The sequence below is a fragment of the Mycoplasma zalophidermidis genome (genome assembly GCF_018913985.1).
GTDB lineage: Bacteria > Bacillota_I > Bacilli_A > Mycoplasmatales > Metamycoplasmataceae > Mycoplasmopsis > Mycoplasmopsis zalophidermidis.
In genome coordinates this window covers 1-55,973 of sequence record NZ_JAHMHK010000006.1, presented here as the reverse complement: position 1 = coordinate 55,973, position 55,973 = coordinate 1, and the positions used below count along the sequence as shown (strand labels likewise).

Annotated in this window: 45 protein-coding genes and 1 pseudogene; 19 read left to right on the top strand and 27 right to left on the bottom strand. The window is 29.6% G+C overall.

Annotation, left to right across the window (positions count from 1 at the left end; genetic code table 4):
• Positions 1-413: 413 nt before the first annotated feature.
• The 10 genes from KQ878_RS03385 to KQ878_RS03345 all read right to left on the bottom strand — a co-directional run bounded on the left by KQ878_RS03385 (position 414) and on the right by KQ878_RS03345 (position 10,457).
• Positions 414-629, bottom strand: coding sequence for a hypothetical protein (locus KQ878_RS03385; RefSeq protein WP_216567938.1), 216 nt, complete (start codon positions 627-629; stop codon positions 414-416).
• Positions 630-643: 14 nt separating this feature from the next.
• On the bottom strand, positions 644-889 hold the full coding sequence (locus tag KQ878_RS03380; RefSeq protein WP_216567937.1) for a hypothetical protein: 246 nt from the start codon (positions 887-889) through the stop codon (positions 644-646).
• A complete protein-coding gene (locus KQ878_RS04235; RefSeq protein ID WP_281492789.1) occupies positions 861-986 on the bottom strand; it encodes a hypothetical protein in 126 nt (41 codons plus the stop codon). Before KQ878_RS04235 ends, KQ878_RS03380 begins: the two co-directional genes overlap by 29 nt.
• 308 nt (positions 987-1,294) lie before the next feature.
• On the bottom strand, positions 1,295-2,596 hold the full coding sequence (locus tag KQ878_RS03375) for an ATP-binding protein (protein ID WP_216567936.1): 1,302 nt from the start codon (positions 2,594-2,596) through the stop codon (positions 1,295-1,297).
• A gap of 1,104 nt (positions 2,597-3,700) precedes the next feature.
• Positions 3,701-4,168, bottom strand: a complete 468-nt coding sequence (locus KQ878_RS03370) for a hypothetical protein (protein WP_216567935.1) — start codon at positions 4,166-4,168, stop codon at positions 3,701-3,703.
• 611 nt (positions 4,169-4,779) lie between these two features.
• Positions 4,780-5,532: a hypothetical protein gene (locus tag KQ878_RS03365; RefSeq protein WP_171111931.1), complete on the bottom strand. Its 753-nt coding sequence runs from the start codon at positions 5,530-5,532 to the stop codon at positions 4,780-4,782.
• Positions 5,533-5,541: 9 nt separating this feature from the next.
• Entirely contained in the window at positions 5,542-7,251 is a 1,710-nt protein-coding gene (locus tag KQ878_RS03360; protein ID WP_216505397.1) for a GIY-YIG nuclease family protein, read from the bottom strand.
• A complete protein-coding gene (locus KQ878_RS03355) occupies positions 7,251-7,592 on the bottom strand; it encodes a YbbN family protein (protein WP_216505398.1) in 342 nt (113 codons plus the stop codon). Before KQ878_RS03355 ends, KQ878_RS03360 begins: the two co-directional genes overlap by 1 nt.
• A gap of 7 nt (positions 7,593-7,599) precedes the next feature.
• Positions 7,600-9,504 carry a hypothetical protein gene (locus KQ878_RS03350; protein ID WP_216505399.1) on the bottom strand — a complete coding sequence of 635 codons (1,905 nt, stop codon included), beginning with the start codon at positions 9,502-9,504 and terminating at the stop codon, positions 7,600-7,602.
• 122 nt (positions 9,505-9,626) lie between these two features.
• Complete coding sequence (locus KQ878_RS03345; protein WP_216505400.1) at positions 9,627-10,457, bottom strand: deoxyribonuclease IV; 831 nt, start codon at positions 10,455-10,457, stop codon at positions 9,627-9,629.
• Positions 10,458-10,739: 282 nt separating this feature from the next.
• Between KQ878_RS03345 and KQ878_RS03340 the strand changes: the two genes are divergently transcribed.
• The 3 genes and pseudogenes from KQ878_RS03340 to rpoC all read left to right on the top strand — a co-directional run.
• Positions 10,740-13,157 carry a hypothetical protein gene (locus KQ878_RS03340; protein ID WP_216505401.1) on the top strand — a complete coding sequence of 806 codons (2,418 nt, stop codon included), beginning with the start codon at positions 10,740-10,742 and terminating at the stop codon, positions 13,155-13,157.
• Positions 13,158-13,522: 365 nt separating this feature from the next.
• Complete coding sequence (gene rpoB, locus KQ878_RS03335) at positions 13,523-17,146, top strand: DNA-directed RNA polymerase subunit beta (RefSeq protein WP_216505402.1); 3,624 nt, start codon at positions 13,523-13,525, stop codon at positions 17,144-17,146.
• Positions 17,139-21,044, top strand: a pseudogene (rpoC, locus tag KQ878_RS03330) (DNA-directed RNA polymerase subunit beta'); the annotation flags it as partial. The gene rpoB and the pseudogene rpoC, both read left to right, overlap by 8 nt.
• A gap of 583 nt (positions 21,045-21,627) precedes the next feature.
• Here rpoC and KQ878_RS03325 read toward each other — a convergent pair.
• From KQ878_RS03325 to KQ878_RS03285, 9 genes are all read right to left on the bottom strand, one after another.
• Entirely contained in the window at positions 21,628-22,077 is a 450-nt protein-coding gene (locus KQ878_RS03325) for a variable surface lipoprotein (protein ID WP_216567934.1), read from the bottom strand.
• Between the two features lie 278 nt (positions 22,078-22,355).
• Complete coding sequence (locus KQ878_RS03320) at positions 22,356-22,589, bottom strand: Smr/MutS family protein (protein ID WP_216505405.1); 234 nt, start codon at positions 22,587-22,589, stop codon at positions 22,356-22,358.
• Positions 22,579-23,409 carry a bifunctional DNA-formamidopyrimidine glycosylase/DNA-(apurinic or apyrimidinic site) lyase gene (mutM, locus tag KQ878_RS03315; RefSeq protein WP_216567933.1) on the bottom strand — a complete coding sequence of 277 codons (831 nt, stop codon included), beginning with the start codon at positions 23,407-23,409 and terminating at the stop codon, positions 22,579-22,581. Before mutM ends, KQ878_RS03320 begins: the two co-directional genes overlap by 11 nt.
• Positions 23,410-23,413: 4 nt before the next feature.
• A complete protein-coding gene (locus KQ878_RS03310) occupies positions 23,414-24,118 on the bottom strand; it encodes a 16S rRNA (uracil(1498)-N(3))-methyltransferase (RefSeq protein WP_216567932.1) in 705 nt (234 codons plus the stop codon).
• A gap of 138 nt (positions 24,119-24,256) precedes the next feature.
• Positions 24,257-25,366 (bottom strand): cell division protein FtsZ, encoded by a 1,110-nt coding sequence (locus KQ878_RS03305; RefSeq protein WP_216567931.1) that lies wholly within the window; start codon positions 25,364-25,366, stop codon positions 24,257-24,259.
• 12 nt (positions 25,367-25,378) lie between these two features.
• Positions 25,379-26,533, bottom strand: coding sequence for an MAG3720 family protein (locus tag KQ878_RS03300; protein ID WP_216567930.1), 1,155 nt, complete (start codon positions 26,531-26,533; stop codon positions 25,379-25,381).
• 21 nt (positions 26,534-26,554) lie between these two features.
• Positions 26,555-27,457 (bottom strand): 16S rRNA (cytosine(1402)-N(4))-methyltransferase RsmH, encoded by a 903-nt coding sequence (gene rsmH, locus KQ878_RS03295; protein ID WP_216567929.1) that lies wholly within the window; start codon positions 27,455-27,457, stop codon positions 26,555-26,557.
• The gene (mraZ, locus tag KQ878_RS03290; protein ID WP_216567928.1) at positions 27,457-27,888 is read right to left on the bottom strand and encodes a division/cell wall cluster transcriptional repressor MraZ; all 432 of its coding nucleotides are present in this window, start codon (positions 27,886-27,888) and stop codon (positions 27,457-27,459) included. The genes rsmH and mraZ overlap by 1 nt, the downstream gene beginning before the upstream one ends.
• 175 nt (positions 27,889-28,063) lie before the next feature.
• Positions 28,064-28,741, bottom strand: a complete 678-nt coding sequence (locus KQ878_RS03285) for a potassium channel family protein (protein ID WP_171111964.1) — start codon at positions 28,739-28,741, stop codon at positions 28,064-28,066.
• Between the two features lie 91 nt (positions 28,742-28,832).
• Between KQ878_RS03285 and KQ878_RS03280 the strand changes: the two genes are divergently transcribed.
• The 6 genes from KQ878_RS03280 to KQ878_RS03255 all read left to right on the top strand — a co-directional run bounded on the left by KQ878_RS03280 (position 28,833) and on the right by KQ878_RS03255 (position 36,134).
• On the top strand, positions 28,833-30,371 hold the full coding sequence (locus KQ878_RS03280) for a TrkH family potassium uptake protein (protein WP_216505412.1): 1,539 nt from the start codon (positions 28,833-28,835) through the stop codon (positions 30,369-30,371).
• Positions 30,364-30,801, top strand: a complete 438-nt coding sequence (locus KQ878_RS03275) for an MAG0130/MAG3770 family membrane protein (protein ID WP_216505413.1) — start codon at positions 30,364-30,366, stop codon at positions 30,799-30,801. Before KQ878_RS03280 ends, KQ878_RS03275 begins: the two co-directional genes overlap by 8 nt.
• 159 nt (positions 30,802-30,960) lie before the next feature.
• The gene (locus KQ878_RS03270) at positions 30,961-32,316 is read left to right on the top strand and encodes a hypothetical protein (protein ID WP_216505414.1); all 1,356 of its coding nucleotides are present in this window, start codon (positions 30,961-30,963) and stop codon (positions 32,314-32,316) included.
• A 159-nt stretch (positions 32,317-32,475) separates the two neighbouring features.
• Positions 32,476-33,321: an MAGa7180 family putative nuclease gene (locus KQ878_RS03265; protein WP_216505415.1), complete on the top strand. Its 846-nt coding sequence runs from the start codon at positions 32,476-32,478 to the stop codon at positions 33,319-33,321.
• Entirely contained in the window at positions 33,290-35,659 is a 2,370-nt protein-coding gene (locus KQ878_RS04450; protein ID WP_216505416.1) for a UU173 family protein, read from the top strand. The genes KQ878_RS03265 and KQ878_RS04450 overlap by 32 nt, the downstream gene beginning before the upstream one ends.
• A 16-nt stretch (positions 35,660-35,675) precedes the next feature.
• Entirely contained in the window at positions 35,676-36,134 is a 459-nt protein-coding gene (locus KQ878_RS03255) for an L-threonylcarbamoyladenylate synthase (RefSeq protein ID WP_216567927.1), read from the top strand.
• A 70-nt stretch (positions 36,135-36,204) separates the two neighbouring features.
• Here the strand turns inward: KQ878_RS03255 and rpsR are convergent, their stop codons facing one another.
• From rpsR to rpsF, 3 genes are read right to left on the bottom strand one after another with little or no spacing between them, the layout of a single operon-like run.
• Positions 36,205-36,474 (bottom strand): 30S ribosomal protein S18, encoded by a 270-nt coding sequence (rpsR, locus tag KQ878_RS03250; protein ID WP_171111979.1) that lies wholly within the window; start codon positions 36,472-36,474, stop codon positions 36,205-36,207.
• Between the two features lie 8 nt (positions 36,475-36,482).
• Positions 36,483-36,995, bottom strand: coding sequence for a single-stranded DNA-binding protein (locus KQ878_RS03245; RefSeq protein ID WP_216505418.1), 513 nt, complete (start codon positions 36,993-36,995; stop codon positions 36,483-36,485).
• A gap of 24 nt (positions 36,996-37,019) precedes the next feature.
• The gene (rpsF, locus tag KQ878_RS04445) at positions 37,020-37,445 is read right to left on the bottom strand and encodes a 30S ribosomal protein S6 (protein WP_216505419.1); all 426 of its coding nucleotides are present in this window, start codon (positions 37,443-37,445) and stop codon (positions 37,020-37,022) included.
• A 316-nt stretch (positions 37,446-37,761) separates the two neighbouring features.
• Between rpsF and topA the strand changes: the two genes are divergently transcribed.
• The 7 genes from topA (at position 37,762) to KQ878_RS03205 (ending at position 47,377) form a co-directional block, all read left to right on the top strand.
• Positions 37,762-39,573, top strand: coding sequence for a type I DNA topoisomerase (gene topA, locus KQ878_RS03235; RefSeq protein ID WP_216505420.1), 1,812 nt, complete (start codon positions 37,762-37,764; stop codon positions 39,571-39,573).
• 219 nt (positions 39,574-39,792) lie between these two features.
• On the top strand, positions 39,793-40,638 hold the full coding sequence (locus KQ878_RS03230; protein ID WP_216567926.1) for an ABC transporter permease subunit: 846 nt from the start codon (positions 39,793-39,795) through the stop codon (positions 40,636-40,638).
• The gene (locus tag KQ878_RS03225) at positions 40,626-41,717 is read left to right on the top strand and encodes an ABC transporter permease subunit (RefSeq protein ID WP_216505422.1); all 1,092 of its coding nucleotides are present in this window, start codon (positions 40,626-40,628) and stop codon (positions 41,715-41,717) included. The genes KQ878_RS03230 and KQ878_RS03225 overlap by 13 nt, the downstream gene beginning before the upstream one ends.
• Positions 41,710-43,869: an OppA family ABC transporter substrate-binding lipoprotein gene (locus tag KQ878_RS03220; RefSeq protein ID WP_216505423.1), complete on the top strand. Its 2,160-nt coding sequence runs from the start codon at positions 41,710-41,712 to the stop codon at positions 43,867-43,869. The genes KQ878_RS03225 and KQ878_RS03220 overlap by 8 nt, the downstream gene beginning before the upstream one ends.
• Positions 43,859-45,766, top strand: a complete 1,908-nt coding sequence (locus KQ878_RS03215) for an MAG3240 family lipoprotein (protein WP_216567925.1) — start codon at positions 43,859-43,861, stop codon at positions 45,764-45,766. Before KQ878_RS03220 ends, KQ878_RS03215 begins: the two co-directional genes overlap by 11 nt.
• Positions 45,767-45,768: 2 nt before the next feature.
• A complete protein-coding gene (locus tag KQ878_RS03210; RefSeq protein ID WP_216505425.1) occupies positions 45,769-46,338 on the top strand; it encodes a hypothetical protein in 570 nt (189 codons plus the stop codon).
• Positions 46,331-47,377, top strand: a complete 1,047-nt coding sequence (locus KQ878_RS03205; protein ID WP_216505426.1) for a ZIP family metal transporter — start codon at positions 46,331-46,333, stop codon at positions 47,375-47,377. The genes KQ878_RS03210 and KQ878_RS03205 overlap by 8 nt, the downstream gene beginning before the upstream one ends.
• Before the next feature lie 91 nt (positions 47,378-47,468).
• Here KQ878_RS03205 and KQ878_RS03200 read toward each other — a convergent pair whose 3' ends face one another.
• A complete protein-coding gene (locus KQ878_RS03200; RefSeq protein WP_216567924.1) occupies positions 47,469-47,828 on the bottom strand; it encodes a PTS sugar transporter subunit IIA in 360 nt (119 codons plus the stop codon).
• 272 nt (positions 47,829-48,100) lie between these two features.
• Here KQ878_RS03200 and trpS point away from each other — a divergent pair, with 272 nt between their 5' ends.
• From trpS to KQ878_RS03185, 3 genes are read left to right on the top strand one after another with little or no spacing between them, the layout of a single operon-like run.
• Positions 48,101-49,096: a tryptophan--tRNA ligase gene (gene trpS / locus KQ878_RS03195; RefSeq protein WP_216567923.1), complete on the top strand. Its 996-nt coding sequence runs from the start codon at positions 48,101-48,103 to the stop codon at positions 49,094-49,096.
• An 8-nt stretch (positions 49,097-49,104) separates the two neighbouring features.
• Positions 49,105-50,853 carry a threonine--tRNA ligase gene (gene thrS, locus KQ878_RS03190; RefSeq protein WP_216505429.1) on the top strand — a complete coding sequence of 583 codons (1,749 nt, stop codon included), beginning with the start codon at positions 49,105-49,107 and terminating at the stop codon, positions 50,851-50,853.
• A complete protein-coding gene (locus tag KQ878_RS03185; RefSeq protein WP_216567922.1) occupies positions 50,846-51,229 on the top strand; it encodes an MAG3450 family membrane protein in 384 nt (127 codons plus the stop codon). Before thrS ends, KQ878_RS03185 begins: the two co-directional genes overlap by 8 nt.
• A gap of 75 nt (positions 51,230-51,304) precedes the next feature.
• On the opposite strand, the gene KQ878_RS03180 is transcribed toward KQ878_RS03185, so the two are convergent.
• The 4 genes from KQ878_RS03180 to KQ878_RS03165 all read right to left on the bottom strand — a co-directional run bounded on the left by KQ878_RS03180 (position 51,305) and on the right by KQ878_RS03165 (position 54,710).
• Complete coding sequence (locus KQ878_RS03180; protein WP_216567921.1) at positions 51,305-51,739, bottom strand: leucine-rich repeat protein; 435 nt, start codon at positions 51,737-51,739, stop codon at positions 51,305-51,307.
• A gap of 146 nt (positions 51,740-51,885) precedes the next feature.
• Positions 51,886-52,179 (bottom strand): hypothetical protein, encoded by a 294-nt coding sequence (locus tag KQ878_RS03175; RefSeq protein WP_216567920.1) that lies wholly within the window; start codon positions 52,177-52,179, stop codon positions 51,886-51,888.
• A gap of 39 nt (positions 52,180-52,218) precedes the next feature.
• The gene (locus tag KQ878_RS03170) at positions 52,219-54,288 is read right to left on the bottom strand and encodes a P68 family surface lipoprotein (RefSeq protein ID WP_216567919.1); all 2,070 of its coding nucleotides are present in this window, start codon (positions 54,286-54,288) and stop codon (positions 52,219-52,221) included.
• On the bottom strand, positions 54,243-54,710 hold the full coding sequence (locus KQ878_RS03165; RefSeq protein ID WP_216567918.1) for a hypothetical protein: 468 nt from the start codon (positions 54,708-54,710) through the stop codon (positions 54,243-54,245). The genes KQ878_RS03170 and KQ878_RS03165 overlap by 46 nt, the downstream gene beginning before the upstream one ends.
• Positions 54,711-55,973 lie beyond the last annotated feature (1,263 nt).

The window sequence follows — 55,973 nt, the reverse complement described above, 5'->3', positions numbered from 1 at the left end:
TTTTATTAATATAATCATTTAAGATTAATTCTTTGTTCATATTTTCTCCTTATTAATACATCAGCTATTTTTTAGCTAATTAAAATTATATTAAAATGAGTGCACTTTGGGAATATATTTTAATTAGCGACGATAAATGCAAGGTGAAATAAATGACTATATAAAATAATTTAAAGATACAAAATGCTAAATATTTATTTACAAACCATTTTAGTAGCATTAGATATAAAAAAATGTGAGTTAAAAGAATTTTAAAATTTTGTATATGTTTAATTTTGAATTAATTCATACAAAACAACGTAAACAATGAATTAAGAGGCACAAACAAAAATCAAAATCCGAATTACTGAAAAACTTTTTAATAAAATTCTTAAAATTACTTTCTATTAGATATAAATAACTGATTAATAAAATTAAAAAATACTTTTTAATATAAAAAAACGCAAGACCACAAAAAAGAGGTCTTGTTTTTTTTCTTGATTAAATATTTTGAAAAACAAAAAAGAAAATCGGAAGAAACACCATCCGATAGAACTAATACCTGTTTGATTAGATAAATCTATTATCTGATTTTCTAATGTTTTAAGTTGAATTTTTGTGGTATCGCCTTTGGCATTTGCTTTTGCCATTGCATTTTTAAAGTCTATACTCATTTTGCTGATGCACCACCAACAGCTAAAACTCCTGCAGATAAATCTAACATCTTTTTACCAGCCGACTCTATGCCTTTTCCAACAGTCTTAAGTTTAGCTCCGGTATCAGATATTTTAGTTAATGAACTACTTGCAACACTTGCTTCTTTTTCAAGCTCTTTTAGTTTGTTCTCAGTTTCTACTATCTCTCTTTGAAGAGCATCATATTTATCTTCACCTAGCTTCTCCTTTTTCAAGTTGTATTTTTGCTTGTTTATCTGCTTCTTTTAAGGCTTCTAGTTTTTCCTTAGTTCCTTTTAGTTCATTTTGGAGTAGTTTTTGCTTTTGTGCCAAAAGTTCACTATTTCTAGGATCGAGCTTAAGCAGACGATTAAAATCACGAAGAGAAGCCTGCGTTTGTCTTATTGAAGAGTTAACGCCTTTTAAGGCTTTATCAAGACCTGTTGTATCTCCACCAATCTCAACGGTAATACCTTTTATTCTGTTTACTACTTGTCCACCTCCTTCCTAAAATAGGCATGAAAAAAGCACCTACTATTAAGTAAGTGCAAAAAAATATTTAATATTCAGCTAGTTAGACTGTCATTTATTTAAAATCATCGAGTAAATATGCATTTTTATTAAATCTAACGATGCTATTTCTATAAATCCAGTGCTGTTTCATCCAAGAGAAAATCCTCTACTCCAATATATAAAATTCCATCGTTATCAAATCTAGGCACTATTTTGTTTCTAACTATAACAACTTTCTTAAATGAATCTCCTGTTCTTCTTAAGGATTCCGTTTCTTGTATTTGTTTTTCTCTTGTATCAACATTAAGCGCCGATTGAATATAATATCTATTACTTCCTCTATTGATTATAAAGTCTACTTCTAAATTTTTTCTAATCGTTTTTCTATTTTCATCTTTATAGTTATATTCCACAACACCAACATCTACATTTAACCCCCTCATGCGAAGTTCATTATATATTATATTCTCCATAATATGTGACTGCTCATTCTGTCTGAAATTTAACCTTGCATTTCTAAGTCCAATATCTGAAAAATAGTATTTATACGGGGCTGATATATATTTTCTCCCTTTTACATCATATCTTCTGACTTTTTCAATTAAAAAGGCATCTATAAAGTAGTCCAAGTAATTGCTTACCGTAAACTGGGATATCTTTATATTCTTCTCTGACATGAAAGTATTAGCCAGTTTAGTTGGATTGGATAAAGAACCAATAGATGAAGATATAATATCCAACAAATCATCCATTATAGATGCATCTTTAAGAACTTTATTGCGCTCCATTACATCTTTAATATAAGTACTTGTAAAAACATTCTTCAAATACTCGCTCTTTTTTTCATGACTTTTAAGTTGCACAGACATTGGCATTCCACCGTACAGGCAGAATTCATCAAAAGCCTTTCCCTTGTCTCTTTCATAACATGAATAAAATTCTGCAAACGAAAATGGATATACTCTTATTTCATCGCCACGATCTCTAAACTGCGTTAGCACATCTGATGAAAGCATCTTTGAATTACTGCCTGTAATATATACATCTACATTCGGAATTTTCATAAGTCCAAGTACCAAATCAACAAAGTTTACCTTTGAGTCAGTACCTTCTAAATATGGATTATAAATTTCTTCTACAAATTGGATTTCATCGATAAAAATATAATGTTTAAGTCCATCATCTTGAATTTTATCTCTTAAATAATCATCTAATTCTATTGGATTTCTATACTTGATATTTTTTAGACTATCAAGTGCAATCATTATAATTTGATCTTCACGCACTCCACTGGAAAGTAAGTACTTCCTATATAGTTCAAATAAAAGATAAGACTTTCCACATCTTCTAATACCTGTAATAATTTTTACTCTTCCATTATCTTTTTTATCGATAAGTTGATTTAAATATCTTGGTCTTTGTACTTCCACTCTACACTCTCCTTTAATAATATATTGTAAATACGCATTTTTATTAAATCTATTTACAATATTATAGCATTCTCAATCAAAATTTTCGATGATTACTTTTAAAATAAATGCGTATTTACTACTTTTATTAAAATGCATGCTAAAACTTATCAAATTCAGCTTGAACCTGCAACTTTGCTTTATTTTACTCCATCATTGCTTTTTCTGTCCATATATCTAGCACCATTCCTATCGTTACCAAATTCAATTCCTTTATTGATATCCCTAGTTCTACACACCTAAGTAGGAATAAGAGTGGTCTGAGTTTGTCTTATTGAAGAGTTAACGCCTTTTAAGGCTTTATAAAGACCAGTAGTATCCCCACCAATTTCAACCGTAATGCCTTTATTCTTTTAGCTATAAGCTCTCCTTTCTTTGGATTTTGGCATAAAAAAACACCTACCATTAAGTAAGAGCCAAAAAAATATTTAGTATTCAGCTAGTTAGACTGTTATTTTTTTAAAAAGAAGTGAAAGTCTCCCCTTCTATATCTGCCTTTACAATCATAGAAAACTTGTCTAATTTGATCTTCATATCGTATATGTTTTATTTCCTTATTAGTTTTGGTTTTTTTAACGATAATAATATGTTGTTTTTTAATTCACCAAATATCAATAATCTGCTTAATATTTACTCTAAAACCATATCTCTTGTTTAATTTTTTTGCTTCTATATCTATTTTTTTAGGTGTCCCTGAACCTTTACTTTTTTAGGTGATTTACCCGTGTTATATTCTATGCTCATACCTGAATTATGTTGCTTAAACTTATTTCTAATATTTCTAACAGTAGATACTGAAAAAATTTTCTTTTACTGTTCTTAAATATTGCTTATAAAATACAAAAATTTCTTTTAATTTTAGTTTGTGAGTGTTTTCCCATAAATGGCTATTTTCTTTCCTGTAAAATGGATACAAAAAACACCAAAAATCTTTAAATTCGAGTCTATTTTTTTTATCCTAGTTTATTCCTTTACTTTTGAATTTTATTAATTTAATAATCATTGAATTTTGGCTATTTATTGGATTAAAAAATAACGAATTACTCTGTTAATAGAGTATATTCGTTATTTTGCATCTTTTTTATTTTTATCTTTTATCATAAATTTATAGTATGCTTTTTCAATCTCATCATCAGAAAAACCAAAATTCATTTTAAGCTGTTTAATATAATTCATCATCATAAATTGAAACTGAATTTCATCTGATTCGAAATCTTCATCTGTATATGAAAGAGAATAACCAATACAACAAAACACTATATCCATAATTAACAATTTTCTTGGCAATATTTTAGGTATTCTTTTTAATTTCTCCAATGTTTCTTGTGTTGTTGTAACAATTCTTTTTCTTCTGGTTATTTTTACATTCATTTTAAGAAAATCAATATTATATTCTTCATCGTTAAAATTAATTAGTTCTTCATATTCAAAATATAATAGTCTTTTGTTTTTTAATTTTGCTCAATATAAGATATTAAAAATAAATAAGGGAATGATTATTATAAATCCTATAAAACTAAATATATTTACCAAATCTAAAAAAATGTCAAATTTTTTTAATCAATTGTAAATATCTGATTTCCAAATTTTAAAATTCGAATAGAAACTGAACTTTTGTATTGTATAGGTTAAACTTATTATAAATAGTATAAGCATCCAGACGAATCAAATTGTTGAAAAAGATAGATAAAATTTCATTCTATTTTTTCGCGATTTTAAATAAGTGCTTTTATGCAGCGTATTGAGAATTATTGAATTAAACAGCAGAACAATAATGGGTACGACTATATATATAATAAACATTGATATGTATAATGATGTGTATAAAATTTCATACATTTTTCCCCCTTATGTGCTTTCTTTTTTTGCAAATCAATTATATTAAAAAACAAAAGTATTTCAAGTTATCTAGCCACCCAGATATTGTTAGTTAACTCTGATACGCGGTTTAAATGAATTTAAATATGCAAACTTTTTTATTTAAAATGTTTTTATCTATTGATTAGATAATAATACACATGTGCTTTTTTCATTGTTTGTAGGGTTCGTTTTTATATTAAAAAGTTCAAGCTACACACAACCAAATTTATCTTTTTGTGTACGCTTGAACTTTGAATTGAGGACCTTAGGCACACCTAAGGTATTTAATATATTTTTTTTGAAAGATCATCAATAGCAGAATCTAGATTTTCATAAAGACCTTCTTGAATTAACTGGTTAACAACAGCCGAACAAATAAACTCAATATTTTTTTCGGGCGCATTTATTCCGTAGAAATAAAAACAATCAGCTTTAGCCAAATAATGATTCAATACATTGAAGGAGATATTTTTCTTGATACTCATCGAATGATAAAAATTAAAATCTTTTTTTCATTCGACATTCAAAACTTTCTGATTCGCTTCCTCATATTGTTTTGTTATTGGATCTAATCATCTAATTTGGAAATCTGAATTATTGAAATTTAAATCCTTTTCAATTGATATATTTTTAATACTATTTCAATCAATTTTGTGATTAATTTTCATTTGTGAAATTAAAATTCCCATTGTTACTAAACCAATAATTGATGTTGCGGCCGTAAATATTATTGCAGCTATAACGCTCATTTTATTTTTGATTCAAAATTCTTCAGATTCTAGAAATAACGAACCGATTAAATAAAGTATTGATGTGGCCGCCAGACCAACAACACCAACTATCGCATAATGAATTAAATTTTTGATTTTAGATTTTCTTAATGAGTGAGTAATTAGTTCGTTTTTCTTGAAAAAAGAAAATTTTTTCAAGAAAAAACGCCATAAAATTAACTGGTAGATTATCGGTCAAATGACTAATGCAATTAAAAAAAGGTTCAAATATGATGAAACTTCGAATGAGAAAAAATTAATTGGCATGTTGTCTCCTTATAAATATTCTTTGTTAAATATTTTTAATGCAATATTTTTGGGAACAACTTTTTCCAGTTCCTCAATAGGCGCGTTATAAATATTGTTATATGTCTTAAAATATTTTAACAATTTATTTTCATAATTTGGGCCTAAACCTTTAATTCTCTGTAATTTACCTTCTAAAGATGAAATTTTTGCTCTTTTTCTGTGATGGGATTTAGCGAATCTATCAACTTCGACTTGAATTTCCGTTAAGAAATTTTTCAAATCTAGTGGTTGGATTGATCTTATTTGTTCTTGTAAATCAATTAATTTTGATGTTCTGTGATAATCGTTTTTGACTAATCCAATCACGTTAATATCTAGATTCATATCAAATAGAATTTTTTTTGCTTCGTGAATTTGAGCTAATCCGCCATCAACAATTATTAAATCAGGCAATACATTATTCTTTAAGTCTTGAAAATATTTATGGACACTTAATTTCATGTATTCTACATCCGCTTGACGACTCGAAATTTCCGTGTGGTTGAATTTTCGATAGTAGAATTTATTTTTAAGTCCATTTGTGTAAACAACAGCAACTCCAACAGGATTAGTATTGGCGAAGTTTGAATTATCGAATGCAACAATGTTGTGCGGAATTTGGCCATCTGTATATTTAGATAGTAATTTAAGCATGTTAAATGCTTTTTTCTCGGCGTTAATAAAATATTTGTTTTGATTAGCACAAAATTCGTCTAAGTTTAACTGAGCTATATTCAGTATTTTTTTATAGTTGCCAATTTTTGGATATGTAAAATTCAACGAACACTCATTCTCTAGATTAAACTGCTCCAATTCGGGATTGACCACAATAGATTCTGGAACATGTTTATTCAAATAATATTTTCTGAAAAAAATTGACAATGTTTCGAATTCATCAATATACATATCTATAACAATATTGTCTTTTCCAATTAAGTTTCCATGTCTATAAAATAATATTGTTGCGTATAGTGTGTCTTGAACTATTTTGTAACAGAAGACATCGATGTTTTGAAATTTTTTTAATTCAATAATTTGATCCTGCCCGATTTTGTCTAAATATTGTAAAGAGTTTTTAATATCTAATGCTATTTCAAATTGAAGATTGGCGCTTGCGGCAAACATTTTTTCTTTTAACTGCGCAATATATTTCTGTTGAAAAGTAATGATTGATTTAATATGATTGAATTTTTGTTTTCAGAATTCAATATCTTTAGTTTGAATTCGTAAACCGTTTTCAAAAAAAGCTTCTCTTTGAAGTAATTTAAGGATTACGCCCGCACCATATCCCTGCGGAAATGGACCGAAATAAATAAGGTTAGAATTTTCTTTCTTTTTAATCTTGCGGACTATAGATATATCCAAGTCATGAGGTTTCAATTCAATTTTTATATAAGGATATCTTTTATCATCGAGTAGAAGGATATTATATTCAGGATTATATTTTTCTATATACTGTTTTTCAAGTAATAAAGCTTCCTTATCATTTCGACAAATAAATAAATCAAAATCACTAATGCGTTCAACTAAAGCATTAGTTTTGTATGAATTAATTGCACCTTCAAAGTACTGATGCATTCTTCTATTCAAATTTTTCGCCTTGCCTACATAAATAATTTGATTATCCTTGTCTTTTCATAAATAAATTCCAGCTGCTTTAGGCACATTTGATAAACGATTTTTTAAATATTCAGTCATTAGTCTAAGTTTTCTTCTATAAAATCAATCATTATTTCTCTCGGATAATATCCACTACCCGACCTTTTGACTTTATTATTAAATATTATTAAGAATGTTGGGGCCTGCAACACACGGAATGGGCTATTTATTTCAGTCAATAATTTTGATTCATCGATATCTACATGTAAAAATTGCACTGATTTTTCGTTTTGAAAATGCTTTCTAACTATTTTATATTCTTCGGACATAACCATACAATTTCAATCCTGATGGCGTGTAAAAATAACAAAGAAAGTGACATTAGTGTTTTCTTTGTTTGTTATTAGCTTTAATGCATCTTCTCATGGTGTTATTTTCATATTATTCCTATTCAAACGGATTTATTCATGTACCGTCATCTTCATCTTCAAGTAATATTTGCTGAGTTTTTTCGAGTTGTTCATTAGGTGTTAATGGCATTTCAAATGTTGAAGTGTCAAAAATAAATCCTTCTTGTGGTCCTCAAATCCGATTATTTTTGTTTAATTCGTCTTTATCGATTTTTGAGATTAGAGTTGTGTTGGCTCCTATTTCAGCAGTATCAATTGTTATAAAACCTATTTTTTTATCAACAATTTTTGTTTCTTTAGTTGATTCTTCTTCGGGTTGTTTTAATTCTTCTGTATCTTCAAGCAATACAAAACTAGGTTTGTTATCTACCTTTATTACCTTGGACGCATCAATGCTATTATTAATTAAGTTATCACTTACTGTTTTGCTTTCACTATTAATATTTAATTCAATAGAGTTTGTTTGAGTAGTTCCTTTTGCATCAATATTAGTTAATACTGTTTGGTTTTGTAATTCGTCTGTGTCAACACTTCTTAATTCAATTGTTTCATCAATTATTAATTCTTCATGTTCGTCATTATTTTCATCGAAAATACATGATCTATCGTGTTCTTGTAAATTTTCATTTTCAGTAGTATTTACAATGGTATACGTTGAATCGTCATTGGTTATTCCAGTATCATTCACTTCTGTAAAATTACCTTCATTTAAGTTAATATCAGTAATATTTTCAGTTGTAGGTATTTCATTTAACATGGTTTGTTGAATTGTGTTTGTGTTTTGTGAAAGATTATCTGTTTCGTCATGATTTACTGCTTCGTTGCCCGTATCAATTTGCGCTGAATTTTCAGATTGAACAACATATATTTCTTCATTTAGTGTTTCTGGATTTTCTATATTATCTTGAATTTGCTGATTTATCAATTTTTCGTTTATAAATTTTTCAAATTTTTCTTCATCAGTTTCAATTTTTGCTTTACTTGAGTTAGGGTTTACAAAATATTCTGAAGTTAAAGGGTTTGCAGCTATGTCAGCTATATTCTTTTTAACTAATTTAATAAGTTTGTTAAAGCTCAATGAATCGGGGTTAATTTCCAATGTTTTAGCTGCTGCTAGTAAAAATGAGAAATAGCGTTTCACTTCAGGTGTGTAATAAAAGACTGAATTTGGTTTCTTAAGATAATTACGAACTTTGAAGATATCATTATTGCCCAATAAGTATTTAAAATATTCTTTTGGATTTAATAGTAATAGATAAATTCATGATAATAAAACTAATATAACTAATAATGTTGCAATTATTCATGGACCTAAACATAGGCAATGTAATACATTAAGAATTGTGTCCCCGAATACTCCTATATTATGAGTAGCATTAGGCAAATTTAGTTCTTTATTAACTTGAGTGAATGAGTAATATCAACCCTGTATGAATATATTTTTCATATCATCTGTCGTGTAGAGAGTTAAACTAGAAATACTTCGTTGTGATAACAATACTCAATGATAAATTATTGCAATAACTAAAAGAGTTATTCACACAAACATTTTTAATCTTTTGCGAATTATTCAATAATCAACTTTGGAATGAGTGCGTAACCAAAAACAGTAATATTTTTTCATAGAAGCTTCAGTCCAATTGATAATTAATGAAATTATTAGTCCAACCATAAAAAAGATAATTAAATCCCCAAAGGATAAACCGATTGTATATAGATATGCTTTTTTAAAGAAACTATTTACGTTTGTGTTTCCAAATATACTGTCACTGTATTGAACTAGTACAAATGATGTGGTAACCAATATCAATAATAAAAATTTTAAAAATTCAAGACCGATATTCAAGGTTTTGGTGGCGATAATTTCATTCTTTGTTTTGCGCTCTAATTTTGCAAAATATGGTTTTGGAGTAGGTTTAAAAGTGCTTCTATTTATATTCATAATTTAAATTATAACCATTTAATAATATTTATATATTAATAAGTAAATAATTTAAATCATTGTATGAGATTATGCTATATTACTAATTACACTGTAATATGTGTATATTAGTAAAAAAGACGCTATTTTGCGTCTAAAAGCATTTTGATTTCAACATCATAGATTGGTCCATTGTCTGTTCAAGGCGTTTCTAAAATTATTGGTATGTTATCGAAATCTTTATCGTGAACAAATCTAGATAATGTTTGCAACCCAATATGCCCTTTATCTATATTTGCGTGTCGATCTTTATGTGAGTTAAGTCCATTCAACGAATCATTTAAGTGGATAACTTTAATATGTTTTAATAGGTCGAATTTAACTAATTCAGATTTGAAATCTTCATAATTTTTTATATTATAACCCGCATCTCAAATATGACATGTATCAAGACATAGTTGGATTCTTTCATTATTTAATTTATTTATTACGTATTTTATTTGTTCAAAGTTTTTACATACTTCAGTACCCTTACCCGACATTGTTTCCAAACAAATAATCACGTTTTTGGTGGCATCTATAACTTTTTGCAAATTATTACATAAAGTTTGAATAGAAAAATCTACATCAAAAGTTGTGTGTGCACCCGGGTGTAAAACTAGATATTTAGCACCAATGTAGTCAACTCTTTTGATTTCTTCAATTAGAAATTGAACAGCAAAATCACCTTTTTCTGGCGAAGCCATATTTATTATGTATGGAGCATGTACCACTACATCTTCAGGTTTTATTATATTTGAGTATTGTTTAATATATTCATCAAGTTTGTATTTTTCGTTTGAAATTCGTTTTGTGCTTTGGGGTGGACCAACATAAATCATCATACAATTTGCACCGTTATTAATACTTGTTTCGGCTGAATCAACTAAATAATTTGGAGCTTTAAACTGAACGTGTGAACCTAATTTAATCATAATTGCTACTCCTTTTAATTTACCTTATTTTATCAATAAATATTAGTTTGAAATTGATAAATAATTAATCTTTATTCTATGTTTTTGTTATTTATTTATTCGTTTTTTCAAAAAATGTTGTTTAACTTAGCAATATCTCGTTTGATCATCGAAATCAAATAAAAAATATTATTTCCACAAAATATATGTTTTTTTCATATTTTTTGTTCTTTTAACACGAGGTTCTACCAAAAAAAAAAAAAAAAGATAACATAAATTTGGGAATAAAAAAAGGAGAAAAAAATGAAACTAAAATTTAAGAAACTTTTATTAAATTTAGGTTTACTAAGTGGAGTTACAACTATTGCTATTTCAGCGCAATGTAATACACCTAAACAAATCAATGGAGGAAAAGAAGTTATTCCTCCTGATAAACCTGCCAAACCAAACAAACCAATAAATAACGGAGAAACCACTGGAGAAACTAATGAATTAGACAAATTTATTAAAGATTTTGAGACAAATTTACAAATAAATAAAGAAAACTCTGGAGAATTCTATGAATCGGTATCTAGAGGAGACGATTTTTATTATGACAGAATAAAAAAAGTTATCATTAGTGTTCCAAAAGGAACTTTCCCTAATTGAACGCAAGAAAAATATAGCCCGTTGTTAGATTTCGGCGAATTTACTAACGATATTGGAGTAAAAAATATTCAATTGGCCAACCCAGATAATCCAACTTACAAATCCTCAGATGGAAGTAACAAGATTAGTTCTAAAATTAAGTTGTCTGTTAATCAATCTAATGACATTGTTGTTAGTTTCAAATTAGCTAAATATTTTAAGGATGGAAATCACATTTTCAGTTCTGAAATTTGCACGAAAACATTAGGTAAAATATTATCTAATGAACTTGTTGAAAAAATGAAAAAACTAACAGAAGCAGAAGAAAATACTACATTCACTTATCCAGATGCTGAGAATGTTTTGCTCAGTGATGCTGATGAAAATAAAATTGTTAAAAGCATACCCGATGGTTATGAATTAGCGGAATTTAAAGCAGTAAAAAACGATGAAGACCAGTATTATGATTACACAATAATATTTAAATTGAAAATTTTAGGCACTGACATCGTGTCGCCAAAAAATGTGTTTAAAACCATTAAAAACTTTAAGAAAAGCTCAAGAATATTAGAACTAGAGGCAAAAGCCAAATCAGAAATGGAAAATTCTATTGCTAAATTAGAAATTAAATTTTCTAATATAAAAGCATACAATATTGTTGTTAAAACATTTGACCAAAATACACAATTAACAGAGTCTAGCGGAATATTTGATTACAATAATAAACCCAATTTTGTAGTGAATAATTCTGATGATAAAGTTTATAAATATGAATTAAAAAACCTTCGTAGAAGTAACGACGAAATGTTTGTGACAGTTAAAGCGTCATCGATTGTGAATAATTCTATTTACGTAGAAAAAGAAGTGAAGATTAAACCGGAGTTCCAACGCGGAATAAATCCTTACAATATGACCACAAAACAACAACATGAATACCTTACTAACGAATTAAATAAAATTGAATTTATAAATCCATTTTTCAGCAAAGATAGAACTTATATCAATAAATCAATGAATCAAAAACTAAATAATAAGTCATTTTGATTAGATGCCAAGAATAATGATTTACTATATGAATTTGGAAACTTATCAGTTGAAAAAAACGAGCAAACTAACGATAAAACATTTTATGTTGGACTATCATTAAGCTTCCAAGATTATGTTCCAACCGAAGCAAAACCACGCCAAAAATTAACCAAAAAAATTAAAATTAATTTGGATGAATTGGGTGTAGATAAATTAAATAAAATCAATCTTGCAAAAAACAAACAAACTATTCAGGATATTGAAGCTCCTACTGCTACGGTTGATATTAATTATGAACCTGAAATTAAATCTGAATATTATGTTGATAATGAATCTCAAAATCTAGAGCCAAAATCGTTAGCAGTGGGAAAAAATATTCTACCAATTTATAAACATTTTAATAAACCTGGAAACGACATAATTTATGTTGACGATCAAGAAACATATGATAATTTATTAAGCGATTCTGCGAACAAAGTTTTATGAGAAACATATAAATTTGATGAAAATAATAATTTAACTTCAAATAATGTATTTTTTAAAAATAGTCCATATTTAGTGAATAATAAATACAGTCAATTTACAGCATTTGCTTTTACTGATTTTAGAAATGAAAATGGGATTTTAACTGGCAAAATGGTTATTTGTGAAAAGGGTTTTGCTGCTAATAATACTATGAAAGCCGCTTATGATGAAAACAGAGTCGGAATAGTAAGAGTTAAAATAATGTCTCCTAATAAATATAAATCAAACGTTAAAACAGAAGCAAAAAAAGCAAAACTTTACTTATATTTTACTAATTTATACGAAAATAAAACTGTCGAGTTTACATTTAAAGACATACAAAATTACACTTCAGAACAAATAAAAGACAATAAAGAATTATTAAAGCAAAATATTATTGTTCAAGGTTTGCCTGATGAATGAGAAATAATAGATTATGATGATCTAAGAACAAATTCAAAAAAACCTGGTCACTTGTTCTTTAAATGTTTAATCGGAATTAAAGGCAGCGAAATAAGTACGTTTACAACACTTGTTAAATTAGAAGGATTTAAAACCTCATAATACTGTGTAATTTAAAGCACCCAAAAATTAGGTGCTTTTTTTATCGAAACTTATAAGATAAAAACTTAATTTTATTAATTTTAAATCTCAAATTTGCTTAGAAATTTTTTTAAAATTAAGAATCGAGTTAATTTTTCAAAATTTTTATGTCAGTACATTAAACTTATTTTTTCTATATTTCGTTTAAATTCAGTATTTTTCGAAAAAATAAAATTAGCGCAAAACTGCGCTAAGAAAAAATAGAAATCTACTTACTTTATTTTTTTAAAGTGATACAATATTAATATATTTGCTAATTATGCCTTACACATAATCTTTAAAGTAAGTATGCAGTAGCATTATATCACATTAACAAAGGAGTTTTTATGGAAGAAAAAGTTACAAAAAAATACGTTAACAAATACCCATACAAAGTCACCGAATTTGGTGCAGGGACCAAACGTAGAGATTATTCAGTAACCAAACATATTTATGAAGTTCAAGACTTTTTGAAAACATCAAAAGAGTCATTTGAGTGATTTAAAAAATCTGGTATTGAAGAAGCTATTAGAGAGCATTACCCAATTTCATCTTCAAACAAAGGAGTAACACTTGAATACATTCACAATAGTGCTACTTTAGAAATCCCAGCCAAGGAATATGATGAAGTTACGAAAGCTAAAGTAAAAGGAACAAACTATGCAGGTAAATTGTATGGCAAGTTTAAAGCTATAACTACATCAGATGGTCTAGTTAAGGAAGATACTGTATTTTTAGGTGAAATTCCATTAATGACCTCGGGTGGTAGTTTTATCATCAACGGTAGTGAAAAAGTTATCGTTAGTCAGCTAATACGTTCGCCTGGAGCATATTTTGGTCGTGGTGTTCGTAATAAACAATCAGATGACTTATTTAACAAAGTTGAAGTCTTGCCTCGTGTAGGTTCATGAGTTGAAATTTCTCACAAAGTTACATCAAAAAACCCTGACAGTGTAAAAATTAAAATTGATAAAAACAAAAATGTCAACATAATTACATTTTTAGGTGCTCTTGGTTTAACTCATGAAGATATTTATGATTTATTTGGAAAATCAGATGTCTTAGAAGAGTCTATTAAAAAAGACAAGAAATTAACAACCGACTTACCACACGAAGAAGTTATTAAAAATTGTCAAGATGATTTATTTAGAACTATCAGAAAAGGAGATCGTGTTTCTGACGAATCTATCTCTAACTTAATCCCAGGACTTTTATTCCACAAAAAACACTATAATTTAAGTCAAACTGGCCGTTATATGTTAAACATTAAGCTAAACTTAGTTGACCGTATTTCGGGAACTATTTTGGCACAACCGCTGACAATCCAAAACAAAGATGGTGAGGAAATTAATTTGGAAATTGGTGAAACAATTACTCATAAATTAGCGGTATTGATTCAGTGAAACTTCAATAACGGTAAATTACCTTCAGAAAAACTTAAATGCATTAAACCTGAAGTTGTTTACGCTAAATTACTTAACGATCCTGCCAATTCATCATTGAAAAGAAGAGATAAAATAATTTCTATTAAGGTTTACCCAAGTAAGAAATGAATGGAAAAAGGGAAAGAACCAGTCAGAGTTATTGGTACTGATCCTAAAGCAGTTGAAACTCATTTAGTTGTTTCAGACCTAATTGCTACAATTAACTACTACTTCAATTTACTTGATGGTATTGGTCAAGATGATGATCCGGATGCATTAACAAACAAACGTATCGTTTCGTTAGGCGAATTAGTTCAAAATAACTTAAAAGTAGGTCTATCTAAATTAGAAAAAACAACTCGTGAAAGAATGGGTGCTAAAGAACCGGATAAAGTTAGTCCAAAAAATGTTACAAACAACAAACTAATTTCCAACCAAATGAAAACATTCTTTAACTCATCAAAACTTTCGCAATTCATGGACCAAATTAATCCTCTTGCCGAAATATCAAATGAAAGACGTATCACTTCTCTGGGACCCGGAGGTCTTAATCGTGATACTGCTCAATTTGAGGTTCGGGATGTTCATGCAACTCACTACGGAAGAATTTGTCCTATTGAAACTCCTGAAGGACCAAACATTGGTTTGATTCTAAACTTCGCCACATATGCTAAAGTAAATGAATTTGGTTTTTTAGAAACTCCATACTTTAGAGTTGATAATGGTATTGTTGATTATTCTGAACCTGTTTACTTAACGGCGGCTGATGAAATGGGTTACAAAATTGCCCAATCAACTGTTAAAGTTGATGAAAACAATAGAATTATCGACCCTCAATTAACAATTCGTCACAACTACACATATCAAATTGGTACTGCTGATGAAATTGATTTTATTGAAGTCGCTCCAAACCAAATGGTTTCGGTGGCTGCTGGATGTATTCCTTTCCTTGAAAACGACGATGCCAACCGTGCACTTATGGGTGCTAACATGCAACGTCAAGCAGTTCCTTTATTAGAAACTGAAGCTCCATTTGTTGCTACTGGTATTGAAGCAGAAATTGCTAAATACTCTTCAGGCAACTTTGTTGCTCGTAACGATGGTATTGTTGAATTTGTTGATGGCAAAAAAATTAAAATTAGAAATGATAAAAAAGGTATTGATACATATAACCTTAAAAACTTCCAACGTTCTAACCAAGATACAGTCGTTCACCAAAAACCGCTTGTAAGAGAAGGACAAGAAGTTAAAAAAGGAGATTTACTGGTTGATGGTTCATCATTTAAAGATGGAGAATTAGCACTTGGTAAAAACGTCTTAGTAGCCTTTTCAACTTATAATGGATATAACTATGAAGATGCCGTCATCTTAAATGAAAGATTAGTTAAAGATGATGTCTTCACTTCAATTCATATTGAAGAACAAACTGTTCAATTTAGAACCTCAAAAGCGGGCGATGATGAATTGACCGCCGATATTCCAAATGTGTCTAAATTCTCAACTCGTCACTTAGATGAACATGGTATTGTTCGTGTTGGTAGTGATGTTGCTCCTGGCGATGTCTTAGTTGGTAGAGTTAGTCCTAAAGGCGACGATAACCCAACACAAGAAGAAAAATTGTTGTTAGCAGTTCTTCAACAACGCCAACAAGCAGTTAAAGATACTTCATTAAAAGTTAAAAATGGACATGGTGGTACCGTTATTGGTGTCGAAATTTTAAGCCGCGAAAATAAGGACCAATTAGAAGATGGTATTGATAAAATTGTTAAAGTTTCAATTGCGGTTAAACGTAAAATTAAAGTCGGGGATAAAATGAGTGGACGTCACGGTAACAAAGGTGTTGTTTCAATCGTTTTACCTGAAGAAGATATGCCACACTTAGAGGACGGAACGCCAGTAGATGTTATGTTAAACCCACAAGGGGTTCCATCTCGTATGAATATTGGTCAAGTACTAGAAATTCATTTAGGTATGGCAGCTAGAAGCCTAAAAACAAAATTTGTTACCCGTGTATTTGACGGTATTAAAAAAGAAGAAATTTATGATGTTATTGAAGAAGCGGGATTGCCTGCGACTGGTAAACAAATCTTGATTAACCCGATAACAGGTGAAAAATTTGATAACCCAGTTTCAGTTGGTGTTATGTATATGTTGAAACTTAACCATATGGTTGACGATAAAATGCACGCTCGTAGTGTTGGGCCATACTCTCTTATTACCCAACAACCTCTTGGAGGTAAATCGCAAAACGGTGGACAAAGATTTGGTGAAATGGAAACATGAGCTATTGAATCTTATGGTGCAACCAATATTCTTCAAGAAATATTGACATATAAATCAGATGATATTAACGGTAGAAACCAACTTTATGCCGCATTAGCATCTGGCAGAGAATTACCAAAACCTGGTGTTCCAGAATCATTCAATGTGCTTAAATACGAGCTAAGAGGTTTAGGCATGAAATTAGATATTAATCACGTGGAAATTGATGACGAAGATTTATCAATTCAACACTTCGATTCAAATATAGGAGGTTTTAATGAGTAGATTTCAAAATAAAGATGAACCAAAATTATTAATCGATAAAATTACTTTATCTTTAGCAACTGATAAAGATGTTACATCTTGATCAAATGGTGAAGTTACAAAACCTGAAACCATTAATTACAAAAGCTACAAACCTGAACGTGATGGTCTATTTGACGAAATTATTTTCGGACCTACTACTGACTATAAATGTCCAGTATGTAATACAAAATACAAAAGAAGTGATGAAAATACAGACTGTATTCGTACACCAATGTGTGTTAAATACAAACCAAAAATTCTACCTAAAATCACTCGTAGAAGTAGAATGGGACACATCAGTCTTAAAAACCCTGTTGTTCACTTTTGATTCTTTAAAATTGACCACTCTATTATTTCGAAACTTTTAGGTTTAAAAGTAGCTAATTCAAATAGATCGGTAACTAAATCTGAATTAGAAAAATTAATTTACTATAAATCTCACATTGTTTTGGAAGATGGTGGATTAAAAGCACTTAAAAAGAATGCAATTATCGATATTTCTGATGCTGCTATTGTTTACTATGAGGCATTGAAGGAATTAAAAGAAAAATTTGATCCTGAAAGCGAAGATGAATTCGACATTGAAGCTTACGAAGTTATTGAGGAAGCAATTAATGACTTAAAAGAACAGGCGACATCAAAAATGGGTCAAGATTATGGTATAGACTTCTATGAATACAACGATATTATTCACGAATATTCTGACGCTCGTATCTCGACTGGTTCAAAAGCAATTGAATACTTACTAGAACATGTTGATCCAAAAGAGGAAGCAACAAAACTAGAAGAAGAAATTGCGGAAATTAACTTACAAATTGCTCAAAACCCATCAGCTAATGCTAAAATTCAAGAAAGAGCAAAACTATATAAACGTTTAACTGTAATTAATTCATTTATTAAATCAGATCAAGATCCTAAATCAATGTTGATTTATAACTTACCTGTTATTCCTGCTGATTTACGTCCACTAGTTCAACTTGACGGTGGTCGTCATTCAACAAGCGATATCAATGAACTTTACCGTCGTATTATTATTAGAAACAACCGTTTGAAAAAATGAGAAGAAACAGATGCTCCAATGTTGATTAAACAAAATGAGTATCGTATGATTCAAGAGGCAGTGGATTCGTTAATTGACAACGCTCGTAAAAAACCTAATCCTGTTGCGTCTAAAGACGGGAGACCATTTAAATCTATTTCCGATGCATTGACCGGTAAAAAAGGTCGTTTCCGTCAAAACCTGCTTGGTAAACGTGTTGACTATTCGGGACGTTCAGTTATTGTTGTTGGTCCTGAACTAAAAATGCACCAAGTTGGTATTCCCAGAGAAATGGCAGCTAAATTATTTGAACCTTGAATTATCAGAGAATTAATTAAATGTGATAAAAATAATATAAATTCAATCAAAGCAGGGAAAAAAGCTGTTGAAAACTTAGACCCTATTATTTGACCGTATGTAGAAAAGGCAATAGAAGGTCGCCCAGTGCTATTGAACCGTGCGCCTACATTGCACCGTTTAAGTATTCAAGCTTACGAACCAGTTCTAATTAGAGGTAAAGCTATTAAACTTCATCCACTTTCATGTACTCCGTTTAACGCAGACTTTGATGGGGACCAAATGGCAGTTCACGTACCAATTAGTCCTGAAGCAACTCGTGAAGCACGTGAGTTAATGCTTGCTTCTAAAAACATTTTAGGACCTAAGGATGGTGAACCTATTATCAACCCTGGTCAAGATATGATTTTAGGTTTATACTACCTAACAATGGAAAAAGCCGGTACAAAAGGTGAAGGTAAATTCTTCTCAACATATGAAGATATGGTTACAGCATATGAAAATAAAGCAGTCAGTGTTCACGCTAGAGTTGTTTTACCTATTGAGCAAGCTAACAAAAAATGAATCAATGCTTCTGAACAAAATTCTTACATTGTTTCTACAGTCGGTAAATTCATGTTTAACCGTGCATTTCCAAATTCTTTTGAATTCGTTTTTGGTAAATTTACCACTCCTGAAGGTAAGGAAATAGTTCACACTTCTGCAAATGAAGATGAATTGTTAAGATACTTATTACCAAAAGGTACAAATTTCCCAGAACATATTGCAAAAATGGATATTAACCTTCCTTTATCTAAAAAGGATATCGCTAAAATTGTTCGTAGAGTTTATGACCAATATGTAGGTGTTGTTTGCATGGAGGATTTAGCAGTCGTTTTAAATGAAATAAATAAAGACGAACTTGATAAAATCTTTGAAAAATGCGCTGTATTAAAAGGCTATAATGGTGAAACAATTAGTGCCTCACACGCCGAAATTCTAACTAAATTTATTATCGAAGAATTTAACAAGATTCAATATGAAGTTACTATGACTCAAAACAATGAGGATGCTTTATGAACCATTAATGATTACACAAAATTATTAGAAACTGTTTGATTTAAATATACTAATGTTGTTGCTAGTGTTCTTGACAAAATTAAATCATTAGGTTTCCATTTCTCAACAATTTCAGGTACTACTATTGCTGTAAGTGATGTTATTACCTTGCCAACAACTAAAGATAAAATTAAAGAAGGCGAAGAATACATTGAAAGATTAAAAGCCTTTTTTGAAGAAGGTATGTTGACAGATGACGAAAGATATTCACTTTCAATCAAAAAATGAGCTGAAATTAAAAATTCTATTGAAGATGAACTAAAACAAGTTACTAAATCAGATCCATATAACCCTCTATTTATGATGTTTACATCTGGAGCGCGTGGTAACTCAAGTAACTTCGTTCAACTGGCTGGTATGCGTGGTTTAATGAATAACAACGTTAAAATCCTTAAAGCTGATGCCGAAAACGAACGTGTTGTTCGTTCAACAGTTGAAATTCCAGTTAAATCATCATTCCTAGAAGGTCTTACTGCTTACGAATTTTATTCATCAACTCACGGGGCTCGTAAAGGGCTAACCGATACTGCTCTTAACACGGCAAAATCGGGTTACCTAACGCGTCGTTTAGTCGATGTTGCTCAAGGTATTGTAGTTCGTGAAGTTGATTGTGGTACCGATTATGGTTTCGTCGTTAAAGATATTAAGGATTCAAAAACCAATACAGTTATTGAATCATTAGCTGAAAGAATTGAGGGTCGCTTCACAAACAAACCTGTTTTAGACCAATTTGGTGAAGTAATTATTGCTGCAAATCAATTAATTACCCCAGAAATTGCAAATAGAATAGTTAAAGCTGGTGTTGAATCTGTTGAAATTAGATCTGTTTTATCTTGCTACACACGCAACGGTGTATGTAAAAAATGTTATGGTAAAGACCTTGCTTTAAACCGTGTTGTTAACATTGGTGAAGCGGTCGGAGTTGTTGCTGCCCAATCTATTGGTGAACCTGGTACACAGCTAACCATGCGTACATTCCACACCGGTGGTGTTGCAGGGGTTGAAGATATTACAGGTGGTTTCGGTCGTTTAATGGAACTTATCGACGCCTATGATTCACCATGGGGTAGACCCGCAATTATTGCTCCCGGATATGGTAAAGTAATTTCTATCACTACTCCAACTGAAATCACAAATAGAAGCATTAAAATAATTACTACCGAAATCTTAAATGATAAAGGCGAAAGAGAAATCCTTGATTTTGAAACCAAAGCTGATCGCAGAATTGTCGTTAAAGAAGGCGATAAGTTAATCCCCGGCCAAAAACTTGTTGAAGGACCTATAGTTTTAGGTGATTTATTAAAATATGCAGATACAAGAGCAGTGCAAAATTATTTATTAAAAGAAGTTCAAAAACTATATCGTCTACAAGGTATTTCAATTGCGGATAAATATATCGAAATTATTATTCGTCAAATGTTATCAAAAGTGATGATTACAGACACTGGAGATTCTAAATTCTTCTCAGGTTCTTTAGTTGATATTTTTGCTTTCCAAAAAGAATCAGCTCGCTTGTTAGCAGAAGGTAAAAAACCTCCATTTGGAGAAGTTAAAATTAAAGGGGCTAAACAAACTCCACTTCTTTCTGACTCATTCCTTGCCGCAGCTTCTTACCAAGAAACTCCTAAAATTTTGGTTAATGCCTCAATCGGGTCTCAGACAGATAAATTGGAAGGTCTAAAAGAAAATATTATTCTAGGACACAAAATTCCTGCCGGTACAAACAGCAATTTTGAAGCTAAAGAAAAATATGATATTCGTGACCCAAGATCATACTTTTCAATGAAATACGATCCTCAACACGAAGATATTACAGAAAAATTTGCTTCTGTGGATTTAGATTTAGTTAATTCTGACTTAGAGGAAATCTTTTCTGAATTAGATGTTCAACAAGTTGAAGATAATTTTACTGAGGATATTGAACATGAATTTGAATAATTAAAAATCAAGCATTAATAATCATGCTTGATTTTTTAATTCAAATTAATAAAACATCGAAATCAAATTCCGATGTTTTAAATTCTAATTATTTAATGTACATTGAGTATACAACGGTTGAAACTTTATGTTTTCCACCCTTATCGAATTTGAATAATCTAAATTTAGCTAAATATCCGTTAGCGTCCTTTACAACTGTAACAAAGCCGCTGCCTTTTGCTGAATTGTCTTTTTTATTGATATATAGTGGTTTATCTGCGTTCACAAGTGAAATACCTTTTGGCAATTCCATTGTAGCTAATGTGGGACCTTCTCACGGTTTTTTGCTTGTAGATTTACCAATGATTTTAGTTTCACCATTGAAAGTGTTGATAAATACTTGTTTAACACCTTTGTGATCACCTAGATTGCTTTCAGTCAGAGATTCAACAATTGTTAATTTAAATGTTGATAAATCTACGTCGACCATATCTTCGTATTGAGCTGATGATTTTTCACTAACTGGCTCATCATTAGTTTTTTTGTTTTCATCTAACATGGTTACTAGTTGTGAAGCATTAGTTTTTTTGCCTTCGTCTTGTTTTGAATTTTTATTTTCTTTAGTACAAGATGCGGCAATAGCCGGTAAAGTTGTTATTGTAGCGGCAACCCCCCCCCAACATTAAGAATAGTTTTCTTTTCATATTTCTCCTTAGTAATAATATTAAAAATATTTCGTATATATTTTATTACAAATATTGCGATTTTTAAGATATAAAACATTAGAAGTTACAGAATAGTTTTATTTTCTAAAAAATCTGGATATTTTTACACAATTTATCAGTATGTGTCATAAATTATGACTCGATAGCATCCGTCACGAATGATTGAGTAATCATAGTTTTCTTCATTTAAAAGGTTTTCGACAGTAACTTTCATTGCTCCTGTTCCGTGACCCGTGATTATATCTAAGTAGTCATAATCTTGTTCTTCTGCATATTGCAACGCAAGCAAAATACGACTAGTTGCTTCTTCAACTGAAAAACCATGTAAATCAATACTATAAATCATATCTCTCCTTTTGACATTGCGGACAATAATATGTTCCTCGTTTACTTACTCAATATTTTTGTATTTTGCTATCGCATCGATAACAATTTAAATTTTCACGATTATGAACTTTTAATAAATTTTGGTATTCGCCTTTTTTACCATTAAGCGAAGAATACGATTGAATGCTTGAACCACCTAATTCAGTAGCGTGATTCATGATTTGCCCCGCCGATTTTATTAGTTCCGCTAATTTTATTTTGTCAATTTGATTAGCAGGTGTTGAAGGATGTAATTGACATTCTCATAATGCTTCGTTAGCATATATATTTCCTATACCCAAAATTAAACTTTGATCTAATAATATATTTTTGATTGAAACACTTCGTTTTTTAACTTTTTCAAAAAGTCAATCTATATCAGTTTCATCAGGGACTTTTCCCAAATCACATAATGGCTTTGTGCTCATTAATTCATTTTTATTTTTAATATGGAAAGTAGCAAAAGCCCTAGCATCATTAAAGTATAAATATCCATTACTCAAGTGAAAAACAACATGATCGTGTAGACTTGGATTGTGATATTTTTGATAAAAAGCGTATTTACCAGTCATTCGTAAATGGTTTAAAATAAATAATTCGTTTTTAAGTTCGATAATAATGTGCTTACCAAGATTATAAATATCTTTAATCGTTTCGCCTTGAACAAAAATTTTAAACTCTTCAGAAGTACAATTCTGAAATAATTTTTCTTTATAAATTTCTACCTTATTAATTGTTTGATTACTTATTATTGGGCGAAGGGCGTTAACTACAGTTGTCACTTCCGGCATTTCTGGCATAGTGTTACTCCTTTACCTTGGCAAGCATTGTAATCGCAGCGGTTTCGGCACGCAATATTCTTGTTCCCAGCGATATTAATTTAATATTTTCATTTGAGCTTGCTATTTTCTTGATAAATTCAATTTCATTTTCTTTAAATCCGCCTTCTGGTCCAGCTATCATTACTGAATTAGTTACCAGAAAATTAGTTTGTAAAGAATCATCTAATGTTTCTAAAGCAATATAAATTGTGTAGTTTTGGTTTAAATAATCATTAACAATATGTTCTAATTTTTGAGGTTTTGTTATATCGGGAATAATATTTCTAAATGATTGTTGAGCAGCCTCTTTTATTTTTGTTTGGTATCGTATATATTTTTTATCACTAAAACTTGAATTGATTAATTTGTGGTTGCAATATTGAGATATCATAGGAATTATTTTCTTTACACCCAACTCAACACTTTTTTCTAACATTCATTCAAAACGTTCTGGTTTAATTATTGGAGCAGCTAAAATCAAATTATTATTAAATTCATGGTTTATATTAATCTTACGAATGATTCGAGCTAAATTTGTATCAGTTTCAAGTTGGCATTCATAAAATTCACCTTGAAAGTTTATTAAAAAAATGTCTTTGCTAAGACGAGCAACCCTGATATGGTGTAATGTTTGGTCATCTAGTTTAAATGTGTTACCTATTTTTTCATTGACAAAAAATCTATGCATTTTATCTCCTTTAGTTTTAAATTTAATTATATAAAAAATAGAACAAAAATAAAGCACAACCAGAGCATATATAGTCATTTTTAAATATTTTTTACTGAAAAACGCAATAAAAAAAGGATGCCTTTAAGCACCCAGTAGTTAAAATTCGGGAAGAGGATCGGTGTTATTAGAATTTTCGAATGTTGTATCGATATCATTATCACCAATTAGATTTATTCCGCTTGTAATTTCATTAATTTCATCATCAAGTGAATCAGTTTTTGTTGATGAATCTTGTTCAAGTTTATTAACTTTATTATCATTTGATTCAGTTAATATAATGCTAAATTTAAAATATTCGTCACGTGAATCATTTTTCATAACGTTGTCAATTCCCATTTGAGTATCGACTGTTTCATCAATTCCATAATGATTTAAAATTTCTTTTTTTAACGTTAATAAATCACCATACGATGTTGATTTTCCAACTTGAAAATGTAATATGATACTTCCAAAAGATTGTGGTTTATCAACAAATTGATTTGAATTTGAAATCAAATCCATTGCTTTTTGTATTTGCTGATCACCATTGGATTTTCCAGTGGTGGTTGTTATTTTCCCACCCTTAGATAAAACTTGTTTAATATCATTAAAATCAATATTTATAAAGCCAGTTGAATTTGCTATTGAGTTAATTAATTCGATTGTGTCACGTACACAGACATTTGCTTGTTGGAATGAAGCTGTTAAAGGGAGATTTATATTTTGTTTCATCAGCTTTTCGTTTGAAATTACCATGTAAGAATTTACAGAGTCTTTTATTTCTCTAAGGCCATGGCTGGCCACAGCGCAAATACGACTTCCCTCCAATTCTTCCATAGGCGTTGTTACGATTGCTAATGTTAATATTCCTTGTTTTTTAGCGTAGTCAGCAATCACCGGAGTAGCCCCGGTACCTGTCCCGCCACCTAAACCGGCAACTAAAATTAGTAAATCAGTATTATTAATTATTTTATCTAGCTCTTCCAAAGATTCATTGGCACACTGGGCCCCAATTTCTGGGTTACCTCCGGTACCAAGACCTGCTGTATCATTACCTAGTTGAATTTTATTTTCTACTCGGTTTTTAATCAAATCTTGATTATCTGTATTAGCAACAAAGAGTTCAACATTTTCTAGATTTTCATCTACTAGTGAGTTAACCATGTTTCCACCGGCACCACCAATACCAATAACTTTAATTGTAATTTTTTTGGTATTTAAATCCATGTTGACTCCTTTCTAAGCATTTTTAAATAGGCTAATAAATTTTTGAAATACATTTTTGTTTTGTTTAAAATCATCAATATCATTTAATGTTTCAATTAAATTTGTATTTATTTTTTCGTCCACCATTAAACAAGCACCATAGTGACTTGCTGGCAAGATATTTTGTTCGACCGGAATTTGTTCATACGTGCTGACATTATATTGTTTTTCTTTAGTCATTAGATGTTTCAATAAGCCAGCTTGTGAACCTGAAATGACGTATTCAACATATTGTTCTTTATTGTAGTGGATTTGATGCTGTTTTTCGATTTCATCAACGATTTTACGAAGCATTTTTTCACAAACTCCGAAAATTATTGATTCAGTCGACGCAGTATCTTGTATCGTTGAATAATATTTTCAATTAGCGATTACTGCTTTAAAATAAGCAGAAGCCATATCTTTACTCATATTTAAACTACGTCCAATTTTGTTAAATACTTCATTGAAATTTAACAATTTATTTTCTTTATATAAGACGATACTATTGAAGAATCCGGTGATAGAAATTGTATTGAAATTCATTTGTACTAATACCGAATGAGTCTTCTTATTTTGACTAGTTATTAAAGATTGTGATTCTAGTATAATTTGAATTAATTCAATATTTTTACTATTGAATAGGTTTAAAATATTTGTAAAATTAGCATCACTTCTTTTGATTAAAACCAGACTATAGTAAGTAATTAGTTTTTGTCCCAATTTGTTTGCTGGGAAAAAAGCATATTTCTTACTTTCGCTATTATTTAATACTTCAAACATGTATGGAGCATAATTTAATGTGTAATAGTCAGGATTATTTCTAGATGTAGTTAAGTATTCATCAAAGACTGTTTTGTGTTCATTTTCTACTTTTCCGTTTAGTTTTTGTGAATGAGAATTATAGAGAACCTGAACGTCAAACAATGCATCTTGAATTATTAATGAATATTTAATTTTGCTTTTTTTAGTGTTCACGTTTTTATTGATAAAAAGCTTTATTTCATCAATTAAACACACCAAATCAGTAAAATTATTGTTGCGTTTCGAAATATCTAGGAGTGTGCTAAAACCTAGTGATGTATTAGTTACAACACTAGCTTGTACGAATTCTTTGTTTATTTGAAAAGTTACTAAAAAATTCTTCATAAGCCACTCCTTTATCTATTTTTAAATATATTTGGTTAAAACTCTTAGTTTAGCGCTTCTTGAGCGCTTGTTTTGAACTAATTCGTTTTTTGATGGGTCAACAACTTTGACTCCAAATTCTTTCTTTTCTAAAACCGGCATTTTAACAGGTAATTTTGATTTTGTTAAATTACCGAAAAATCGTTTAACAATGCGATCTTCTATCGAATGAAATGTAATTATTGCCAAAGATGAATTTGGTTTTAACAATTTTATGCTTTGTTCTAGCATTTTTTGTAACGAACCAAGCTCATTGTTTACCTCGATACGAATAGCTTGAAATATAGCTTTGCAAGGATTTTTGACCTTTACAACTTTAGCTGGCAAGCTAGATCTGATCACATCAGCAAATTGTAATGTGGTATCAATAGGTCGATTTGCAATGATGGCATTCGCAACTCGCTTAGCAAGTTTAACCTCTGCGTTATCGTGCAAGATTCGACATAATTCATCCTCATCATAATTATTAATAATGTAATGAGCATCAAGGGTTTGAGTTTGATCCATTCTCATGTCTAGTTTAGCATCTTTGTTATAACTAAAACCTCTTTGACTGTTGTCAACTTGTGGTGATGAAATTCCTAAGTCTGCAATAATACCGTCCACGTGATCGATTCCAAGTTTTGCTAATTCGTCAGTAATATTTTGAAAATCTGAATGAATTAGTGTGAAATTATGACCAATTTTACTTAAACGCTCGCGACTTTTTTCTATCGCGAAAACATCCTTGTCAAAACTGATCAAACGACCTGTGGTGAGTTTTTGCAGAATTAGGCTTGAGTGTCCGCCCATTCCTAATGTTAAATCAACGTAAATACCGTCTGGTTTAACATTAATGACTTCAATAGTTTCATGCAATAAAACTGAATAATGTTCTTGGTGCATTATTTAACTCTTTGTGTCAATGCTTGGGCGGCCATTTCTAAATCTTTAACACTCATTTTTGACTCGTATTCTTCATAAATTTCGGTAGCTCATAATTCCACAGAGTCACCAACACCAATGAAGACTACATCTTTTTGGATAGCACCTTTGGTAAGAATAGATTTTGGTATAACAAAACGTGATTGAGAATCTAATTCGATTTCATGGGTATTACCCAACCATCAACGTTTCAATAATCTCGCATTCTTATCGTAAAGACTTTGCGAAGTTAAATCTGCAGTTAATTTTTCGAATTCTTCAACACTTCGTAATTCAATTACATTTTCCATGCCAACAGTTAAATAAAACTTGCTACCTAATGCATCACGCAATTTTGATGGCAAAGCAATTCTATTTTTTGAATCAACATTTCTTTGATATTGTCCGTACATCCACTTTCCTCCACTATCCACCACAATTTTACATTATTCACGCATGTTATTTAATAAAATTTAAATAATTTTGTAATAAAAAAATTAAAAAAAATAAAAACTCGTTTTTCGTACAGTTTTTTATCGAAAAACGAGTTTTTATAAAATGTGAAAATTTCCATAAAAGTGGGGATAATTACTTAGTTACTTTGTTCATTAAACCAAAAACATGTGTAACATCATGTACTTTTCCTAATATTGTGATGATATCACCGGCTTGCAAGACACTAAAACCATTTGGTAAGATGCTTTGAGCTCCACGTTTTATTAATACGATGCTAACGCCTTTTTCGACGAATTTACATTCTTTGATTGTTTTGTTAATTAGTGAAGGATTAGTCAGTAAAGAAGTACCCATTACAAACCCGTCTCCTAATTCTTGTAAACCTTTTGAATATTTAGCGAAGTTTGGGTTGGCAGCTAAAAGAGCGGTTCTTACTCCCGCTTCCTGTTCGGGACGAATAATTACATTAACTCCAATTTGTTGTAAAACATTAGCGTGACGAGCTGATTTAGCTCTTGCAATAATGTTGTCAACTTTTAATTCGGTAAGAGCTGCAACTATTTCAATATTGTCGTTAGTAGCGACAACGACAATATCCATATCATTGATTCCTAAAGCCTTTAAAGTTTTGGTATCAGCGGCGTCTGCGACAACCAATTTATCAACTAAATCGGCAAACATTTTTAGATTTGCCTCGTCTTTGTCTACAACTAATAATGAAACCTTCATTGTTAGAAGTTGTCTGATGACTGCTTCTCCGAAACGTCCTGCGCCAATAACGCAGATATTCTGAATAGATTTTCTTGGCATTTTATTCTCCTTGCTTGTGTGATGAATATTAAGTTTTCTAAATTATAGTTTAAAAATGCATATTTATTCTTTAATGTATTAAAATATGTTTATGAAAAAACCGAATTGACAAACACGCTGGCGTAATTCTAGGTTTAAACAAAATCTTACTTCGTTTTTTTATTGATTAAAAAAAGTATCAAATGTTCGTATCATTTTGATAACTTATTTAGCAATAATAATATTAGCAAGCTTAGTTTTATGAAGTCCAATTACGCACCAAACTACAGATAAAATATCATACATTGATGCGTTGTTTACAACCGCATCCGCTTTTAGTGATACTGGATTGGTGACTAAAGCTAGTTGAAATACTTGGAATATGTTCGGCCAGGCAGTTATAGCGTTTTTGATTTTGTCTGGTGGAATTGGCATTTTTGCCTTAAAGATATTTTTCTTTACTTTAATGTTTCCTAGAGCCAAAAATTCAATTACAGATATGGAAATTTTAGCCCACGAACGCGGAGGAGATAATTTTGGCCAAAATAAACGTGTAATAATTAATTCAGTTTCAGCCTTATTAATCATTACAATAATTTCTGGATTTGGTTTAAGTGTTTACTTTTATTTGGCTGAACCTAAAGTCGCCGGCGATATAAACTTACACGGATCTTTTATTGCTTCGCAAGGAGATTGAGCATTATCATTTAGATATGGTTTCTTCCATACAATTTCAGCTTTGAACAATGCTGGTTTTGACATTATTGGCGATAATTCGCTAATGTCTTATTATCACAATATAGAATTACAAATGTTTTTCGTAATTCTATTTGTTATTGGTGGTCTGGGATACCCGGTTATTTACGATTTATTGAATTGTATAAAAATTAAAATAAAATACAGGGGCAAAAATAAAAAATACGTTTTTAAATTAATAACAAAAATTTCAACAAGCACTTATCTAATTACTACAGTAATTGGTTTTATTGTTATATTGACATTTGAAGCCAGCGCTAAAAACGAAATGTTAACATTTTGAAATAAAGCAGAATATGGAAATATAGTTGAAAAAATTTGACAATCACTTTTCCTAACATTGTCTACTCGTTCGGCCGGTTTTAGTACCATTAATATACAGCATTTAACTATGAGTAGCGTGGTTATGATGTCTATATTAATGTTTATTGGAGCAGGCCCTGTTTCTACCGGGGGTGGTATTCGAACAACAACTATTGCCATCTTAATACTTGCTCTTGCTTCAAAAATTAGTGGGCGTCCTTCTGTACGAGCATTTAGACGAAGAGTTGATGATGATACTGTTAAAATGAGTTTTATTATTTTCTCTATTTCAGTATTTTTAGTGTTTGTTGGGACATTAATAGTATCCTCAAGCACCTTTACTTATGGCGGTAAATTAGATCATAATAAATTTGGTTTTGCTCATTTATTATTTGAAGTTTCAAGTGCCTTTGGTACTAGTGGGTTAACAGTTGGTGTTACTTCTAATATGAATGATGTTTCAAAACTCGTGATAATTTTAATTATGTTTATAGGTCAATTCGGCATTAGTTCAACTGTTTTAGTTTGGGGTGGTAAAAAGAATTACTCATATAAATATGATTATATTCATGAGGAGGTAATGATTGGCTAAACAAAGTTATTTAGACTTAGGTATAGATGAGAATGTTACTGAGTCATTTTTAAAGTGTGCACGTCGTAAAAAACTCAATATTTCTCTATTTGTAATGTTGGTTTTACTGATTATTTCTATTATAGTGCTTATTTCGTGTGTAAAATTAATTGTTCCATGATGAGCAACATTGATTTCAATCTTTTTATTATTTTTACCCGCAATAATAATTAATATTTACCTAAATTATGTTCGTTTTTGTTTAATTATTGAACGTGTTTATCAACAAGATAATCCTAAGGTTTGAGTTAAGTACAAACCAAGATATTTAAGTATTATTTTTGATACGAAAGTTGCTATTTGAACATACAATATTTCCCGTAAGAAGATTAGTAAAATTAATAAACTTGATTCATCTAAACTAATAAATTATCTAGCAAATTCTAATTAGAGTTTGCTTTTTAATATTTTGCAATTACAGCTCTTGTTGTTAATTTAGTCAGTTTCAGAAACGCATTAAAAACAAATTCAGAAATAAATGTTAATATTTATGTTAAATATAGTAATTTGTTGTATGATATTATTAATATTATTATTTAAAGGGGAAAAAATGGCTACTAAAAAAACTTTATTCGCTAAATACTATTTAGCCGAAAAATTCGATAAAGATAGAAACATGTCTTTCAACTTAAAAAAACAAAATTTAAAAACTCATAATAATTTTGCAACATTTGAGTTAGCCTTAAATGCTTTTATTGAAAAAGCTTCAAAAACAAAATCACCTGCTAAGGTTTGATTCCATCGAGACGGATGTTTTAGAGGAAGTGCCACAGTAGAGCAATGTTTGGTGATTCTAGGTCGTGTTAAGGAAGAAAAAATCGAAGATAAAGATGTTATTGAATTTATTAACAGAGAAGACTTAGTTGACAAGACACCAGCCAAGAAAACTAAATCTCTATCACTAGAACAATTCAATAAGTTAATCGATAACTCAAAACTTTACATTGAATTAAACGGAAACAACTTACCTATTTTAATTAATTCAAAATCAATTAAATCAACCGCTGATGTTAGTGTAAATGTTTTATGAATTGCTGTTAACAGTGATAAAAAAGCAACAGTTGAGTATACATTAGAAAAAGATAAATTTGTATCAGAACCACGTATCGCAAAATTTATATACTTTAATTTAACTCCTGGAACTGAATTTTTATATGAATCTGAAGACTTAATTACTGAAGAGCAATTCCGCGAATTGATTAAGTCGGCACAAGTTTGCGCTAAAACTAGAAAGAACATGACTGCATTAGATTTACATTCGTGCTGTATCAAATCAGATAATCAAGAATTGAATTTCGAAGTAGAAGAGATTAATGTTCAAGATTTAGAACACGCATTTTTCAAAGGACACTTCTCAAAGGATAATTTAATTTCTAGCGATATTACAGGCGTATTCGATTTTAGGAAAGTTGACGATAATACAGAAATTATCTATGCAGATGAATCATTTGTACCTTCAATCACTGAAGACGAATTCAATAACCTAGTATCATTATCTTCGATTTATGCAGATATTACAGATAATAACGATGCAGTTCTATTTCAAACTAAACAATTCAAATCTGATTCTGTTTTAGATGTAAAAATTGAACAAATCAACATAATAAATTCAGAGACTGCTTTTGTAACTTACCATTTTGAAAAATGTGAATTTAAATCTGAATCAAATTCAGTTAAATTTGACCTAGGTGAATCAATTTTGGGTGATACTAAATTATTACCTTTTAATGATAATCAAACTTTAACAATGACTCGAACAAGAACAGTTGATGTTGAACCGACCAAAACTCCTGCCCCAAACAGACAAAACGATCTTTTATTCTGATTATTCTTGATTATTTTATTATTAATAATCGGGGGCGGAATTTACGTGATAGCACACTGAGTATTTAATTACGTTAATTAATTACGTCCAAAATCGCCGATGCGCGATTTTTTATTTTTATTGTTTTTTGAAAAATAATATAAAAAATAAGCTATTCGGTAACTAAGAATAGTTTAAAATATGCTTTGAAATACGAAAAAAAAGTATATATTTTATGTTATAAAATATATAGGAGAAAATATGGCGAAAAGAAAATATAATGGTGTAGATTACGATTTAGATGTGGTTAACCAAACACTTAAATTAAGAACTCAATATCATGAAGATTTATTAAGCAAACCTGCAGGTAAAGGTTTCAAAAAATTCGGAGGATCATCAATAGGAAATATTTTTGAAACTGATTCATTTAAGGGACAATTTTTAGCGTTTTTACATATGGCACGACTTGCTCCTCCAATTTTTGTTAAAAAGTATGTAAGGGCTGGTGAAACCGTTGAACCAATGGTTTTTGATTTAATGAAAAAGAAATTTCCGAAACTTGATATCGAGCATATCGAAGCTGCAAAGGTTGGATATGATTATTTTAAAGAAACTCATGACATCGTCGGTGGAGTTCCTGATGGGTTGATACCTTCTAAAAAAATAGTATTAGAAATGAAAGCGGTACAAGCTAAAAAACAAGCGATTTGAGAACAAAACAACAATCTTAATGTTCCTTTAGATTATCGAAAACAAGCAGAATTGTATGCTTATTTATTAGGTTATCCAAGATATTCAATAGTTGCTACTTATTTAGAGGAAGGAGACTATGAAAAACCTGAGTTAATAGATTTAAATCAAAGAAATATTGCCCAATATATGTTTGATGTTGACCAAAATAAAGCGCGTGATGACTTGGAGACAATTGTCAAATTTTGAAAATATTATTCAAGAACTGGTATAAGTCCAAAATATGATGCTAGACGTGATGCAAAAGTCGTCGAGTATTTATTGTGTCATAATGAACAGGAATGAGAAGAATTATTCAATAAATGAAAAAGATTTGGAGATGTAGATGAAGATATCGAGTTCTGACAAGTTAAATAAAGATAATACAAAACTTATTTCTTTTAGCCAATTCAAAACATATTACACAAGTCAACCTTACTTCATTTGATCTGAAAAGGATTCTGAAGGGAATTCGATTATTCCGAATGTTGACATTAATGGTTTCAAGTTGTTTTTGGATTCTATGATTGAGTCTTCATCAACTAATGAAGCATTACACCAGTTTGATTTTTTAAAAGAACTTAATGATGAAGATGAAGAATCTTATTACGATAATAAATATTTAAGCGACATGACCAAAAGTTTTTTTACTAGCGAGTGAAATTACAAAATGGAAAATCAAAACATGTTCACGAATGCGTATAAACAGGCTTGTGATTATTTAATTAAATACCATGGAAATAATTTGACAACTTCTTATATGCAAAGAATTTTTCCAGTTACTCAACTACATTTAGCTGACGAATTTTTAAATGATTTTTTAGTTGATAATAATAAAACATTGCTAATTGATCCAACATTTTGTTATCTAGCAAAAAAAAGTGATGCTAATTTTGTTGTTAAGGCAACTTGCTTTGCATATTGTAAAGAACATTGCACTTTATATTTCCAAAAAATGAAAAGCTCTACTAATATAGATGATTATCTAAAAGCTTATTTTACTTATAATGTTGCGCTAAAATCTCGTATTAAAATTAATAATATAAAATTCGTTATTTTTGACTTCGAAAACGACAAAAAAGGAAGAATTACATTTCGCACAGTTGATGGGTCTTATTCTAGTGCTAGTGCTTCATCAGTGAAAAGAGAAGGAATAAGTTTAACTAAAGACGCAAATAAATTGATTGTTCGTGATTTAATTAATTCTGGATTAGCCCATTCGCAATCCAATTATGAAGGGCTCAAGGCAAGTGTTTATAATTCATTTAAACTAGGATATGTTTTTGATAACCCCAAATCCAAGGATGTTACAAAATTTTCAACTAAAATTGTAAATAATATTAGAAATAATGAATTATTTATCCCTGACCTTACTGTTAATTTAAAAGAAGCAAAATATGAAGAATTTGACCAATCTATTTCTAAAATAATTGATGCAAGTAAAATTACAAAACCTGCTTACTCGATAAAACAAAATGGTGAATTGATTTTCGATTTATCTACTGATTCGACCGCTTGAGGAAAGAATAAAGAGTTAAATACAATTAAAAATCTATATTTAGGACCAAACTATGTTTATTCATCGGGTAATGGTGGCACAGGTAATTCATTAAAGATATTAGACCAAAATCATATTGATAAACATAAATTCATTGTTGATAAGTTGTATAGCTTTCCGAATTATTTCACCAATAAAGCTTTAGAATTAATCAGTGAATTAATGGTTAAGAATTTGAAAATTGTCTGATATGACTATGAAGGAGTTAGCTCGTTAATTCCAATTTTTGATGGGTTAAAATCGTGAAGACAAGTTCCTCATCAAGTTTCTGTGATTATTACACAAAATGGTCAGGTAGTTTCAGAAGAGGATGTTATTAAAGATCCTAAAAACTTAGAGCTTATTGATTTGGTTGATGTCATAATTAGGGTTCATAGTTCGGCAGATAAATATGTTGTTTTCAATAAAAATTACGAAAACACAAGAAATTTAGAAATCAGAGATATGGTCAAACAACGTTATGATAATTTTGACCAAAATAATACCGATGATGTTGAATTTGTAAATCAAATGAGAACACGTGGATTTGATTCATGGTTAGATTTTGAAATTTTAGTTAAGCATATTTATGATAATACATTCGATTTATTAGAGTGTTTTACAACCAAAACTGATATAACAGATCAAGTGTTTTATGTCTCGCGATATATAAAATATAATGAGTATCATAAACCGTCATTCAAATTAAATCTTAAAGAATTTGAAGGAAATCTAGATGATTATAAAAAAATCTGCGATGAGTATCGTCGCAACACCTTTGCTGATAAAGAATTAAAAACTATTCGAATAATGGAACTGCTGGGTTACACCAGCATCAAAAAACTTGAAAAATTAATTACTAAAAGCGGTTATCAATATCGTTGAAAAATTAAAGAGTATGCCGGATTAGAAATCAAAAATGGTTCTATGGCACTAGAACTGGCCGTAAATAGAAATGCCAATTGCACTAAAGATAATGAGTGAGCTGCTAAAGTTGAAAAATTAAAAGAATATTGTCATAATGACGTTGTCGCAATGATTGTTGTTTACGAATTCATCCTAGGTTTTATTGCGGATGTATTTCCAGAGATTTATGGTTTTGAGTTTGAATTAAACAAAAATGAGAAATTAGCAGTTGATTTTGATAGTAAAAAACTTATTAAAGTAGCGATTAAATAATTAAGATGGAAGTAATATGAACAAGTACGAAAAAATTTTTATAACTACTACAGATACTGTATGCGGTATTGGTGGACCAATTAGTGATACAACCTTGGAAACTATTTATGAACTTAAACAGCGTCCAGCTCATAAAAAAATAATGATTCTAGTTGGATCATTGGAACAAGCTCAAAAATTTAAGGAATGAAACGAAGAAGCAAATGATGTAGCATTAAAGTTCTGGCCCGGAGCAGTAAGTATTGTTGTTAATAACCAAGGTTTCAGAATGCCCAATCACCCAAAACTTAATGAGTTCTTGTTAAAAAATGGTCCAATGTATGTTACAAGTGCTAATATTTCGGGTCAAGAACCAATTCAGATTAATCAAGCTAAAACTGTTTTCCCTCAAATAACAAATGTTTTTAATTTTGGTCAGGTTTCAGGTAAGGCAAGTCGAATTTATAATGTCGATACCAAAGAGTGAATTAGATAATTTTTATGTGAGTTCGACTCACATTTTTTTAAAAAAATGACACCAGATGTTGGTGTCATTAACTAAAATATTAGTGTGTAGGGTTGTTTACAACACGTACACGTTCTTTAGCGTAAGGCATTAGAGCCATAAAACGAGCTCTTTTGATTGCCATTGCAACTTTTCGTTGGTCTTTTGCTGATAATCCTGTTAAAGCACGTGGTTTAATTTGACCTGTGTTTGTAACAAATTTATTTAGCAATTCAATATCTTTGTAATCAATGTAGTTTAGGTTTAAGTCAGCGATTAAGCTTCTACGACGTCTGTTGAAAGCAGGTTTTTTTGAACGGAATTTTGCCATTTTAGTTCCTATTGTAAATCATCATCTTCATCAAATACAGCGAAATTGTGTTTTGCTTCATTTGTGTTAGATGTTGGTATATTAAATACCTGTGCATCTGTAGCGACATAATTTGATGTGGGTTTTGATGATCCACTAAATGTAGTTTGATTTCTTTGAGGATTAAATGAATTATCCATATTTGGAGTATCTGTTGCTCTTCTTTCGCGTTGTTGACGTGATTCCAAAGAGTTAATTGTTTCAACTGTAACTTCATAGGTTCTGACAACTCCGTTTTGGCCGTTGTATGAACCCGTCGTAAATGAGCCTTCAATAGACACTAATGATCCTTTTGTCAAGTATTTTGACATAAAATCAGCGGTTGATCTTCAGGCTACTAATGGTATAAAATCTGTAATTGGCTCGGTTGAGTTTGTTCTTCTTGTAACTGCTACAGAAGTTCTGCATCAGTTAACACCGCTAGGGGTAGTGAAGCCTCTAATATCGTTAGCAATTCTTCCAACCAGTAATACTTTATTCATATTTCCTCATTTCTAATTGGTTAATTATTCAGCTTTTTCAGCTTTTTGTGTTCTGGGTTTTCTTTCAACTTTTGATTCTGCATCGTAAGATTTTTTGAAAGGTTTTCTTTCAGATTTTTCAGCTGGATTATAAACTTTTTTACCAGCTCAAGTCTTTCTTTCTTTACCTAAACCTTTTTCTGTATCTAAATTGATAACTAATTGTCTTCAAATTTCTTTAGAGATGTTTGAACGACGAACGAATTCAGCTACTAATGAAGCTTCTCCGTTTAGTTGAATTAAAAGATATTGTCCTTGTGTTGAATGGTTTACTGGATAAGCTAGAGTTGTGTTTTCTAGTTTTTCTGCCTTAATGATGTTTGATTTTCCAAAGACGCTTTCGACTAACTCGAATCCAATTTCGTGGTTAGCTTTAGGGTCTAGGAGCATCATAATTTCATATTTATGCATTTTATCCTCCTTATGGACATCCGGGTCATACGACCAAGGAGTAATTAATATTTACTCATAGCAATTATATATTAAGATTTAAAAAAACGAAACCAATATTAATAATTAATATTTTTATTGTTAATATTAGTTTTTTGACGTTCTTTATTAAAATCTTAATACACTTATTCAGTTATTTTTCTGTATTTTTCGTAAAAGTACTGAATATTTAATAAGGTTTAATCTCAAAATGGTTAAACTGGAGTTCTATAGAAATTTATAAGCTTTTTTAGCAAAGTTAATATATAAAGTTAAATTATGTGGTAAATTTATTATTATGAGTAAATTAGTTATTGTTGAATCGCCAAACAAAGTGGCAACCATAAAAAAATATTTAGGAGATGATTATGATGTTTTAGCTTCAGTTGGTCATATTGCCAAACTTTCTACTAGAACAATTGGTAACACAATCATGGGCATTAAAATTGATGAATGAGAACCTGTATATGTGATTGATTCTACCAAAAAAACCACTGTTAAAAAACTTAAATCTGCTGTGAAAAAAGCTGATGAAGTTTTCATTGCGACCGACCCTGACCGTGAAGGTGAAGCCATTGGAGATCACTTGGTTAAGTATTTGGACATTCAGGATAAATACTCTCGTATTAAATATAATGAGATAACCAAAGATGCAATTTTAAAAGCAATTTCACACCCAGCAAAACTTGACGAAGCATTAATTGATGCCCAAAAAGCACGTCGTATGTTGGATAGAATTATTGGTTTCAAACTAAGCAAATTAATGAAACAAAAACTTTCTAACTCTCCGACAAAACCATCAGCTGGTAGAGTTCAATCGATAGCATTAAAATTAATTGTTGATAGAGAAAAATTAATTGAAGCTTTTGTTCCAAGAGATTATCATAAAGCGTGTGCTTACATTGATGAAAATTTCAAGGCTGATTATTATAATGAAAGTAACCCAAGTGGTGAAAAAGATTGAATTTATCCTGAAGAAAAGGGAGAAATATCCAAAAAAATATTTTCGTTACCTAATTCATTGATTGTTGAAAGCATAAGAGAAACTAGAAAAAAAATGGGCGCTATAACGCCATTAAAACAAGCGGTTTTATATAAAAAATCTCCATTTTCTTCACAATCAACGCAAAGAGCAGCTCAAAATTTATATGAGGGATATGGAGATGGCGGTTTAATTAGTTATCCACGTACAGATTCAACTAGATTAAGTCAATATTTTATAGATAATGCACGTAAATATATTGAAAATAAATATGGTAAAGAATATGTTTCTGATGAAATTAAGGGTTTTTCAGGGGATCAAGACGCCCACGAAGCTATTAGACCTACAGACATTACCTTAACTCCTGAAGAAGCAAAAAATAAATTTAAATTAAATAACTATGACTATCAAGTTTATAAATTAATTTATGAACATACACTACAAGCATTAATTAATGTTCCTATTAGAATGTCTAAAGCTTATGTTTTTGATAAACAAGGTTTGAAATTTAGATTAACAACATCTAAAATTTTGTTTAATGGTTATTATGTAGTTAAAGGTGAACGTGAAGAAGTAGAAGATCCTAATTATGGTGAAGGTCAAGTAGTTCCAGTTGAAAAATTCGAAGTAACTGACCACCAAACTAATCCGCCCGCGAGATATAGTGAAGGTTCATTGATTGAAGCCTTAGATAATATAAAAGTTGGACGTCCTTCAACATTTGCTTCAACAGTAAAAATTGTTCTAGACCGTGAATATGCTGAAAATATTAACGGAGCATTACACCCTACTGAATTTGGTCGTATTGTTATGGATAAATTAACCGAATCATTCCCAAAAATAATCGAAGAAGGTTATACTGCTCGGGTTGAAGAAGAGTTGGATTTAATTGCTCAAAGTAAAGTCAATTTGAAACCCGTTATGCAAGAGTTTTGAGACAACTTTAACAGAGTTTATGACGAAGCGGAAAAAACAATGGAACATACAACAATTTCATATGAGTTTGCTAATGAAAAATGTCCACAAGATGGAACTGAACTTATTATTAGAAAAAATAGATATGGCAACAAATTCATTGGTTGCCCTAATTTCCCTAAATGTAAATTCGCCAAGAATTATGAAAAATAATTTACAAAACACTCATTTTTGTTTAGTTTTAGGAAAAATAACGACTAATTTATTAAAATTGTTAGTTGGTTTTTATCACTGTATAAATATTAAATAGATTATAAATTTAAATATTTAATATAAAATATGTATGTAGAAACGGGCTAAATGAAATTTCTAAATTATTTTATATATATTTTAAAGAACGCAGCAATCAACTTTATAGTCATAGTACTTGCTATGTTATTAATTCATTGAACATTAGGTTATAGTTTGGTACCAAATTATCAAACTAATTTTGGTTTAGAATTTTTGAAAAGTATTTTGAGTTTTAATTATGGAAATATTGAAGTAAATTCTTCAAGTATTTCTGTTTTTCACGTCTACGTTCCTTACTTTAATTTCACATTATTTGTTGTTTTAATAAGTTTTGTAATAAGCTTTGGTATTGGTTTTGTAATTTCATACAAATTAGCAAAAAATAATAAAAACGCAATAACCGGCTCTCTAAATATCATAATTTTTATATTTAGTTCAATCCCTATTTTTATTTTAGGACCGATAGCTATTAGCTTTAATAAATGAGTTGGGTTACCAAGCATTTATATTGATACTTATTTCAATAATTTTTGATTGACATTCCTGTCGTTGATTGTTCCAATATTAATTTTAACTATTGTTATTACACCATTGGTGGTTGCGATTAATTATCCAATTCTAAAAGAAATTTTACAAAGCGAATATTACACTTGATCTCGAGCAAATGGTTTTAGTCAATATAAAATTTTTGTTACAGTAGTTTTAAGAAATTGAATCGCAAAAGTGCTTCAAAATATTGTGCTATTCTATATTTTCTTAATGACCTATGCAATGATTATTGAACGTTTCTTTTATGCTCCTGGTCAATCATTTATTTTTCAATATTTAGGTCAGCCGCAATATTTTAATTTATTAATGTTTTCAATTTTGATTAATATTTCAGTAATCGGTTTGATTAAAGCTGTTTGCGACTTATCTACTTATTTTTTGGATACGTCTAAGATAGTTAAAAACTATAGAATTGGAGGTGTAAAATGAAACAAATAGATAATTTTGATTTTGTTAAACATTCATCCACGCAAGTCAGAACAGTTGTCCCAGTTTCTTCCGCCAAAAGATATTGAAGTAAATTTTTCTCGTCAAAACTTTCGGTTATTTCTTTGATAGTATTATTATTGGTGTTAATATTCTTAATTTCATCCGTATTGTTTTATAGTCCTAGTTCATATAAAACTATCAATAATGCCTACTCGCTTAATTCGGAATTACCTAGTTCTTTAAGCCCATGAAAAACTTTGATTTTGCCCGAAAGCGATGAACTTAATGTATTTCGAGAATTTGCTAAATATAATAATAATTCAGTATTTATAGATAAAATAATTGATGATAAAGATGGTCTAGTATCTTATTCCGTCACCTTTAACGCATATAAACTATTTGGCGATAATAAACTGCACTTATTAGGAACCAATTCACAGGGTATTGATATTTTCGCTAGATTGATTTCAACGTTAATTAGTTTAATCGTAATTTCAGTTTCAGCTGTAATTATATCAGTATACTTATCGATTATTTTAGGTTCATTAACTGCAATCTATTTCAAAAAATCTATTTCTCAAATTATTGAAAAAATCTTTTCAACATTTGCTTTGCTACCTTATGTCTTTATCTCAGTAATCGTATTTTTATTAGTTAAAAATACTATTGTAAATGCAATAATAATTTTTTCTGTAATTTCAACAATAACATTATTTATTAGTTCTTATCAAAAAACATGCGAAATACTAGAAAATGAATTTATAAATGCTGATAAATCCGTCGGTTTTAGTAACTTAGATCTACTAATTAGAACAGTTTTTAAACCAGTATTGCTTTATCAATTAATTCAAGCCACAGAGCAATTAAGTTTGATTTTCTTAACATATACTGCGTTATCAATTTTTTCAATTGATACATCAACCTTAACCCTTGGAACAGTAATTAAAGAAGCATTAGATTTAATATCAATTAATCCTTGATATTTGGTAACGTTATTTGTGTTAATAACTGGCTTAATGTTTGGTTTTAAATTCCTAGCATTTAGTTTAAATAAAAGTTATGTAAATTTTAGGGGGTCAGATGAGTAAAAGATATTTATCATCAATATTACCTTTATGTATAACTCCTTTAACTGTTCTTGGATGTACAACGAGACAAAATATTGCTAAAAATGTGTATGTTTTGGAAAAAAATGGCGTCAATGATACATATTTAAATCTACCCAAAACAGGTGGTGTTTGAGGCTATAAAAATACTTTACATGACTCATTGGTTGGTAATTACATATTTAGATATAAGTTTGTCGGCGAAGCAAAATATGATTACTTAAATAAATATTTCGCAAGAAATGGAATTGTTGGAAAATTTCGTAAATTTGGAATTATTGACAAAATAACAATAATAACTAAAAACGGCCAAAAACATCTTTTTGATACGGACTCTGAAGATGAATTCAAGAACCCTAGCAAGTTAATAAAAGTTGATATTAACCGTGGGTATAAGAATTATATTTATGATTTAGTTTCGTCTAATCCTAAATCAATCAATTCAGAAAATTTCACAAATTGTTTATCAAATTCTAAACAAGTCATTTTTCATATTAAATCCGATTTGTTTTGATACGATAAAGGCCAAAAAACTAATACAAAAGTTACAGGATTAGATGTACTTAAATCAATTAAATCAGCTGTTTTAACAAATAAAAATCTTAAACATTTATCATTATTAGGTTTTGACACAAAAAACAGTTTAACTTTTAATAATAACTATTCTGATAGTGAATTTAAGTTTAATATAGTAGAAGTACCTAATGTTAACTTATTATTAAACGAGTTTGCAAACAACAAAATCTTTACGGCCTATAGAGATAATGAATGATCCGCTGGGGCATATAGTTTAATAATTAATGACTTAAAACATACTGAGTATATTGCGAATTTCCAGCAAGATCTTAAAAAAGTTATTTTAAAATATAATCCAGTAGGAAGTGTTGAATTACAAACTCATAGAATTCACTTGATGAATGAATATGAACAGGGTTTAATTACATCTCAAACTATAGATGAATTTGATAATTTACAACAAAGTAAATACATACGAGATTTTAAATCGCAAAACAATGGTGTCAAACTGAATATTGTCCAAACTAAAAACAATTCTTCGATAAATGTATTATTACCCAGATTTAAAACTATATCAAATATTAGTGATGTAGATTTATATGATAAATTCATGTATGAGTCTGACGTAATCAATAAAAACGAATCTACTTTTTATAATGGTAGAGGCTTTGTGTTAAGAAATAATTTACAACAAATAATAAACAAGTTTACTTTGAATTTCAACCTATATAAGACACAATATTATGATAATTTAATTTCTCCCAATGCTTTGATTTCTAATGCTAAAAATACTAACTATATTAGGATACTGGATGCAATAGACCATTTAAATAAAGCGGTAATTTTTACGGAATCGCAGAAAATTGAGTATTATTCACAAATGTTAAAAGAGGATTACTACAAGAAAGATAGTTATTTAGATTTAAAAACTCAATTAAAATCTCGTTGATTTAATGAAATAAAAAATAATATTAACTTGTTGTTGAATAAGTTTTATCATGATTATAATTTGTCCTCTAAACAAACAATTACAATGATTATACCTTTTAATATTAAAGCATTCGACTTCAAAACATTAGAAGTGATAAATGAAATTTTTTCAGAAATTGACGAAAGATTAATTATAAAAATAGTTGATATAAATGATAAAACTGTTGAGAATTATTATGAAAAAATAACTTTTAATGCAAAAAATACAATTGACTTTTTTATTCAATTACTAACTCTGAATAATAATAATTTTATAAATTTACTGCCTTATATTGATAATATGAAGTTTAAATATTTGGTAAAGTTTAGAGAATATTTTGCCGAATATTTTAAAATGGATTCACAATATATTTTAGAAACTATTGATAATTGGTTGCCGACTGATTATGAATCAAATATGAGAGAGTTCGCCTTTAAATTACATTCTAAATTTAATTACTACGACATCATTAATATGATTGCGGAATTAAAAATATTATTAACTCCTACATATAACACCGAAAATAATGTTGATTTAGACGATTTTAAATATGAACTCATTCAATCGTGAATACATAAACCAACACGTGATGATAATTTAATATACTTTGAGGATATCATAGTATCGAAAGAAAATTATGAAAATTAAAAATTTAACCTTTCTTCCTTTTTTAATCGGTCCTTGTATTATTGCAGCGAGCTGTAATAATGATTTTGATATTAAAGTTAATAAAGAATTAAAATACGGTTTGAACACTAATGAATCAATTTTAAATAAATTCACTATTGAACAACTTAAAATATTAAATAAATTTCGTCCTTTATTTATTGCGAAATCTAATGAACTTAATTCATCTGATATAGCTTTTCAAGACAATGATATTCTAGTTAAAACTAAAAACAAACAATTATCACTTTCTAAGTATTTAAATTATAAGCCAACAGCTAAATTAGGTTTACATTTAATTAATGACCAAGAACATGGTTGAAAATATATTATGGTCGACAAAAACAAGTCAACTATTGATAATTATGATCTTTTATTCGAACGTTATGATTATATCTTTGACCAAGATTTGAATATTGACTTCCCAGATATTAATAGCATCATTAAAAGAATTTCTACATCAACAATTAACGACCAATTAAACATCACTATACCAAATTTTATAACTCCTAATTGAATAAGAGCGAAGGCTTGAGCTAAAAATAAAGAACAAATTAGTTACTGAGAAGACCTAATATTATTTGAGCTTAAGAGATTTGACTTCGGCAGTTTAAAACCAATTCAAAAGGTAAAAATTTCAGCAAATAATTTTATTGAATCAAATGTTGGTAGATATCACAAAAACGCACCTGTTATAACTATTGATTTTCTGGATTCTGATGGTAAATCATTGCTTAGCAAAAACCTTAGAAATAAAAAATTCATTATCGGACAATTAAATCAGGATTATTTAATTCCTTACAATGAAGATAATGTAAAAAACTATAATTCATTATTTAGAGATTACAATTCAGTTAGTGATTTTAAACACACTTTAGATATTGACGATGATGAGGTTTTATTTAATGAATACGTCAATGTTTTCTATGATGATATTACGATTCTAAAATATATTAATCCTTTATCATTGGAAAATAATCAATATGAATTATATGTCAATCCGACTTACTTATACAATAAAGTTAGTGCGAGATCATTTTTATGATTCTTGAAAAATGATGAAAAGTACTTTGAAATAGTAGTTCCAGAACACCGGAAAAATGTTGATTTGAAATATGAAATCGTTGATAAGAAAATAAATGACGAATATCTTAATGATTCATTGTCATTAATAGAGTTGAAAATTAAGGTTACTAAACTAGACGGCTCAATTAAATTCTATAAATGATATTCAATCGACATTAATTCGCACTACCATACTTTTGCTGGATATAAAACAAATCTAGACACTGATTGAAATAGCAATAATATTTACGGATATGGCTGAGATGAGAAATTGGGCGAAGGAAAGATAAATAGAATAACTAGAGTTATTGACCCTAACGAGTTCTACGAAAAAATGCTGTTAAAATTATTAAGTTTACAGGTTTACAAATTAAAAGATAATCTAACTTTATTCAACAACAGAGTTATGACAAAATATGAGGCCCACAATGTAGATAATAATACTATTTTAATTGAACAATTAAAAACTAAATTTGGAATTGATGTATTTAAATATCTAATTGGTAATAGTAATAATAAGAATGATTTAATTGATGATATTGATGTAAAATATTTGGGATTAAGTAACGAACCTGGTTGCGTGTTGCTTAAGGTTGATTTCTTGGATAAAAACAAAAATTCAATGCTAAATGACATTAATCGCAACAAAATCATAAAATGGTATGGGTTCAATGGTACTGACTTCACTAAGATTAACAAACAGATAAGTAAATATAATATAGTCAATGCTAATATTGATTATTTATTAAAAAATTCACAAGTGAATTTAAAAGATCAAAATAATATTATTGATTATTTTGAATGAAAGGAATAAAAATGAAAAAAATACTGAAGTTTTTAACTCCAATTTCAATTTTTTGCCCCGTGGCGTTATCTGCGAGTTGCTTAGATGGTACATTTAATGAACATGCGGATGATTGGAATTTCAGTGATTTTGAAACAACTATTTCAAATCCTAAAAATATTAAAACCGAAACTATTAAAGTAACTTTTAAACAAAATTATTCAAGTAAAGCTATAGAAAATATTATTATTCCTGCAATTAAAGGTATTAAAACCAAGCAAGACACTGAAAAATTTATCAAAAACAAACTCAGAATATCGCTTGTTGCTACTCGTCCGCACTCTGGATGAGATGTTGCTGGTGGTGCCTATGATCACATCCATGAAGAAATAATTAATGATGTATTCAAAGATCATACTAAAGTGTTGCGTTTTGAAATGCAATTAATAGAAAGTGATAATTCCTTTATAAAATTACAAAATAATAAATTGACTTTTAAAGCTAAATTTGCATCAAAAAACTTTGATTCAAAAAAACCTAATGAGCCACTTTATTACTTTACACACACATTTGAGTTAGATTTGGAGAAAAATAATGGATAATAAATTAAATCAACTCTATAATTGGTTGAACAGCGTACTCTCTTATACTCACGCAAGCGAGTCAATATCAAAATTCATTTTTGGTCTAATTGTTTCAATAATTCTACTTTGCATTCCGATTTTGGTTGCTACTATTGTTCCTCTAATTATCAAAAAACCTAAAAAAGAATTTTCAATTTACTTATATTCATTTATTACTGGTATGTTTATAATTCTTGGTTCTTTCGGTTACCTAAGAGAAGCAATTGAAATAACAAGCACCGGTGCTGGTTTAAAAGGGACTAATATTCCTCCCAAAAATATTTATTTATACAATATTTTGGTAATAGTTGGCGGTGCTTTGTTAGGAATTATTAGTGCTTTCACAATCAAATTTGTAGTTTACAACACAATTAAGAGAAAATATAAGTTAAACAACTCTGTTTTCGTCCACACTCATGAAGAAGGCCACCATGTGGGTGAACACCAACACCAACACACTCACGCAGATCATATTTGAAATAAAAATGATATTGCTGATGTTCAAGAAAATAACCCTAAAGTTAAAAATAAATGAACTGCCTTAATTCTACTTTTGGGACACAGAATTCCTGAGGGATTATTAATTGGTATCAGTTTAAATAACTTAATTGTTTACTCAAATGTAAATGCTATATCGGTTGCGTTCTTCGTTTCATTTGTTTTACACACAATACCTGAAGAAGTTGTCTTTTTCTATCGTCAACGTGAAATGGGTATTAAACCAGTTTTTGCTGTATTGAATTCGATTGGTGCGCTATCGTTAATAATTCCATTTATTTTTATTGGTTTGTTTGGAGGAGATTTAATCGATACAATCCCATGATTGAAAGCGTTTATTATGTCAGTCGTGGGTAGTGTAATGGTATTTACAGCTATGATTGAATTTTTACCTGAGTTTTACCACAATAATATGAAAAAACATAAATGAATTATCACTTTAATTATGTTTTTCTTAGGAATCATATTTACGATTTTAATTCTTTGTTTCCACACTCATGGGTCTTTAAATCTTAAATAATTTAATAGGACATAGTCCTTTTTATTTCTCTATTTTCAGTGTTAAATGTGTATTTTGGTAAAAAAATCTTGAAGTAATTCAAGATTAATTATTAAATTGACATTGATTTAGCGTATGCTGTAGCATGTTCGCCCATTATTAATGTAACTTTATTTGCGTTTACGAACGCACCTGTGGCAATGTTTTTTTCTAAGATTTTAGCTAACATAACATTTTCTTTATTTAGAACTTCAATTATTAATTTCGAGCCCTTAGCTTCTAGATTAAGTATATTACCATCTCCGCCTAAAAGATTAACTAATTCATTAGATTGATTGAACGAAATTTTTACATTTTCTTTGCCTTGCAAAACAAGGGCTTGTTTTTTGTTTTTTTGAGATCAATATAGTCAACAAAAACCAAGTGTAAAAATAGTTAACATTGTAATAATAAATTTATCTTTCTTTGTCATGTAATTATTATACCAATAGTTTTATCTAAAGACTTAATAAAGAATTATTTTGTTAAATCTTGATTAGTATTAACACTTATTTACTCATATTTCAATATAATTCGTAAATTTCTATACTAATAAATATTATATATAACTGAGCGGTTTGGTAATGATTGATTCTTGAATAATATTTGAACACTATTGATATTTATATTAATATTAATTAGCTTAATGGTAACATTGTAATATAATTACCAATTATATTTATTAATTTAAAAAAAGGGGGGCAGATGAAACAACGTTTAATTAGCGGTATTAAACCAACTGGTGATTTAACTCTTGGTAATTATATCGGGGCACTAAAAAACTTCGTTAAAATGCAAGAAGATTACGATGCGTATTACTTTGTAGCAGATTTACATGGACTGACAACTGGGGGAGTGAATCCAAAAGAAAATTTACAAGCTCGTAGGGAAATTGTGGCAATGTATCTTGCTTGTGGTTTAGATCCAAAGAAAGCTAATATATTTTATCAGTCAGATTTATATGAACATGCATACGCGCAATGATTGATGACGTCAGAAGTATCTCTTGGTGAATTAAATCGTATGACTCAATTTAAAGATAAAGCACAGAAATTAGAAAAACAAGATAATGGTACTGAAAAAATACCAGTTGGTTTATTGATGTATCCGGTTTTAATGGCTGCTGATATATTAATTTATAATGCTGATGTAGTGCCTATTGGCGAAGACCAAAAACAACATTTAGAATTAACCAGAACTATTGGCGAAAGATTAAATAAAAGATATAAAACCAGATTCAAAATCCCAAATGGTGTAATACCGCCAGTTGGTGCCAGAATCAAATCGCTAACCAACCCTGAATCAAAAATGTCTAAAAGCGACAAATCAACAAAAGGCACAATATATTTACATGACGATCCCGAATTAGCCTACAAAAAAATTATGAAAGCAGTGACCGATTCCGAAAATAAGGTTTATATTTCAGAAGATAAGCCTGGTGTGTTAAATCTATTAAATATTTATGCATCACTAGCTGAAATAACTTTAAAAGAAGCAGAAGAAAAATTTGCCAATGCTAATTATGTTGAATTTAAAACAGCGGTTGCTGATATTGTTAAAAAAGAATTAATCAAGATACAAAAAAATTATGAAATTGCTAAACAACAAATAGATGAGGTTACTACACAAGGAGCACTGAAAGCTAAAGAAATTTGTGGTCCAATATTAAAAGAACTAGCTCATAAGATGGGCTTTAATTAGAGGTAAAAATGAAAATACAAGCAAATAAATTATTAAATCATACTTGTTCGCATCTATTGGGTGCAGCTGTAGAAAAACTTTATCCTGGTGTTAAATTAGGATTTGGCCCAGCTACTGATGAAGGTTTCTATTATGATTTTGAATTCCCCGAATCAATCAGCGACCAAGAATTAAACAAAATAGAGAAATTGATGAAAAAATTGTCATCACGAAATTTAGTGACTATTCAAATTCCTGAATCTGAATATGATTTTACTGATAAACCATATAAAAAAGAACTTTATGATGAATTAAAACAACGTGGTGAAACTATTACATTTTATGCCTTGCAAGATCCGTTGAATCACGAAATAGTTTTTAAAGATTTATGTGCTGGAGGTCATATTGAAAGCACAAAGAATCTGAAAAATTTCAAATTATTATCATTGGCCGGTGCTTATTGACGGGGAAATTCAGACAATATTCAACTGACACGTATTTATGGAACGGCTTGAGAATCTAAACAAGAATTAGATGATTATTTAGAATTGCTAAAAGATCGTAAAGAACGCGACCATCGGAAAATAGGTAAAGACCTTAAAATCTTTGCCTTGCACCCATTAACAGGTCAAGGTTTTCCAATTTGATTAGAAGATGGTATGTATATTCACAATGAAATTAGAAACTTAGTATTAAAAATGGACCGTAAATACGGTTTTACTGAAGTTTTAACACCTCATTTTGGTAATGAGGAACTTTATCGGATTTCTGGTCACCTAGCACACTATAAAGATGACATGTTTGCACCGTTGATAGTTGAAAATGAACGTTTAATTCCTAGACCAATGACTTGTCCGCACCATAACGTTTGCTATGGTTTGGAAAAAAGGTCTTACCGCGATTTACCAATTAGATTTTCTGAACAATCAATGTTATACCGCTATGAAAAATCAGGTGCTTTAACTGGTTTAGAACGTGTGAGAGGTATGCTACTAACTGAAGGGCACTTGTATGTGCGCGAAGATCAAATTTATGATGAAATTGTTCGTATGTATAGTCAAATCGATGAAACATTAAAATTATTTAAAACCCAAATTAGTTTCATTTCTCTTTCTTTAAGAGACCCTCAAGATAAAGAAAAATATTTCGATGATGAACAAATGTGACAAAAGAGTGAAAAGATGCTTAAAGACGCTCTTGATTCATTAAATGTTAAATATGAAGCTATCCCGGGCGAAGCGGCATTCTATGGACCAAAAATTGATATTCAGATTCACACTGCGTTAGGTCATGAAATTACTGTAGCAACAATCCAGCTGGACTTTTTACAACCAATGAAATTTGACCTTAAATACACAGATAAAAATGGAGCAGACGCTCGTCCGGTAATGATTCACCGTGGCCTAATCGGTACTTACGAACGTTTTGTTGCCATCTTGCTAGAACAAACTAAAGGTGTATTACCTTTCTGATTGGCTCCAAAACAAATTACGGTCATTCCGGTAAATTTAGAGGAAAATATTGAATACGCTCAACAAATTACTAATGAATTATTTGCTCACGATTTCCGCGTAAAATTAGATGATCGCGATGAACGTTTGAACAAAAAGATTCGTGAAGCACAAATTTCTAAATCTAAATATCAAGTAATTCTTGGTGAACAAGAAACTAAAGATAAAACAATTTCATATAGAAAATACGGCGAAAACGAAACCAATACTGTAACTTTAGATGAATTTATTTCAATGTTAAACAAACAAAAAGCACATTATGAGTAAATACGCACCTTTAAGAGCAATATTTTTCATTTCTTTGCTAGAGGTATTACCTTTATTAATTATGTGGCTCATAGGTACTAATGATTTTCAAGGTCAAAAGATTTTTAATCATTGAGTTATCATTTTTGTGCCTCTTGCTATTTTTATTGTTGCATTAACTTTAGGAGTTATTTTGATTTACTTTAGAATAATTAATTTGAAGTCTATGACTTACATAGTTCCTATAGGATTGATGTTTTTAGCAATGATTTTTACTTCCTTTACTTCATTAAATATTTCTTTAAGAGTAATTATTTCACTTGCAGCGGCTATTTTTTCAACAATTATTAGTCATTTTATAATTACTGCCTTAAATACTTGGATAAAGAATTCATAAGCACAAGCCAATTAAACGGCTTGTTTTTTTGTAAATCTAACAAAAAACGCAGTCTTATCTGCGTAATTAGTTTAATTATTGTTGTGGTTTGTGTAAGCCACTGCCATTAAGTATTTTATTGAATAATTCTTTAGTTAATCAACGAGGTAATTCTGAATTACGATAGGATAAATTATCACAACGATAAAAAGCATAGATACCTATTTTGGTTACATTTGGCATCGCAACGCTCGTCAGTGTCTTGTAACCGCTAAAAGCACAGTTGGCAATATACTTTACATTCTTAGGCAAAACAATATCACCGCTTGATTTAGTGCCATCAATTAATATATCACTTACAATAGCTAATTTTTGTGGGTTTGAATTAATTAAATTGTCTAAAAATTTTGTGCCTCTAAAAGCATCCTCGCTTAGCTCAACCATATTCGGCGTCTTAACACTCGCAAGCGCATCGCAACCTCCAAAAGCATTTCAACCTATTCCTGTGACATTTGGGATTGAAATACTCACCAGAGTCTTGCAGCCCTAAAAATCTTCCCTGTCTATCTTTTTATCGACATTCGGCATTGATAAATTAACTATCTGAGTGTTTGGTTTAATTTTAAATTTATCTTTGAGCATTCATTTCAAAGATTTTTTATCGCCAATTTGTTTGATTAGAGTATATTCGTACCGCTATAAAAAAACTTTTCCATTGAAATATATCCATAATCAATATATTTTTGAATATTATCTTCATCAATAACAAAATAATCTATTTGATTATCATCTTCGTTAATGATGGCTAATGTTTCGCTTCCAGTGTTTGTTCCTTCATTAGGGTTGGTTATTGTGTCTGTTATGCCTTTCTCAGGTAAAACTTTGTCATTATTACATGACAAAGTAATTAGTCCGGAACTAGCCGAAATAACTGAACTGGTCAACAATAATATTAATTTATGTTTCTTCATTTTTCTCCTAGATTTTCATCAGGTTAATGTTTTGTTCTTTTAATTTTTAAAGTTGGTGGTAGTTGATTGCATTTGTTGTGCAAATGTATCAAATGTTTTACGTGCACTATTTCCGTTATCACGTAAGGCTTGGGCATATGATTTCATGTTTGCGTTGAATGCTTGTCTATAAGCAATTGAGTATTTGCTTGTAGGTTCTTCGTATAAAGTGATATCTTTATTTGTAAATAACTTAAATGTTATGTCAAGATATGCATTTTTCTTTCTTGCGAAGTTTAGTTCTTCACCTTGTCCAAAGCCTGCATATGGAATAATGTAAGACGCTGTCGATGCTATAAATCCAGCATTAGTATATTGTTCGTGATATTTACCGTAGTTTTTAGTAGTTTTATCTTTTAAAACAAAGTTTAAGAATCTTACAGAAGCTTTATTTTGGACTTCTCCATTGTCGATAACAAACAAGTTAGACCCTTGCAAGAATGCAGTTTGAATTCTTGAATCTGCATCATATTTTGCAGGAGTTTGTTTGGTAATTAATTCATTTTTTTGAAGAGAATTATTTAGAGTTAATATGTTAACTACTACATGTTCGTTATTGTATGATTCAGTGACTTCATTAGAAAATGAATATATTACATATTTAGTTTCTTTATTGTTTGGTGTTCCGTGTTTTTCGAAGTGGGTTATTTCACCTAATCTGGTAAAGTCGGATGTTAATTTATCCATTTCTTCGATAATAGATTTATTAGAGTCAATATTTTCAATTTTAACAATATATGTGTTTGGTTTATCTTTCAATGCATTCAATTTTTCAATAATTGAATCATTAGCTGCGTCTGATTGGTAGAAGTATTTTTCTTTAGATATATCGGCTGTAGAATTTAAAACAACATTATCAAATTGGAATCGTAATTTTGATGAATTTTTATTTCTTCTATCAGTTTTAACAATACCAATATCCGAAGATCCAATATTAACATCTTTTCCATCATTTGTTTTAACACCCAATAATTTAAACGATGGCTTAAAATAAAACGGATTAACATAGTTATGTGTGTAACTGGCGATTGAATTAAAGTTAGCACCAACTTTATGGTTTATTTGGTCAGCAGATGAATATGCTCCATCGCCATAAACTTTCAATGCCCCCGCTTCGACAGCGTCCATAATTAACTCATATACTTCTTGAGTAGCTTTGTATGATAATGAATTTTTGTCTGCAATACCTGTAAATGAAACTTTAACAGATCCGTCACTACCTTTAATAACTGACATTGGCATATCTTTATCCTTGCCGCCTAGTTTTGAGTATAGAACAGTGTTTAAAATTCCAGTTGGGTCATCAATACCTAATAATGCTACTGATGATTTATCAACTGATTTAGATTTTTCAAAAATCTTAATTGCATCAGTAATAAATTTGATGTATGTTTTAAATCCTGTTAATACATTAGCACCGATTTTTTTGCCGGGGTATTTAGCTTCTGTAAAGATTTTTTCAATTTCAGCATTAGAAATAGCTTTACCAAAGTGGTTGTCATCGCTAATAACTTCAAGGTCGCCATCTCAATCTGTTGTGTCAAGTTTGAAATCTTTAACTAATGATTCATTAATGGTATAACCTGCAGATTGTAATGTTTTGAATACATATTTGTAGATTGGTCCATTGATTCCAAATACAACCGTTGATTTCATGAAGGGTAGTGAGTAGTGTCTGCCTTCAGCAACACCGGTAATTTTATCGTTAACATCAACGCAACTTTTTTCAAATACGTCTCTTTGAATTGCTAAATCACCAAATGATTTGTCAGAAACGTCAACTTTTCTATTGTAGTTAACAATTTCGGCAATTGTAGGTGCGTAGTTAATTGTCATGTTTGGTAGTTGTTTGATGTTGTTGTTTTTCATGTTACTTACAACTTCATTGTGACCTGCACCATAACCTGAACCAATGTTTTTTAGTTCAACTTCCATATAGGAAGCTAATTCAGCTTCAAGTTTAGCCTTTTCATCACCTTTAGCACTAGCAATTTTTGCTTGTAGTTCTTTACGTTTAGGTTGAACTACTTCGGCGTTATATTTTCTAATAACTCCGTCACAGCGTTTCATTGGTCTTTACCTCTCGAGAATGTAACTGCAAAAATTAGTTTTTCTCTAGATGTATCAAATTTTACATCATCATTTAGATTATCTGTTGTTTCGTTTGTACCTCCAGTGTCTGTTCCTTCATTAGGATTGGTTGTTGAACCAGTCTCACTTCCTGTGTTCGTTCCTTCATTAGGATTGGTTGTTGAACCAGTCCCACTTCCTGTGTTCGTTCCTTCATTAGGATTGGTTGTTGAACCAGTCCCACTTCCTGTGTTCGTTCCTTCATTAGGATTGTTGTTTGTTCCTGTTTTGCTTCCAGGGGTCGTGCCTGTTTTGTCTATCTCGGGTGAAACTTTATCATTATTACATGACAATGTAATTAATGCAGAACTAACTGAAACTACCGAGCCAGTTAACATTAACATTAATTTATATTTCTTCATTTTTCTCCTTTATATTTTTTTCGTATTTATGTTATCTTTTTTTTGAAGCCGATTAGTGAAATTTCACCCTAAAACATGAAAAAAAGCAGATTTTTATGGAAACCTATAGGTAATTACAATAACCAATTGCCTATTAGAGCATCAGTTAATAAAAAAATCAAGCATCTTCAACTGCTGTTGGTTTGCTTGATTTTATATATTATTTTGTTAATTTATCTATTACACTTTGTACTCTTTGATTAACTAATTTAAGTAGTTTTGAATCGTAAAAGCGTTTATAGTTATTGTGATTTGGTAGGACAAATTCACTTAGTTGATTGGACCGGTAAAAAATTAGTGTATTATCTAAAAACCTAACTAGTTTATTTTTAATTAACATCATTATACCTAATTTTTTTCAGAAATTTTTAAGATTTTTGCGTTTTAAAAACTGGTGCAAAAAAATAAAATTTTCTTTTGCACGCGCGCGTACACCTTTTAAGGTAAGGCAACAAATGGTACAGAGCTTCTAACCGAAGCACCATTTTATACCTTGCTATTATTACTTTGTAATAAGGAATTTATCAGTTTTTATGGTAAATATTTGTACCATTTTTTAAAAACTGACCCATAACTGCTACAAAAATTATTTTATTTTAGTTCTTACTATAACTATGTTATAGTAAAATTTAAATTATTAATTTCACAAACCTGTACCACTAATAAAAATTAACCAAAATTTATAAAAATATCGTACCTACACCTTTTTTTCAGGTTTTTATATATTATTTTTGTTTTAATGGAGTTTAAACCAAAAGTTGAACTCATTTTTTTAATGTGTTTTTAAGATAATTAAAGACAAAATGCTCGGTATAACTGGCGATCAGACATAACTTATTATCATCATTTCATATCTGATTTTTATGATTTTCGATGAAGTAAAATAGTCTTTTAGCAGCTAAAAAACATTTAATATTTATTTGCTTTTGTCGTGCTTCAAAGATAAAATTATCTCTAAAATTAACACATGCTTCATAACCGAGCTGATCATTTTTGCTAAAAATTTTGCGAAAGAGTTCGACCCATCTTAGTCGTATTTTGCACTATATTAGTTAGTAAAAATTTTTTTATTTTCCTTCGAAGCGAAGTGGTTGATCCCAAAAGTTTCATTAATTTTTTTAACTAAATGAAAATAATCAAGCACATATTTGACCCCTATTTTTTGTGAAATAGACTTCATTCATCTGGCTCCATCGCCCTTAAAAATTATGCTATTTTTGTTTA